Annotated in this window: 53 protein-coding genes (1 of these 53 cut by a window edge); 32 read left to right on the forward strand and 21 right to left on the reverse strand. The window is 66.0% G+C overall.

The genetic code is table 11. The features are described 5' to 3' along the window. The 3 genes from Q0Q02_RS13345 to Q0Q02_RS13355 form a co-directional block, all read right to left on the reverse strand. The coding region (locus Q0Q02_RS13345) for an enoyl-CoA hydratase-related protein (RefSeq protein ID WP_293810143.1) at positions 1-295 on the reverse strand (295 nt) is incomplete at its 3' end. Continuing rightward, positions 295-831, reverse strand: coding sequence for a MarR family winged helix-turn-helix transcriptional regulator (locus tag Q0Q02_RS13350; protein WP_293810145.1), 537 nt, complete (start codon positions 829-831; stop codon positions 295-297). The genes Q0Q02_RS13345 and Q0Q02_RS13350, both read right to left, overlap by 1 nt. Position 832: 1 nt before the next feature. Continuing rightward, positions 833-1,588 carry an SDR family NAD(P)-dependent oxidoreductase gene (locus Q0Q02_RS13355; protein ID WP_293810147.1) on the reverse strand — a complete coding sequence of 252 codons (756 nt, stop codon included), beginning with the start codon at positions 1,586-1,588 and terminating at the stop codon, positions 833-835. Between the two features lie 238 nt (positions 1,589-1,826). Between Q0Q02_RS13355 and Q0Q02_RS13360 the strand changes: the two genes are divergently transcribed. Then, entirely contained in the window at positions 1,827-4,151 is a 2,325-nt protein-coding gene (locus Q0Q02_RS13360) for a bifunctional salicylyl-CoA 5-hydroxylase/oxidoreductase (protein ID WP_293810149.1), read from the forward strand. Between the two features lie 8 nt (positions 4,152-4,159). Here Q0Q02_RS13360 and Q0Q02_RS13365 read toward each other — a convergent pair whose 3' ends face one another. Beyond that, positions 4,160-5,422, reverse strand: coding sequence for an MFS transporter (locus Q0Q02_RS13365; protein WP_293810151.1), 1,263 nt, complete (start codon positions 5,420-5,422; stop codon positions 4,160-4,162). A gap of 462 nt (positions 5,423-5,884) precedes the next feature. Between Q0Q02_RS13365 and Q0Q02_RS13370 the strand changes: the two genes are divergently transcribed. Next, a complete protein-coding gene (locus tag Q0Q02_RS13370; protein ID WP_293810153.1) occupies positions 5,885-6,976 on the forward strand; it encodes a DUF2778 domain-containing protein in 1,092 nt (363 codons plus the stop codon). A 92-nt stretch (positions 6,977-7,068) separates the two neighbouring features. Here the strand turns inward: Q0Q02_RS13370 and Q0Q02_RS13375 are convergent, their stop codons facing one another. The 3 genes from Q0Q02_RS13375 to Q0Q02_RS13385 form a co-directional block, all read right to left on the reverse strand. Beyond that, the gene (locus tag Q0Q02_RS13375) at positions 7,069-7,539 is read right to left on the reverse strand and encodes an aminoacyl-tRNA deacylase (protein ID WP_293810155.1); all 471 of its coding nucleotides are present in this window, start codon (positions 7,537-7,539) and stop codon (positions 7,069-7,071) included. A 245-nt stretch (positions 7,540-7,784) separates the two neighbouring features. Beyond that, positions 7,785-10,460 carry a type I DNA topoisomerase gene (topA, locus tag Q0Q02_RS13380; RefSeq protein WP_293810156.1) on the reverse strand — a complete coding sequence of 892 codons (2,676 nt, stop codon included), beginning with the start codon at positions 10,458-10,460 and terminating at the stop codon, positions 7,785-7,787. Positions 10,461-10,846: 386 nt separating this feature from the next. Further along, on the reverse strand, positions 10,847-11,971 hold the full coding sequence (locus Q0Q02_RS13385; RefSeq protein ID WP_293810158.1) for a serine hydrolase: 1,125 nt from the start codon (positions 11,969-11,971) through the stop codon (positions 10,847-10,849). Positions 11,972-12,125: 154 nt separating this feature from the next. Between Q0Q02_RS13385 and Q0Q02_RS13390 the strand changes: the two genes are divergently transcribed. The 4 genes from Q0Q02_RS13390 to dprA all read left to right on the forward strand — a co-directional run bounded on the left by Q0Q02_RS13390 (position 12,126) and on the right by dprA (position 16,425). After that, positions 12,126-13,070 carry an aspartate carbamoyltransferase catalytic subunit gene (locus Q0Q02_RS13390; protein WP_293810160.1) on the forward strand — a complete coding sequence of 315 codons (945 nt, stop codon included), beginning with the start codon at positions 12,126-12,128 and terminating at the stop codon, positions 13,068-13,070. A gap of 17 nt (positions 13,071-13,087) precedes the next feature. After that, positions 13,088-14,386, forward strand: coding sequence for a dihydroorotase (pyrC, locus tag Q0Q02_RS13395; RefSeq protein WP_293810162.1), 1,299 nt, complete (start codon positions 13,088-13,090; stop codon positions 14,384-14,386). A 188-nt stretch (positions 14,387-14,574) separates the two neighbouring features. Then, positions 14,575-15,198, forward strand: coding sequence for a glycerol-3-phosphate 1-O-acyltransferase PlsY (gene plsY, locus Q0Q02_RS13400; RefSeq protein WP_293810163.1), 624 nt, complete (start codon positions 14,575-14,577; stop codon positions 15,196-15,198). A 15-nt stretch (positions 15,199-15,213) separates the two neighbouring features. Continuing rightward, on the forward strand, positions 15,214-16,425 hold the full coding sequence (dprA, locus tag Q0Q02_RS13405) for a DNA-processing protein DprA (RefSeq protein ID WP_293810241.1): 1,212 nt from the start codon (positions 15,214-15,216) through the stop codon (positions 16,423-16,425). Between the two features lie 21 nt (positions 16,426-16,446). Here the strand turns inward: dprA and Q0Q02_RS13410 are convergent, their stop codons facing one another. Continuing rightward, positions 16,447-16,692, reverse strand: a complete 246-nt coding sequence (locus Q0Q02_RS13410) for a hypothetical protein (RefSeq protein ID WP_293810164.1) — start codon at positions 16,690-16,692, stop codon at positions 16,447-16,449. Positions 16,693-16,804: 112 nt separating this feature from the next. Beyond that, positions 16,805-17,719, reverse strand: coding sequence for an AEC family transporter (locus tag Q0Q02_RS13415; RefSeq protein ID WP_293810166.1), 915 nt, complete (start codon positions 17,717-17,719; stop codon positions 16,805-16,807). Between the two features lie 240 nt (positions 17,720-17,959). Here Q0Q02_RS13415 and Q0Q02_RS13420 point away from each other — a divergent pair, with 240 nt between their 5' ends. Next, a complete protein-coding gene (locus tag Q0Q02_RS13420) occupies positions 17,960-18,343 on the forward strand; it encodes a hypothetical protein (protein ID WP_293810168.1) in 384 nt (127 codons plus the stop codon). Positions 18,344-18,466: 123 nt separating this feature from the next. Then, on the forward strand, positions 18,467-18,850 hold the full coding sequence (locus Q0Q02_RS13425; protein WP_293810170.1) for a hypothetical protein: 384 nt from the start codon (positions 18,467-18,469) through the stop codon (positions 18,848-18,850). Positions 18,851-18,919: 69 nt separating this feature from the next. Here the strand turns inward: Q0Q02_RS13425 and ruvX are convergent, their stop codons facing one another. Further along, on the reverse strand, positions 18,920-19,426 hold the full coding sequence (ruvX, locus tag Q0Q02_RS13430) for a Holliday junction resolvase RuvX (protein ID WP_293810172.1): 507 nt from the start codon (positions 19,424-19,426) through the stop codon (positions 18,920-18,922). A 173-nt stretch (positions 19,427-19,599) separates the two neighbouring features. Here ruvX and Q0Q02_RS13435 point away from each other — a divergent pair, with 173 nt between their 5' ends. After that, the gene (locus tag Q0Q02_RS13435; RefSeq protein ID WP_293810174.1) at positions 19,600-20,181 is read left to right on the forward strand and encodes a GNAT family N-acetyltransferase; all 582 of its coding nucleotides are present in this window, start codon (positions 19,600-19,602) and stop codon (positions 20,179-20,181) included. Beyond that, complete coding sequence (locus Q0Q02_RS13440; protein ID WP_293810176.1) at positions 20,178-21,110, forward strand: hydroxyacid dehydrogenase; 933 nt, start codon at positions 20,178-20,180, stop codon at positions 21,108-21,110. Before Q0Q02_RS13435 ends, Q0Q02_RS13440 begins: the two co-directional genes overlap by 4 nt. An 80-nt stretch (positions 21,111-21,190) precedes the next feature. Here the strand turns inward: Q0Q02_RS13440 and ade are convergent, their stop codons facing one another. Next, a complete protein-coding gene (gene ade, locus Q0Q02_RS13445) occupies positions 21,191-22,906 on the reverse strand; it encodes an adenine deaminase (protein ID WP_293810178.1) in 1,716 nt (571 codons plus the stop codon). 225 nt (positions 22,907-23,131) lie between these two features. On the opposite strand from ade, the gene Q0Q02_RS13450 reads away from it, so the two are divergent. The 4 genes from Q0Q02_RS13450 (at position 23,132) to gatA (ending at position 26,133) form a co-directional block, all read left to right on the forward strand. Continuing rightward, positions 23,132-23,416 carry a GIY-YIG nuclease family protein gene (locus Q0Q02_RS13450; protein ID WP_293810180.1) on the forward strand — a complete coding sequence of 95 codons (285 nt, stop codon included), beginning with the start codon at positions 23,132-23,134 and terminating at the stop codon, positions 23,414-23,416. Positions 23,417-23,437: 21 nt separating this feature from the next. Continuing rightward, a complete protein-coding gene (locus Q0Q02_RS13455; RefSeq protein ID WP_293810181.1) occupies positions 23,438-24,136 on the forward strand; it encodes a metal-dependent hydrolase in 699 nt (232 codons plus the stop codon). A gap of 113 nt (positions 24,137-24,249) precedes the next feature. Beyond that, positions 24,250-24,537, forward strand: coding sequence for an Asp-tRNA(Asn)/Glu-tRNA(Gln) amidotransferase subunit GatC (gene gatC / locus Q0Q02_RS13460; RefSeq protein WP_293810182.1), 288 nt, complete (start codon positions 24,250-24,252; stop codon positions 24,535-24,537). Positions 24,538-24,618: 81 nt separating this feature from the next. Continuing rightward, positions 24,619-26,133 carry an Asp-tRNA(Asn)/Glu-tRNA(Gln) amidotransferase subunit GatA gene (gene gatA, locus Q0Q02_RS13465; RefSeq protein ID WP_293810184.1) on the forward strand — a complete coding sequence of 505 codons (1,515 nt, stop codon included), beginning with the start codon at positions 24,619-24,621 and terminating at the stop codon, positions 26,131-26,133. Between the two features lie 9 nt (positions 26,134-26,142). Here the strand turns inward: gatA and Q0Q02_RS13470 are convergent, their stop codons facing one another. The 3 genes from Q0Q02_RS13470 to Q0Q02_RS13480 all read right to left on the reverse strand — a co-directional run bounded on the left by Q0Q02_RS13470 (position 26,143) and on the right by Q0Q02_RS13480 (position 31,372). Further along, positions 26,143-26,850 carry a hypothetical protein gene (locus Q0Q02_RS13470; protein ID WP_293810186.1) on the reverse strand — a complete coding sequence of 236 codons (708 nt, stop codon included), beginning with the start codon at positions 26,848-26,850 and terminating at the stop codon, positions 26,143-26,145. 45 nt (positions 26,851-26,895) lie between these two features. After that, on the reverse strand, positions 26,896-30,096 hold the full coding sequence (locus Q0Q02_RS13475; RefSeq protein ID WP_293810188.1) for a multidrug efflux RND transporter permease subunit: 3,201 nt from the start codon (positions 30,094-30,096) through the stop codon (positions 26,896-26,898). 121 nt (positions 30,097-30,217) lie between these two features. Then, positions 30,218-31,372 (reverse strand): efflux RND transporter periplasmic adaptor subunit, encoded by a 1,155-nt coding sequence (locus tag Q0Q02_RS13480; protein ID WP_293810190.1) that lies wholly within the window; start codon positions 31,370-31,372, stop codon positions 30,218-30,220. Positions 31,373-31,646: 274 nt separating this feature from the next. On the opposite strand from Q0Q02_RS13480, the gene gatB reads away from it, so the two are divergent. The 5 genes from gatB to Q0Q02_RS13505 all read left to right on the forward strand — a co-directional run bounded on the left by gatB (position 31,647) and on the right by Q0Q02_RS13505 (position 35,559). Continuing rightward, positions 31,647-33,125 (forward strand): Asp-tRNA(Asn)/Glu-tRNA(Gln) amidotransferase subunit GatB, encoded by a 1,479-nt coding sequence (gene gatB / locus Q0Q02_RS13485; protein ID WP_293810192.1) that lies wholly within the window; start codon positions 31,647-31,649, stop codon positions 33,123-33,125. 145 nt (positions 33,126-33,270) lie between these two features. Next, a complete protein-coding gene (locus tag Q0Q02_RS13490) occupies positions 33,271-33,777 on the forward strand; it encodes a GNAT family N-acetyltransferase (RefSeq protein ID WP_293810194.1) in 507 nt (168 codons plus the stop codon). Further along, positions 33,774-34,166, forward strand: a complete 393-nt coding sequence (locus Q0Q02_RS13495) for a hypothetical protein (protein ID WP_293810196.1) — start codon at positions 33,774-33,776, stop codon at positions 34,164-34,166. The genes Q0Q02_RS13490 and Q0Q02_RS13495 overlap by 4 nt, the downstream gene beginning before the upstream one ends. 1 nt (position 34,167) lies before the next feature. Then, positions 34,168-34,635 (forward strand): GNAT family N-acetyltransferase, encoded by a 468-nt coding sequence (locus tag Q0Q02_RS13500; RefSeq protein ID WP_293810198.1) that lies wholly within the window; start codon positions 34,168-34,170, stop codon positions 34,633-34,635. A 216-nt stretch (positions 34,636-34,851) separates the two neighbouring features. Next, on the forward strand, positions 34,852-35,559 hold the full coding sequence (locus Q0Q02_RS13505; RefSeq protein WP_293810200.1) for a glutathione S-transferase N-terminal domain-containing protein: 708 nt from the start codon (positions 34,852-34,854) through the stop codon (positions 35,557-35,559). 125 nt (positions 35,560-35,684) lie between these two features. On the opposite strand, the gene Q0Q02_RS13510 is transcribed toward Q0Q02_RS13505, so the two are convergent. Further along, entirely contained in the window at positions 35,685-36,071 is a 387-nt protein-coding gene (locus Q0Q02_RS13510; RefSeq protein WP_293810202.1) for a DUF2147 domain-containing protein, read from the reverse strand. 354 nt (positions 36,072-36,425) lie between these two features. Between Q0Q02_RS13510 and Q0Q02_RS13515 the strand changes: the two genes are divergently transcribed. Then, complete coding sequence (locus Q0Q02_RS13515; protein WP_293810204.1) at positions 36,426-36,695, forward strand: hypothetical protein; 270 nt, start codon at positions 36,426-36,428, stop codon at positions 36,693-36,695. 342 nt (positions 36,696-37,037) lie between these two features. Further along, the gene (ndk, locus tag Q0Q02_RS13520) at positions 37,038-37,460 is read left to right on the forward strand and encodes a nucleoside-diphosphate kinase (protein WP_293810206.1); all 423 of its coding nucleotides are present in this window, start codon (positions 37,038-37,040) and stop codon (positions 37,458-37,460) included. 113 nt (positions 37,461-37,573) lie between these two features. Here the strand turns inward: ndk and Q0Q02_RS13525 are convergent, their stop codons facing one another. Both Q0Q02_RS13525 and Q0Q02_RS13530 read right to left on the reverse strand, forming a co-directional pair. Next, positions 37,574-38,416, reverse strand: a complete 843-nt coding sequence (locus Q0Q02_RS13525; protein WP_293810208.1) for a MipA/OmpV family protein — start codon at positions 38,414-38,416, stop codon at positions 37,574-37,576. Positions 38,417-38,612: 196 nt separating this feature from the next. Beyond that, entirely contained in the window at positions 38,613-38,945 is a 333-nt protein-coding gene (locus Q0Q02_RS13530; RefSeq protein ID WP_293810209.1) for a hypothetical protein, read from the reverse strand. Positions 38,946-39,435: 490 nt separating this feature from the next. Between Q0Q02_RS13530 and Q0Q02_RS13535 the strand changes: the two genes are divergently transcribed. Both Q0Q02_RS13535 and Q0Q02_RS13540 read left to right on the forward strand, forming a co-directional pair. Then, positions 39,436-39,783 (forward strand): hypothetical protein, encoded by a 348-nt coding sequence (locus Q0Q02_RS13535; protein ID WP_293810211.1) that lies wholly within the window; start codon positions 39,436-39,438, stop codon positions 39,781-39,783. Between the two features lie 300 nt (positions 39,784-40,083). Further along, complete coding sequence (locus Q0Q02_RS13540; protein ID WP_293810213.1) at positions 40,084-40,884, forward strand: YafY family protein; 801 nt, start codon at positions 40,084-40,086, stop codon at positions 40,882-40,884. Here the strand turns inward: Q0Q02_RS13540 and purN are convergent. Together purN and purM are read right to left on the reverse strand one after the other, a co-directional pair. Next, positions 40,812-41,435 (reverse strand): phosphoribosylglycinamide formyltransferase, encoded by a 624-nt coding sequence (purN, locus tag Q0Q02_RS13545; protein ID WP_293810215.1) that lies wholly within the window; start codon positions 41,433-41,435, stop codon positions 40,812-40,814. The two genes, Q0Q02_RS13540 and purN, sit on opposite strands and share 73 nt — an antisense overlap. Continuing rightward, positions 41,432-42,505, reverse strand: a complete 1,074-nt coding sequence (gene purM / locus Q0Q02_RS13550) for a phosphoribosylformylglycinamidine cyclo-ligase (RefSeq protein ID WP_293810217.1) — start codon at positions 42,503-42,505, stop codon at positions 41,432-41,434. The genes purN and purM overlap by 4 nt, the downstream gene beginning before the upstream one ends. A gap of 284 nt (positions 42,506-42,789) precedes the next feature. Between purM and Q0Q02_RS13555 the strand changes: the two genes are divergently transcribed. The 5 genes from Q0Q02_RS13555 (at position 42,790) to ppx (ending at position 49,051) form a co-directional block, all read left to right on the forward strand. Next, complete coding sequence (locus Q0Q02_RS13555) at positions 42,790-43,320, forward strand: CDP-alcohol phosphatidyltransferase family protein (protein WP_293810219.1); 531 nt, start codon at positions 42,790-42,792, stop codon at positions 43,318-43,320. Positions 43,321-43,413: 93 nt separating this feature from the next. After that, positions 43,414-44,520, forward strand: coding sequence for an AI-2E family transporter (locus Q0Q02_RS13560; RefSeq protein ID WP_293810221.1), 1,107 nt, complete (start codon positions 43,414-43,416; stop codon positions 44,518-44,520). A gap of 7 nt (positions 44,521-44,527) precedes the next feature. Then, positions 44,528-45,226, forward strand: coding sequence for a hypothetical protein (locus tag Q0Q02_RS13565; protein ID WP_293810223.1), 699 nt, complete (start codon positions 44,528-44,530; stop codon positions 45,224-45,226). Between the two features lie 140 nt (positions 45,227-45,366). Next, a complete protein-coding gene (locus Q0Q02_RS13570; RefSeq protein WP_293810243.1) occupies positions 45,367-47,541 on the forward strand; it encodes an RNA degradosome polyphosphate kinase in 2,175 nt (724 codons plus the stop codon). A 28-nt stretch (positions 47,542-47,569) separates the two neighbouring features. After that, entirely contained in the window at positions 47,570-49,051 is a 1,482-nt protein-coding gene (ppx, locus tag Q0Q02_RS13575) for an exopolyphosphatase (protein WP_293810224.1), read from the forward strand. A gap of 134 nt (positions 49,052-49,185) precedes the next feature. Here ppx and metC read toward each other — a convergent pair whose 3' ends face one another. Then, a complete protein-coding gene (metC, locus tag Q0Q02_RS13580; RefSeq protein WP_293810226.1) occupies positions 49,186-50,376 on the reverse strand; it encodes a cystathionine beta-lyase in 1,191 nt (396 codons plus the stop codon). Positions 50,377-50,641: 265 nt separating this feature from the next. Here metC and Q0Q02_RS13585 point away from each other — a divergent pair, with 265 nt between their 5' ends. Next, on the forward strand, positions 50,642-51,664 hold the full coding sequence (locus tag Q0Q02_RS13585) for an amino acid ABC transporter substrate-binding protein (RefSeq protein ID WP_293810228.1): 1,023 nt from the start codon (positions 50,642-50,644) through the stop codon (positions 51,662-51,664). A gap of 37 nt (positions 51,665-51,701) precedes the next feature. On the opposite strand, the gene Q0Q02_RS13590 is transcribed toward Q0Q02_RS13585, so the two are convergent. Further along, entirely contained in the window at positions 51,702-51,908 is a 207-nt protein-coding gene (locus Q0Q02_RS13590) for a hypothetical protein (protein WP_293810230.1), read from the reverse strand. A gap of 647 nt (positions 51,909-52,555) precedes the next feature. Here Q0Q02_RS13590 and Q0Q02_RS13595 point away from each other — a divergent pair. From Q0Q02_RS13595 to Q0Q02_RS13605, 3 genes are all read left to right on the forward strand, one after another. After that, positions 52,556-53,743 (forward strand): amino acid ABC transporter permease, encoded by a 1,188-nt coding sequence (locus Q0Q02_RS13595; RefSeq protein ID WP_293810245.1) that lies wholly within the window; start codon positions 52,556-52,558, stop codon positions 53,741-53,743. 10 nt (positions 53,744-53,753) lie between these two features. Next, entirely contained in the window at positions 53,754-55,241 is a 1,488-nt protein-coding gene (locus tag Q0Q02_RS13600) for an amino acid ABC transporter permease (protein WP_293810232.1), read from the forward strand. A 98-nt stretch (positions 55,242-55,339) separates the two neighbouring features. Beyond that, a protein-coding gene (locus Q0Q02_RS13605; protein WP_293810246.1) for an amino acid ABC transporter ATP-binding protein crosses the window boundary here: on the forward strand, positions 55,340-56,029 show its 5' portion. It continues 27 nt past the right edge of the window; the window shows 690 of its 717 coding nt (coding positions 1-690); its start codon is at positions 55,340-55,342; its stop codon lies off the right edge, out of view.

The raw sequence follows: 56,029 nt of genomic DNA on the forward strand, positions 1-56,029 counted from the left end.
ACTTGAGCAGGTCCTTGGTCTCCATCGCGACCAGCGGCCCGATGATCTCGAAGACATCGCCGCCCGAGGAGAAATTGCCGCCGGCGCCGGTGACGACGATCGCCTTGACGTTCTCTTCCTTCTGCGCGGCAAGGAAGAAATCCGTGAGTTCGCGGTAGCTTGCGAAGGTCAACGGATTCTTTTTCTCAGGCCGGTTCAGCGTCACCGTCGCGACCTTGCCGGAGACCGAGAGGCTGAAATGTTCCGGCTTGAAGCCCGCGACCGGCAGGGTCGTGGCATTGGCGATCTGGGCCATCAGGCGTCTCCCTTGGCGGCGTCCTCTGCCCGCGCGGCAATGGCGCGATGCAGCGAGGCTTTCGTCTGTCCGAGCAGCCGGAAGAGCTGCGCGATCTCGATCTGGTCGAGCCCGGCGAAAAGCTCGGCGATCCAGTCCTCATGGCGCTCGGCCATGGCGCGGAAGGCCTTGCGGCCCGTGGCCGTGAGGGTGAGGATCTGGACGCGTCGGTCCTGCGGCGCCGGGCGCTTGTCGACCAATCCGTCCGTCACGAGGCCCGCGACGACGGCGGTGACATTGCCGTTCGAGACCATCAGGCGCTGCGAGACTTCGCCGACGGTCATGCCGACCACGGTCTTGTCGAGCTGCGCCATCAGGTCGAAGCGCGGCAGGGTGGTCTTGAATTCCTCGCGCAGCCGGTTGCGGATTTCCGTCTCGATCAGGGTCGAGCAGGTCAGCATCCTCAGCCACAGGCGCAGTTCGTCCTTGTGGTCGCCGGGGCGTTCGCTGGCCTTGGTCTCGCGGTCGAGGATCAGGGAAGAGGAGGGCGTTTCCATCTCAGAACTCCCCGCCATTGACGAGCAGAGACTGGCCAGTGACGGCATCGCTGCCCGGCCCGCAGAGATAGAGCACGGCGGCCGCGACCTCTTCCGGCGCGATCAGGCGACCCTGCGGATTGTCCTTGATCATTGCCGCGAGCGCCTCCTCGCGGCTCTTGCCGGTCCTGGCGGCGACATTGTCGATGCTGGCGGTCGCCATGTCCGTGTCGGCATAGCCGGGGCAAACGGCATTGACGGTGACGCCGGAGCGCGCCGTCTCCAGCGCCAGCGACTTCACCAGCCCGACCACCGCGTGTTTCGCCGCCGTATAGGCGCTGACATAGGGATAACCGCGATGCCCGGCCGTCGAGGCGATGGCGATCAACCGCCCACGGCGGTGCTCCAGCATGGCCGGCAGCGTGGCGTGGAACAGGTTCACCGTGCCGATCAGGTTGATCTCGACCATGCGGCGGAAGCGCTCGCTGTCGCTGCGCATGAACGGGCCGGTCTCGACCGCGCCGGCATTGGCGATGGCGATGTCGAATGCATGCAAGCGGGAGAGCTGGTCGAGCGCCGCGGAGACCGAGGCTTCGTCGCGCACGTCGCAGGCCGCGAAATCGGCGGCGCCCCCGGCAGTGACGACCTCCCGCAGGGTCGCTTCGTCGCGCCCGAGGATGCTGACCCGGGCCCCGGCCACCGTCAGCGCGGCGGCGATGGCCCGGCCGATGCCGCGTCCGCCACCCGTTACCAGTGCGCGCTGTCCTTGCAGTATCATGGCCGTTCGACCTCCGAATGCGAATATATTTTAAGTCTGAAGGAATTTGCAAGCGGTCTGCCGGCGACGCTGGGGCAGGGTATTTCGCGGCGCAAAATAACTGCCACAGAGGGGCTTTGCGATCTCCGGCGGCCGCAATCCGTCCAGGATCGCCGCAAAAGTCTCTTGAGCTCAAAAACATTTTAGGTTTAAAATAATTTCTCAAGCCGGGTCGGCCGGTTCCCGAATGGAGGCGTCGATGCGTATCGCGGTCGTGGGTGGAGGGCCTGCGGGGCTCTATTTCGCATTGCTGATGAAGCGGGGTTGGCCGGAGCTGACGGTCGATGTCTTCGAGCGCAACCAGCCAGACGACACTTTCGGCTTTGGCGTTGTCTTCTCCGACCAGACGCTCGACACCTTCAAGGCGGCGGATACGAAGAGCTATGCCGCGATCCGCGACAATTTCGCCTACTGGGACGATATCGAGATCCACTTCAAGGGCGACAGCTACCGCGTGCCCGGCAACGGCTTCTGCGGCTGCTCGCGACGCTCGCTCCTGATGCTGGTGCAGGCGAGGGCGCGCGAGCTCGGCGTCAACCTGCATTTCGGCGACGATATCGCCGATGTCGAAACGCTGAAGCGCGACTATGACCTCGTCGTCGCTGCCGACGGTGTCAACAGCCGTCTGCGCGAGAACTGGCGCGACCGTTTCCAGCCGCAGACCGACCTGCGCCCCAATCACTTCACCTGGATGGGTTCGACCCGCCCCTTCGATGCCTTCACCTTCTTCTTCAAGGAGACGGAGCACGGGCTCTTCATCGCCCATTGCTACCAGTATGAGGCCGGCCGCTCGACCTGGGTGCTGGAGACCGACCCGGAGACCTTCGAGAAGGCGGGCCTGGGCGCCATGGATGAAGCCCAGTCGGCCGCCTTCCTTGAAGGTGTCTTCGCCGAGGAATTGCAGGGCCACAGGCTGATCACCAATCGCTCGCTCTGGCGCAATTTCCCGATGATCCGCTGCCGCCATTGGGTGGTCGAGAACGTCGTGCTGATCGGCGACGCCAAGGCGACCGCGCATTTCTCGATCGGCTCCGGCACCAAGCTTGCGATGGAGGACGCCATCGCCCTGCACAAGGCGATGGGGCAGGCCAAGCTCGATGTCACGGCCGGCCTGAAGCTGTTCGAGACGCAGCGCCGCGAGGAGGTCGAGAAGACCCAGCATGCGGCCGATGTCTCGCTGGTCTGGTTCGAGGAGCTGAAGCGCTTCTGGGGGTTCGAGCCGCTGCGCTTCGCCTTCGGCCTGATGACCCGCTCCAAGGCGATCACCTATGACAATCTGGCACTACGAGCGCCGGAAATGGTCACCGCCGTCGACAAGCTCGTCGCCGACGGGCTCGGAGACCTCGCCAGGCGGCGCAAGGACGGCTCGCCCGTCCCGCCGGCCTTCCAGCCCTTCAAGCTGCGCGAGATGCGGGTCGAGAACCGCATGACGCTCTCGCCGATGTGCCAGTATTCGGCAGAGGAGGGGCAGCCGACGGACTGGCACCTGATGCATTACGGCTCGCGCGCCATCGGCGGTCCCGGCCTGATCTTCACCGAGATGACCTGCGTCGCGCCGGACGCCCGCATCACCCCCGGCTGCACTGGCCTCTGGAACGACGAGCAGGAAGCCGCGTGGAAGCGGATCGTCGGCTTCGTGCATGCGAATTCCGCCGCGAAGATCTGCCTCCAGCTCGGCCATGCCGGACGCAAGGGCGCGACCAAGCTGATGTGGGAGGGCATGGACCGCCCGTTGCCGGAGGGCGCTTGGCCGATCATCTCGGCCTCGGCGTTGCCCTACTACCCGGAAAGCCAGGTGCCGCGCGAGATGACCCGCGCCGACATGGACCGGGTCACGGCTGAGTTCGTCGTCGCTGCCGAGCGTGGCGAGCGTGCCGGCTTCGATATGCTGGAGCTGCACTGCGCCCATGGCTATCTGCTGGCGAGCTTCCTCTCGCCCCTGACCAACAAGCGCACGGACGACTATGGCGGCTCGGTCGAGAACCGTCTGCGTTATCCGCTCGAAGTGTTCCGGGCGCTGCGCGAGGCCTGGCCGCGCGAGAAGCCGATGTCGGTGCGCATCTCCGCGACCGACTGGGTCGAGGGCGGTCTCTCGGCGGCGGATTCCGTCGCGATCGCCGAGGCCTTCGCTGCCGAGGGGTGCGACCTCGTCGACGTCTCGACAGGCCAGACCGCAAGGGAATCGCGGCCGATCTACGGCCGCATGTTCCAGACGCCGTTCTCGGATCGCATCCGCAACGAGGCCGAGGTCGCGACCATGTGCGTCGGCAACATCACCACCGCCGATCAGGTCAACACCATCATCGCCGCCGGCCGCGCCGATCTCGTGGCGCTCGGGCGCCCGCATCTCGCGGATCCCTCCTTCGTGCTGCGCGCAGCCGCCTGGTACGGTGTCGATACCGACCAGCCGGTGCAGTATCAGCCGGGCAAGGACCAGCTCATGCGCAACACGCCGCGCGAGCGTCAGGATCTGGAAGAGCTCAAGCTCAAGGCCAAACCGAGCCGTCACGCTGTCGCGAAATAGGCGGTGGCCTACTTTCCTTCGGCTTCGCTCCGACGCCCCGAAGGCGAGACATCGGGAATGGTGGGCGCGACCGGCTTGCGCTCGCCGAACGGATTGGCCGAGGGCGGGTTGCGTCGCAGGCGGAAGGCGAGATAGGCCGCCGCTGCCGCCGAGAGCCCGCCGAGATAGGCGAGCAGCCCGTTCGGCCCGACCGCTTGCATGAAGGCGGCGGAGACCAGCGGGCCGATGGCGGAGCCCATCGCCCAGAGGAAGAGCAATTGCGCGGAGAGGCCGAGCGCCCGCTCGCGGCCGAGCCGGAAATAGGCATGCGCGACGGCAACCGTATAGATCGGCATCGCGCCGGCGCCGATCAGGGCGAAGAGGCCGAACAGCCAGAAACGCGTATGGGGGACGGAGAGCCAGAGCACGGCTCCCAGCGCCAGCGAACAGGCCACGACCGAGATCGTAGCGCTCAGCATGATCTTGCGGCTCTCGACGCGATCGGCCAGCAGGCCGAGCGGCCATTGCAGCACGAGCGCGCCGATCTGGATGCCGGCGGTGAGCAGGATCGCCCAGGTCTGGTCGAGGCCGATCAGGATGCCGTAGGCGGGGGCGACATTGGTCAGCGCGCCGCCCATCAGGCCGACATAGAGGCAGCCGATCACCGAGGCTGGCGCGTATTGCCACATCGTGTTGAGGCGCACAGAGACGACCTCGCCCGATTCAGGCCCCTTGGCGCGGGTCATGCCGACCGGGATCAGCGCGATCGAGAAGGTCGCGCTCGCCAGCAGGAAGATGTCGTGTGACTGCAGCGAGACATAGCCGACGCCGATCTGCGAGCCGATCAGCGCAAGGCGGTTGAGGATCTGGTAGAAGCCGAACAGGCGTCCGCGCTGGCCGGCCTTGGCCTGGCCGCTGATCCAGCTCTCGATGCAGATCGCATGGCCGGCGCCGGCGAAGCCCATGCCGAGCCGCGAGATGCCCCAGAGATCGAGCGGCGTCAGCGCGAAGCTGATCGTGAAGACTGCCTGCAAGGCGGCGAAGACCGCGAAGGCGCGGATATGCCCGACGCGGCGGATAAAGGTCGGGATCACGAAGCAGCCGGCGAGGAAGCCGACGGAATAGGCCGAGCCGACGAGGCCGATCAGCAGCGGCGCCTTCTGCTCCAGCGCCATCTTCAAGGGCACCACCGTGTTCACGATGGTCGAGGCGATCTGCAGGATCAGCGCGCCGCTGACGATCGCGCCCAGGGCGGCGACGGAGCTCGTCTTCGGCTCGGCTGGCTGGCTCACGGCGGTCCGGGCCTCCGACGCAGGCGCGTTGGAATCCTGCGATTCCGGCGGCTGCAACTCCTGCGGTTGCGATGCTTGCGACATATCCGATTCGAAGGCCAGTTTGGGAAAAATGGGCTGAGATTGCAGCCTCGCCGGAAAAGATGGGCCAATCGGGGCAGATCAGAAAAAAATCATCGTCTTTCTTCCTCCACCCTCCGGCCGCGATCGCGCCGTCTTCGCATGGCTTTGGAGGCGCGCGCCGTGCCTCGCCCAGCCCTATGCGGAACGCGAAAATTTATCGACGCGGTTCACCGGCGATTAACCAAGGCAGCGCCTTATCGATACGGAACGAAGTTTGGGTTCTCCCGGTATGCTCTGTCTCACCGCGACGTGCATCGCATCTCCCCTTGTCGAGATGCGAGCGGCGACGCTGTGCCTGCTGCCGCCGGGCGTGGCGTAAGCGTATCGAGAGTGCGGCGGATGACCTATACGACCTATGTGCGGGAAGGTGGCGCGCCTTATGTGCGGCCGCGCCGTCGCCGCCGGCCCTTGCTTAAGGGGCTCCTCGTCGCGTTCGCCCTGAGCGGAGGCGCGATATCCGGCTTCTGGATGCTGGGGCAGGGCGCGCCTAGCCCCGATGCCGGCAACACTCTCACCGCAACCGCCCGCAAGGCACCGGCTGCCCGCCTCGCCCAGCAGCAGGCACCGGCCTATAGCGGCCTGCTCGATCCGGCCCTGTCGGGCGGCAAAGGCGCCTCCTTCGTCCAGGGCGCTCCGGTCCGCTCGGCCTTCCAGCCGTCGTCATCTTCGCTGGCCGCCGTGGCTCCCGCCGAACCCGCCTTGCCGCTGCCGTCCCAGCCGCCGGTCACGCTGGCGGAGAAGGCCGCGCCCATGCCGGTGCCGCGCCCCCTCGACCTGCTTCCGAAGACGGAGCCCCAGCAGCTTCAGCCGCAACAGCTTCAGCCGCGCGTCGCGCAGCCGACCACGCCGCGCCGCAACCGGACGGCAGCGGCTGCCGCGCCGACGCCTGAGGACAACCGCAACTTCTTCGAGAAGCTGTTCGGCGTGCAGAAGCAGGCCGAGCCGGCCGGGACCGCGCTCGCCTATGCCGCGCCGCAGGACGACATCGTCGATCGCGGCCGGATCACCCGGCTCAGCCCCTCGGTCGGTACGCCGACGCGCACCGCCGAGGCCGGCACGGCGATCTACGATATCGCCGCCAAGATGGTCTACATGCCGAATGGCGAGCGTCTGGAGGCGCATTCCGGCCTCGGCGAGATGATGGACGATGTCCGCTACGCCCATGTCCGGATGAAGGGCGTCACCCCGCCGCATACCTATACGCTGACCGAGCGCGAGGCGCTGTTCCACGGCGTGCGCGCCATCCGCCTGAACCCGGTCGGCGGCAGTGGCGCGATCCATGGCCGCGCCGGGTTGCTCGCGCACACCTACCTCCTCGGGCCGCGCGGCGACTCGAACGGCTGCATCTCGTTCAAGGACTATGACCGCTTCCTGCAGGCCTTCCTGCGCGGCGAGGTCAAGCGCATCGTCGTGGTCGCAGGAAACGGCTGACTTCCGGCCGGCGCATCCGCCGCCGGCTGAAAGTCTTCACCACGCCATCTGCCGGCAGGCGTCCGTCTCACGCCGCTCCGGCCATGTCCCTGCTAGGACGGGTGGCTGAAGCTTGCGACCCGCGCATCCTTCATCAGGTTGCGGAAATCGGCGCCGCTGACATGCACCAATGTCCGGTGGTCGCCGCCTTCGAAATAGACCTCCTTGGCGTCGCCGAGGCTCTTGTCGAGGATCACCGGCACGTCATAGGCCGATCCGACCGGCGGAACGGCGCCGATGTCGCAATCGAAGAAGAGCGAGCCGATCTCGTCCTCGGAGGCAAGACCGAGCCGCTTCTCCATCATATCCTGCAGGCGCGACAGCTCGATCCGGTGCGTGCTCGGCACGACGGCGAGCACATAGCCGGTCTCGTGATGGACGACGACCGATTTGGCCAGTTTGCTGCCGGGAATATGGGCCGCCTGTGCCGCCTGGCTGCTGGTGGCCGTACGATGATGGGCGACGGTGTCATAGGCGATGCCCTGGCCGTCGATATAGCTTTGGAGCTTCTTGGCGATGGTCATGATAGGCGCCCCTCTCTTGCGTGGTGACGCATCAGAGCGAGTATCCTCCTCCCATCGTCGGCGAAGTCAACGGTGGCGGCGGGCGAGGCGCCGGATGCCGTCATGCTCGGGCTTGACCCGAGCATCTCATGCCGGATGAGGCTCCCGTAGCCCCCGCGTCATGAGATTCTCGGATCTGCGCGGAGTCTACCCTTGGGCCGACCGAAGGCCGGACCCAAGGGCTTCGCCCGAGAATGACGGAAGGGTCAGCCCGCCGCCTTGGCCTTGCTCCTGGCAGGGGCCTTGGCGGGAGCCTTGTCAGCGGCCTTCTTGGCTGGGGCCTTCTTCGCAGCGGGCTTCTTCGCCGGCGCCTTGGCCTTCGTCGCAGCGCTGGCGGCTTTCGCCTTGCCCCTGGCGCCGCCCTTTGCCTCGGCCTTGGCGTTCGCCAGCTCGATCGCCTGCTCCAGCGTGACGCTCTCCGCCGTCATCGTCTTGGGCAGTGTCGCGAAGATCTTGCCCCAGGCGACATAGGGGCCGTACTTGCCCGCCTTGACCTCCAGAGCGCCGCCGGCGGGATGGTCGCCGAGCGCCCGGCCCGGCGTCGTCGCCCTGCCGCCGCGTCCGCCGCCGGCCTCCTTGGCGACGATCAGGTCGATGGCGCGGTTGGCGCCGAGTTCGAGCACGTCGTCATCCTTGTCGATATTGGCGTAGACCTTGCCGTGCTGGACATAAGGCCCGAAGCGCCCGATGCCGACGAGGATCGGCTCGCCGCTCTCGGGATGCCGGGCAACCTCGCGCGGCAGGGAGAGCAGGGCCAGTGCCTTCTCCAGCGTCACGCTCGCCGGGCTCATGCCCTTGGGCAGGCTGGAGCGCTTCGGCTTCTCGCCTTCGCCGAGCTGGATATAGGGGCCGAAACGGCCGTCGCGCAGCGTGACTTCGAGATTGGTCACAGGGTCGGTGCCGAGGATGCGCACGCCCGGCGTGCCCTGGCCGCCCTCGGCGCTAGCCTCGCCGTCCGCTGCGGGCACGGAGAGGGGGCGCGTATAGCGGCATTCCGGGTAGTTCGAGCAGCCGACGAAGGCGCCGAACTTGCCGAGCTTCAGCGAGAGCTGGCCGTTGCCGCAGGTCGGGCAGACGCGCGGATCGGAGCCATCGGCCTTCTTCGGGAAGATATAGTCTCCGAGGATGCCGTTGAGCGCCTCCAGCACGTCGCCGACGCGCAGGTCCTTGGTCTCGCCGATCGAGGCCTGGAATTCGTCCCAGAAGGCGCGCAGCAGCGCCTTCCAGTCGATCTCGGCATTCGAGACGCGGTCGAGATTCTCTTCGAGATTCGCCGTGAAGTCGAACTCGACATAGCGCTTGAAGAAGCTCTCCAGGAACGCTGTGACCAGCATGCCCTTGTCCTCGGGCACGAGGCGCTTCTTCTCGATGCGGACATATTCGCGGTCCCGCAGCGTCGAGAGCGTCGCGGCATAGGTCGAGGGCCGGCCGATGCCGAGCTCTTCCATGCGCTTGACCAGGCTCGCTTCCGAGAAGCGCGGCGGCGGCTCGGTGAAATGCTGGTCGGCGGCGATGTCGCGCTTCTCCAGCTTGTCGCCGGCCTTCATCGCCGGCAGCTTCCTGGAATCCTCGTCTTCCTCGTCGTCGCGGCTCTCCTGGTAGAGCGTCAGGAAGCCGTCGAAGAGCACGACCTGGCCGGAGGCGCGCAGTTCCAGATTGCGGGCGCCGACCTTGGCGGCGATATCGACCGTGGTGCGCTCCATCTCGGCCGATTCCATCTGGCTCGCGATGGTGCGCTTCCAGATCAGCTCGTAGAGCTTGGCCTGCTCGGGCTCGAGATGGCGTGCGACCATCGCCGGCAGGCGGCCGAGATCGGTCGGCCGGATGGCCTCGTGGGCTTCCTGCGCGTTCTTGGCCTTGACCGTGTACTTGCGCGGCGCGTTCGGCACGTATTTCGCGCCGAACTCCTTGCCGATGACGCTCCGCGCCGCGGCGATGGCCGAGCCGTCCATGTCGACGCCGTCGGTACGCATATAGGTGATCAGGCCGACGGTCTCGCCGCCGATATCGACGCCTTCATAGAGGCGCTGCGCCAGCTGCATCGTCCGCGCCGGGGCGAGGCCGAGCTTGCGCGAGGCCTCCTGCTGCAGCGTCGAGGTCTGGAAGGGTGGCTGCGGATGGCGCTTGACCGGCTTGGCCTCGACCTCGGCCACGGTGAAGAGGGCGGTTTCCAGCGCCGCCTTGAAGGCCTTGGCCTCTTCCGCGTTGCCGATATCGAGCCGCGCGATTTTCTTGCCGTCGGCGCCGACGAGGCGGGCCTCGAAGGTCTGGCCGGATTCGGTCGCGAGCGTCGCGACCAGAGACCAGTATTCGCGGGCCCGGAAGGCCTCGATCTCGCGCTCGCGGTCGCAGACGAGGCGCAGCGCCACCGACTGCACGCGGCCGGCCGAGCGGGCGCCCGGGAGCTTGCGCCACAGCACCGGCGAAAGCGTGAAGCCGACGAGATAATCGAGCGCGCGCCGCGCCAGATAGGCGTCGACCAGCGCCTGGTCGATCGCGCGCGGATTGGCCAGCGCCTTCTGCACGGCGTCCTTGGTGACGGCGTTGAAGGTGACGCGCTCGACGGGGATGCCCTTCAGCACCTTCTTCTGGTTCAGCGCCTCCAGCACATGCCAGGAAATCGCCTCGCCCTCGCGATCCGGGTCAGTCGCGAGGATCAGCTTCTCGGCGCCCTTCACGGCGCGCGCGATCTCGGCGACCTGCTTGGCGCCGCGGCCCTCGATCTCCCATTTCATCGAGAAGTCGTTATCGGGCTCGACCGAGCCGTCCTTGGCCGGCAGGTCGCGGATATGCCCGAACGAGGCGATCACCTCGTAGTCGGAGCCCAGATACTTGTTGATCGTCTTGGCCTTGGCCGGCGACTCGACGACGAGGAGCTTCATGATTTTCGTGTCTCGATAACAGCCCTGATCAGAGCGCGGAGCCGGCCCTGAGGGACGGTCCCGCGACCCGCAAGACCGCTGCGGTTCGGAAGATGCGCGCGAAAGTGGTTCAGCGCGCCCGCCGTGTCAAACCCCGAATGGGGGGGTGACGATGATCGCTTGCCCGCTGATGCAGCGGTGAGACATGGGGGCGATCGCCGGCTTTGCAAGCGGGGGAGGTCCGCAGCAGTCTTCGCACCTTCCAGCAAAGCCCTCATCCTGAGGAGGCCGCAACGCGGCCGTCTCGAAGGATGCTCCAGAAGGAACTGGAGCCACCTGAAGCATCCTTCGAGACGCAAGCTCCGCTTGCTCCTCAGGATGAGGGCTCTGCTGTTTGGTGAAGGCCTTCAGCTCCGCGCCGCCACCAGCCTGTCGATGAAGCCATCGGTCTGGGCGCCGTTGATCCAGCGCAGCACGGCGACGACGTCCTGCTCGGGGTCGACCCAGATCACGTTGCTGCCGGCACCGAGCGCCGAGAAGGACGAGGCCGGCACGCCCGGCCGGGCAGCAAGCCACCAGAGATAGCCGTAATTCGCCAGGGTGGGCGAGGGCGTCAGCATGCGCTTGATCCAGTCCCGCGACAGGATCTGCCGGCCGCCCCAGTCGCCCTGCCGGCCGACCAGCAGGCCGAAGCGGGCATGGTCGCGCGCGCCGATGAACAGCCCGCCGCCCCAATGCCCGCCGCCCGGCACCGACTGGACCGAGCGTCCGTCGATATCCGCGAAGGAGGTGCTGTAGCCCTGCCATTCCCAGTCCGGCGAGGCGCCGATCGGATCCATCACCCGCTCGCGCAGCACCTCCGGCAGCGGCCGGCGGAAGCATTCTAGCAGTGCGTAGGAGAGAACGTTCACGCGCACATCGTTATATTCGTAGAAGGAGCCTGGCGTCTTGAGCTCGCGGCGCTGGCCCTTGCGGCTATTGTCGGCGCCGGGGCCGATCTGGCGGTTATGGTCGACCTGGTCGGATTTGCCGAAGATCTCGCCCTGCCATTCGCTCGACTGCTGCAGCAGGTGGCGCCAGGTGATCTGGCCGTTATGTGGGCCGGAAAAGACCGGGCCGGCAACTGTCTTGCCGACCGGCTCCTCGACGTCCTTGATCAACCCGTCGTCGAAGGCGATGCCAGCCAGCACCGACAGATAGCTCTTGGCGATCGAGAAGGTCATGTCGGCGCGCGCTGTGTCGCCCCATTCGGCAACGATGCGCCCGCCCTTCAGGATGAGCCCGGCCGGGCCGCCGCGCTCGCGCACCGGGCCGACGATCTCGGTCCAGGGGCCGCGCTCGTTCCACTCGACATTCCCGACATAGCTGCCGTCCGGATAGTACAGGCTGCGCGGCCAGGGGCTTTCCTGCTCGCGGGCGAACTCGACCGCGGCCTTCAGCCTGTCCGGGTCGAAGCCGGCCTCGGCGGGCGCGATCGTCTGCCAGAGGGCCCCATTGGGGGCGGGAACGAAGGCATCGGTCGGACTGGACAAGGCGGCATCCTCAACGCACGGCGGAAAAGCCGATTGGTAGCGTCGTTTGGCCGAAAGCTCCAAGACCTGCATGAGAAGACCCACAGGACATGTGCCCTCCCGGTTCGGGGCCGCTTGCGCCGCGCCCGACTCGCGCCTAAACAGCCTGCTTCAAATGACATCGCCAGCACCGCTCTACCCGCACCGCCATCTCCTCGGGATCGAGGGGTTGTCCCATCTGGACATCGAGGCGCTGTTGGACAGGGCCGAAACCTATGTCGCGCTCTCCCGACAGGTCGAGAAGAAGACGGCGACTCTGCGCGGCCGCACCCAGATCAACCTGTTCTTCGAGCCCTCGACCCGGACGCAGGCCTCCTTCGAGCTCGCGGGCAAGCGCCTCGGCGCCGACGTGATGAACATGTCGGTCGCCTCCTCTTCGGTGAAGAAGGGCGAGACGCTGATCGATACCGCCGCGACCTTGAATGCCATGCGGCCGGACATCATCGTCGTGCGCCACCATGCGGCCGGTGCGGTCAACCTGCTTGCCCGCAAGGTCGGCTGCTCCGTCGTCAATGCCGGCGACGGCGCCCATGAGCACCCGACCCAGGCCCTGCTCGACGCGCTGACGATCCGTCGCAACAAGGGCCGCATCCAGGGGCTGACGGTGGCGATCTGCGGCGACATCCTGCATTCGCGCGTCGCCCGCTCGAACATCATCCTGCTCAACGCATTGGGCGCGAAAGTCCGCCTGATCGCGCCGACGACGCTGCTGCCGGCCGGCATCGAGCGCATGGGCGTCGAGGTCTTCACCGACATGAACAAGGGGCTGGAGGGCGCCGACATCGTCATGATGCTGCGTCTCCAGCTCGAGCGCATGCACGGTGCCTTCGTGCCCTCGTCGAAGGAGTACTTCCGCTATTACGGGCTCGACCACGAGAAGCTGGAGCGCGCCCAGCCGGACGCGCTGGTGATGCATCCGGGCCCGATGAACCGGGGCGTCGAGATTTCGTCGGCCGTCGCCGACGGCGCCCAGTCGCTGATCCGCGAGCAGGTCGAAATGGGCGTCGCCGTCCGCATGGCGGTGCTCGATGCGCTGGCCCAGCATCTGCCGAATGTCTGAGCGCAAAGAGACCGAACATGGCTGAAACGCAGGACATCGCAATCGTCAACGCTCGCCTGATCGACCCGGCCACCGGGCGCGAGGGCGCAGGCTCTGTGCTGATCCGCGACGGCGCGATCGCCGCGGTCGAATGGCAGGGCGCGCCCGCGACAGGCGAGGGCGTGCGCCGCATCGATGCGAAGGGGCAGGTGCTGACGCCGGGCCTCGTCGACCTGCGCGCCTTCCTCGGCGAGCCCGGCGCCGAGTTCCGCGAGACGCTCGGCACCGGCTCGCAGGCCGCCGCCGCCGGCGGCGTCACCACGGTCGTCTGCCGCCCGGACACCAACCCGGTGATCGACGATCCCGCGATCATCGATTTCGTCAAGCGCCGCGCCCGCGACAAGGCTGTCGTCAACGTCCTCTCCTGCGCGGCCCTGACCAAGGGGCTGCACGGCAAGGAGATCACCGAATTCGGCCTGCTGCTGGAAGCCGGGGCGGTCGCCTTCTGCGACGGCGCGAAGGGCCTGCGCAATCCGCAGGTCATGCGTCGCGCCATGATCTACGCGCGCAATTTCGACGCGCTCATCATGAACCATGTCGAGGACCCCGACCTGCGCGGCTCCGGCGTGATGAACGAGGGCGAATTCGCCAGCCGCAAGGGCCTGCCGGGCATTCCGATCGAGGCCGAGACGGTGATGCTGGAGCGCGACATCCGCCTCGCCCGCGCCAGCGGTGCCCGGTATCATGCCGCGATGATCTCCTGCGCGGAATCGGTCGAGCTGGTGCGCCGCGCCAAGCAGGACGGTGCGCGCGTCACCTGCGGCGTGTCGATCAACAATCTCACCCTCAACGAGAACGATGTCGGCGAATACCGCACCTTTTGCAAGGTCACGCCGCCTTTGCGCCATGAGGACGACCGCCTCGCCATGGTCGCGGGGCTGGCGGAGGGTGTGATCGACGTCGTCGTCTCCGATCACGATCCGCAGGACGTCGAGACCAAGCGCCAGCCCTTCGCCGAATGCGCGGACGGCGCGCTCGGCATCGAGACGATGCTCTCGGCCGTCCAGCGCCTGGTCCAGGCCGGGCAGATCGGCCTGCCACAATTACTCGCCGCGCTTTCGGCGCGGCCGGCCGCGCTGATCGGTCTCGATACGGGCAGGCTTGCCGTCGGCGCGCCTGCGGATCTCGTGCTCTTCGATCCCGAGGCGCCCTTCGTCGTCGACAAGCGCAAGCTCAAGTCGCGCGCGAAGAATTCGCCCTTCGACGAGGCGCGGCTCGAAGGCATCGTGGCTGCGACCTTCGTCGGCGGCCGGGTGGCCTATGAGGCCGAAGCGTAAGGGAACCCAAACCTCCGCGGGTCATCCCGGGCTTGACCCGGGATCCATGCCGGAGCGCTTCCGAAGAAGGTTCAGGCATGGATCCCGGATCGGCGCCGCTCCGCGGCTTGTCCGGGATGACGTGACACTTCCTTATGGCGGGAACAGATTCTACTGTGCGCCCACTGGCCGATGGTATGAGGGGCTGAATGGCTGAGACGTTGAACTGGGGCCTGTCCGGCCCCGCCACGCTGATCGCCCTCGTCGTCGGCTATCTCTTCGGCTCGATTCCCTTCGGCATCATCCTGACGAAGCTTGCCGGCGGACCAGATCTGCGCAGCATCGGCTCGGGCAATATCGGCGCGACCAATGTCCTGCGCACCGGCAACAAGAAGCTCGCGGCAGCGACCCTCGTCGGCGACATGCTGAAGGGCACGGTCGCGGTCCTGGTCGGCGCGCGTTTCCTTGGCGGCCCGGAGGCTGCGCTGGCGGCCGGCATCGGCGCCTTCCTCGGCCATCTCTTCCCGATCTGGCTCGGCTTCAAGGGCGGCAAGGGCGTCGCGACCTATATCGGCGTGCTGATCGGCGTGAAGGCTTCGATCGCGCTGGTCTTCGCTGCGATCTGGCTGAGCCTGGCTTATCTGTTTCGCTATTCCTCGCTTGCGGCGCTGGTCGCCAGCGTCCTGACGCCGCTCCTGCTCTGGTTCTGGGCCGGGATGCCCAAGGCCGCGCTCGTCATGACCGGGCTCACCGTCCTGCTCTGGATCATGCACCGGGAGAACATCGCCCGGCTGCTGGCCGGGCGCGAAGGCAAGATCGGCCAGAAGGGCTGACAGGGCATGGCTGGGATCGTGCTCTCCGATCGCCAGCGTTTCGATTGGTTGCGGTTGATCCGCAGCGAGAGCATCGGTCCGCGCAGCTTCCGCTCGCTGATGAACCGCTTCGGCTGTGCAGCCGCGGCGCTCGACGCGCTGCCTGTTCTTGCCCGGCAGGCCGGCCGCGACATCCGCATCTGCCCTGCGAGCGAAGCCGAGCGTGAGTTCGAGGGGCTGTCGCGCCTCGGCGGTCGCTTCGTTGCCCTCGGCGAGGCCGACTATCCGGTGCCGCTGCAGGCGATCGATTCGGCCCCGCCCTTGCTGGCCGTGCTCGGCCGCGTCGAGGTTCTGCAAAGGCCGGGCGTGGCGCTGGTCGGCTCGCGCAACGCCTCGGCGGCAGGCATGAAGTTCACGGCGAGGCTCGCCCGCGAACTCGGCGAGGCCGATTTCACTGTGGTTTCAGGGCTGGCGCGCGGCATCGACACCGCCGCCCATGAAGCAAGCCTCGAAACCGGCACCGTCGCCGTGCTCGCCGGCGGGCTCGACGAGGTCTATCCACCGCAGAACATCCCGCTCGCCCGCCGCATCCTGGAGCGCGGCGCGCTCGTCAGCGAGATGCCGCTCGGCTGGGTCGCGCGGGCGCGCGACTTCCCCCGCCGTAACCGGCTGGTCTCGGGGCTGTCCCTCGGTACGGTCGTGGTCGAGGCCGCCCGCCGCTCGGGCTCGCTCATCACCGCGCGCTTCGCCAACGAGCAGGGGAGGCTGGTCTTCGCCGTGCCGGGCTCGCCGCTCGATCCGCGCGCCGAGGGCGGCAATCACCTAATCCGGGAGGGCGCGACACTTTGCGCCGAAGCGGCCCATGTCATCGAGGCGTTGCAGCCCATGCGGCAGCGCGAGCTCGATCTGTCCTTTCCCGCCCGCGTCATGCGCGAGCTCGCGGGAGAGCCGGCCTCCGAGGCGATGTGGGACGAGCTCGACCTGCCTGAAATCACGCCGGCGCCCGGCTATTCCCGACATGAGAACGGCTTCGAGGCGGAGCCTCCGTCATCCAGCCAGACGAACGACGAGCCCGATCCCGGCCGACTGGTGCTCGATCTTCTCGGCCCGGCGCCGATCGCGCTCGATGATCTCGTCCGCGCCAGCGGGCTCGCGGCCCGCGAGGTCGGCCATGTTCTTGTCGAATTGGAACTGACCGGGGCGATACGGCGCCATCCCGGCGGAACATTGTCGCGCAACCTGCCGTGAGTCGTGGCACGGTCTTTCGACTCAATGCCTTTCGCTGCTCGGCGACGCCAGCCGCTCCACTTCGGCGGAGGCCTCGAGCCGCGCCATTTCCAGGAAATAGCTGAGGGCGCTGAGCCTGGTGTTACGGGCCATGATGCGCAATTCGGCGGCCATGCCCTCGATGAAGGAAGCGGCCTCCAGCGGCGACATCGGCTGGTCGGGGATTTCGTCATCGTCCTCATCCGAGTCGGATTCGAGGGCGACGAGCTTGGAAACTTTATCCTTCATGGCGAATGGATTCCCTCCCATATCGGGGGACCAGCTCGTCCGGCAGGGTGTCGGTGCCGGCCGGTATGCAATTTTAGATTGCAAATCTGAATGAATTTCAAGCGATAGTATATTATAGGAGAAGATAGACCGCTGCCGGAAGGGAAGCCAGTGCGAGCAGCGTCTGGAGCGTGGTGATCTCGGCCATCAGCGGCGCGTCTCCGCCCAGGTCGCGGGCCAGGAAATAGGCGGCGGTGGCGGTCGGGACCGCGCCTGCAACCACCGTCATCGCCAGGGCCGGGCCGGTGACGCCGAACCAGCCGGCATAGAGCCAGGCGAAGACAGGCATGACCGCGAGCTTGAGCGCGACTGCCACGGCATGGGCCAGACGCGGCCGGGCCAGCCTGTCGAGATCGAGCGCCGATCCGACCACGAGCAGGCCGATGCCGAGCGAGGCGCGCCCGAGCACGTCGAGATAGCCGGTGAAGGCGCTGGGCAGCATCCACTGGACCTGATTCAGCGCGAGACCCACCGCCGAGGACCAGATGAAGGGATTGTAGAGGATCGAGCGGATCGTCGCGCCGAGGCTCATCGGCTTGCCGCTGGCGAAGCGGGCGAGCACGAACACGCACATGACATTGAGCAGCGGAATCATCGAGGCGACGGCGATCGCCATCAGCGTCGTCCCGGTGCGGCCTTGCAGGCCGGCGGCCAGCGCGAGGCCGACGAAGGTGTTCCAGCGCACCGAGCCCTGGAAGATCGAGGTGAAGGCCGGCCCGTCGATGCCGGCACGCGCCAGCAGCGGGCGGGCGATCAGGAGCAGGGTGGCGACGCTCAGGATCGCGAGGATAAGGCTCGAGCCCATGCCGAGGACGGGCATGCTGCGCAGATCGGCCATGGCCAGCGTATGGATCACCACGGCCGGAAAGAGGAGCTGATAGGTCAGGCGCTCGACGCCGATCCAATGCGCCGGCAAGACGATATGGCGTGCCTTCAGGAACCAGCCTGTCGCGATGACGAGAAAGACGGCGATCAGACTGTCGAGCATGGCAGGGCCGGAAGGGAGGGCGCGGCCGTAAGGCCGTGGCGGGAACAATGGCGGCGGGTGGCCGTTGAACTGGCGAACCGACCTGTCCCTGTCATGCCCCGTCATGGCCGGCAAGGGCGCGGGAGAAGGACCACTCTGTCCCTGCCGCAATGCTGCCGCGATTGGTTCAGGTCTCATTCAACCGGGTCGCTGCATCCTTGCTGCAAGGTTCGGTTTGATCTCGTGAAAGGAGATGCCGCCATGATGTCTCTGAAGAAGAAGGTCGCCATTGCGCTGACCGCCGCCAGTGTCGCCGCAGGCAGCTTCGCCATTCCTGCCATGGCAAAGGATGTGCGCGGCTTCGATGCGGCGCGCCTCGACAAGGCGCAGGTCGAATACTCTCAGTATCGCTATCGTCACGGCTATCGTGGCTATTGGCGCGGCCCGTCGCGCGGTGCGGCGGTGGCCGGTGCCGTCGGCCTCGGCATTCTCGGTGCGGCCGCGATCGCGGCGCAGAACCGTGCCTATGCGGCGCCGAGCTACTATTACGACGACGACTATTATGCGCCGCCGGCGCCGGTCTATGTCGCCCCTAGGCGCTACTACAACCCCTATGGCGGCTATGACTTCCGCGACTATCGCTGAGGTCGACCGCAGCTAAAGCCTGCAAGGCCCGCGCAATCCGCGCGGGCCTTTGTGTGTGAGGACATTATTCGGATTTCGGCGTCATGGATGACGTCGTGGGTTTGCCGATAGGGGATTGTCACGATGAAATCGCTTCGACGCGCCGGGCTCGCGGGCCTTGGCCTGGTGGCGCTGGCCTGGGCCTCTGCCCAGCCGGCGGTCGCTCAATATTACGGCAGCCAGGGCTATGGCTACGAGCGCCGTTCCGGCGAGGGCTACGAGCGCCGGCCGCGCGACGGCTACGAACGCCGCGATTACGAGCGCCGCGACTCCCGGCGTTACGATGACCGCGGCCCCCGCTATGGCTCGGGCGGCGGCTATGGCCGCGATGACGGCCGGGGCGGTGGCTATGGTGGCCGTGCTCCGAATCCGATGGCCGGCATGACGCTCGAAGAGCAGAAGCGCGCAGTCAAGAACGAGCGCGAGGCGCAGAAGAAGGCGATCAAGCGCGGGCAGATCTTCCGCTAGATCGCCACTGGTCCGAGACCAGCCGCTAAGACTTTCACGAAGGCCGCTTCGCCTCCGGGCGCGCGGCCTTCAGTCGTATTGGGCCTCGTCGCCCTCGGTCTCCTGCGGGCCGAGCCGGCCCAGCCGGTCGAGCGCGCCCTGCAGGATATAGGCGGCCGCCATCTTGTCGACGACGGCGGCGCGCTTGGCGCGCGAGGCATCCGCGTCGAGCAGGGTGCGCGTCACCGCCAGCGTCGACATGCGCTCGTCCCAGAACACGATCGGGAGGTCGGTCAGTGGCGCGAGGTTGCGCACGAAGGCACGGGTGGACTGGACGCGCGGCCCTTCGGTGCCGTCCATGTTGAGCGGCAGGCCGATCACCAACCCGGCGACCGCATGCTTCTCGGCCACCTTCAGCAAGGCGGCGGCATCGAGCCCGAATTTCACCCGTTGGATCGTCTCCAGCGGCGTCGCGATCTGCCGCTCGACATCGGAGAGCGCGAGCCCGATCGTCTTGCTGCCGAGATCGAGCCCGAGCAGCCGCGCATGGGCCGGCAGGTCGATGAAGGCTTCGAGCGGGACGATCTGGCTGGTCATGGCAATCGCGGTATCACGCGCCGGCCGGCGTCGCGAGCGATACCTTCTCCGACGCACTCCGGGAATGGCGGGTTTCCTGCATCTGTAGCGCGGAAGTCATCGCGCATTGCCGGCTGCCACGCTATATGCGCCGGCTTAGTCGGCGGCGCAGCCGCCTGAGAAGGATGCCTCCCGTGCCGGCGCGGATTTCGCTGCAAGTTCCCGACAAGACCCTGCTCGGCGCCTATCAGGCGGCTTTGCGCGGCGGCTGGTCGCCGAATACCACGCGCAACGTCGCGCCTCAGCAGCTCGCCGCCATCGCGGCCGATCCCGACGCCTTCCTCGCCGAGATCCGCGGCGGCCCCGGCCGCATTCGTCTGCCGGATGGCCGCGAGGTCGACCGCATTCCCGGTCCGACGCGCTGGATCTTCGCCGAGGACCGGTCCGAGCGGCCCTTCATCGGCTCGATCAACCTGCGCTGGCAGGAGAAGGATGGCCGCCCGATCCTGGCCCTGCCCGAGCATGTGCTGGGCCATGTCGGCTACACCATCCTGCCGGCCTTCTCCGGGCATGGCTACGCCACCGCGGCGCTCGCCGCGATGCTGGATGTGGCGCGCGAGGCCGGCTTGCCCGAGATCACCATCACCTGCGACGCGACGAACCACGCCTCGCGCCGCATCATCGAGAAGAATGGCGGACGATTGGTCGAGACCTTCGTCGCGCCGCTCTACGGCCCCGATCAACGCCTCCGCTTCCTCGTCAGCACCGCGCCATGACCGATATCGTCATCACCGAATTCATGGACGACACTGCCGTCGCCAATCTGAAGGCACGCTTCGCGGTCCATTACGATCCCGAGCTCTATGCCAACCCGGACGAGATGGCGCGGCTCTTCGCCGATGTACCGGCCGTGATCGTGCGCAACCAGACGCAGGTGCGTGGCAAGGTTCTGGAAGCGGCGAAGGCGCTCAAGGTGATCGGCCGGCTCGGCGTCGGCCTCGACAATCTCGACATGGAGACTTGCGCCGCCCGCGGCATCCGTGTCTTCCCCGCGACGGGCGCCAACAGCCTCTCCGTCGTCGAATACGTCATCGGCACGACCATGACCCTGCTGCGCGGCGCATATTTCGCCAATGCCGCGATGGTGGCCGGCGAATTCCCCAAGACGAAGCTGATCGGCCGCGAGATCGCCGGCAAGCTGATGGGCCTCGTCGGCTTCGGCTCGATCGCCCGCGACGTCGCCCATCATGCCCGCGCCATCGGCATGGAGGTCGCCGCCTATCATCCGCGCCTGCCGGCCGATGACCCGGCCTGGAGCGGCGTGCGGCGGCTGGAGTTCGACGAGTTGCTGGAGCAGGCCGACGTCATCAGCCTGCACGTCCCGCTGACTTCGGAAACCCGCGGCATGATCGATGCGAAGGCCTTTGCCCGCATGAAGCCGGACGCGATCCTGATCAACACCGCGCGCGGCGGCATCATGGACGAGGCGGCACTGGTCAAGGCGCTCAAGGCCGGCAAGCTCGGCGGCGCAGCGATCGACGTCTACGAGCAGGAGCCGCTCGGCAAGGACGCCGCCAAGGTCTTCGCCGGCGCGCCCAACCTGATCCTGACGCCGCATATCGCCGGCAATACGGTGGAGTCGAACGGCCGGGTGTCCGGGCTCGTGGCCGAGAAGGTCATGGCTGCGCTGGAGGAGCGAATCTGACGTTTCCGCAGTTGAATCGGATTGCGAGCTTCGGCTCGCAAGGGATTCATCTGCTTAATGAAACGAGGCCGCTCGCAACCTCAAACAAAATCAAACCGATCGACATCGACCAATCCCTTGTCGGTGATCTTGAGATGCGGGATCACCGGCAGGGTCAGGAAAGCGACCTGCAGGAAGGGCTCGGCCAGCACGACGCCGAGCGCCTTCGCCGCCGCGCGCAAGCGCTCCAGATCGTGCCGCACCGCCTCGAAAGGCTGCTCGCTCATCAGCCCCGCGACCGGCAGCGCCAGCTCCGCCGTGACCTTGCCATCATCGGCTACGGCGAAGCCGCCGCCGATCTCGATCAGGCGGTTGGCCGCCGCCGCCATCGAGGCCTCGTCGACGCCGACGACGCAGAGATTATGGCTGTCATGCCCGACCGAGGAGGCGATGGCGCCGCGCTTCATGCCGAAGCCATGGACGAAGCCGGTGGCGATGCCGCCGTTCTTGCCGTGCCGCTCTATCACCGTGACCTTGATCGCATCCTGCGCGAGGTCGGGCAGGGCCTCGCCGTCGCGCGAGGGCAGGGCCATCGCCAGCCGCTCGGTGATGATCCGCCCCGGCACCACGCCGATCACCGGCGTCTCGCCGTCGCGGGCTTTCACGGCAAAATCGGCTGGCGCGAGCTTGCGGCTCTTCACGCTGCCGAGCCCGACCGGCGCGATCGTCGCCCGATCCGCGAACAGTGCCTCCTCGACCAGCCGGCCCCCCGTCAGGACCTGCTTCACCGAGCAGGCGGCGAGGTCCTCGACCAGCACGATATCGGCGCGCTTGCCCGGCCCGATGAAGCCACGGTCGAACAAACCGAAATTCCGCGCCGCCGAAAGCGAGGCGATGCGGTAGGTCGCGAGCACATCGGCACCCTCCGCAATGGCGGTGCGGATCATGTAGTCGAGATGGCCTTCCTCGCTGATATCGAGCGGGTTGCGGTCATCGGTGCAGAAGGCGAGGAAGGGCGAGGCGTCGCGCGAGATCAGCGGGATCAATTGATGCAGGTCCTTCGAGACCGAGCCCTCGCGGATCAGGATCGCCATGCCCTTGGCGAGCTTTTCGCGGGCCTCGTCGGCCGTCGTCGTCTCGTGGTCGGTGCGGATGCCGGCGGCGAGATAGGCGTTGAGATCCATACCGCGCACCAGCGGCGCATGGCCGTCGATATGCCGATGCGAGAAGGCTTCGAGCTTGGCGAGGCAGCCGGGGTCGCGATGGATCACGCCCGGAAAGTTCATGAACTCGGCCAGGCCGATCACCTTGGGATGATCCATCATCGGGGTCAGGTCGGCGGCTTCCAGCGCGGCCCCTGCGGTCTCCAGATGCGTCGCCGGCACGCAGCTCGACAGGTTGACGCGCAGGTCCATCCGCATCGCCTCGGCGCAGGCGAGGAAATAGCGGATGCCCTCCGCGCCTAGCACGTTCGATATCTCGTGCGGGTCGCAGATCGCGGTGGTGACGCCATGCGGCAGCACGCAGCGCTCGAATTCGAGCGGCGTCACCAGCGAGGATTCGATGTGCAGATGCGTGTCGATGAAGCCGGGAACGGCGATCAGGCCCTTGGCGTCGATGACGCGCTTGCCCTCGTAGGTGCCGTACGTCCCGACGATGGTGTCGCCGCAGATCGCGATATCGCTCTCGACCAGCGCGCCGGTGACGAGATCGAAGAGCTTCGCGCCCTTGATGACGAGATCAGCCGGCGCGTCGCCATGCCCCTGGGCGATGCGGCGGGCCAATTCTTGACTGGAAACCTTGGCGGCGTCGGTCATGGGGCGATTTCCATCTGGCATCATCGCAAGAACCTGCACGGGCTGTTCCAGCTTGTCGATACGTCTCCAGCGCGGGGCATCCCGGACAAGCGGCGAAGCCGCGCCGATCCGGGATCCATGCCTGAACCTTCGTAGTTGTCTCCGGAACCTCTTCTTGTCAGGTTCAGGCATGGATCCCGGGTCTACGCTCCGCTTCGCCCGAGATGACTCACGCGTGGGTTAAAGGTGTGGATCTACATTCTCGCGAGCCAGAAGAACGGCAGGCTCTATATCGGCGTGACCAACCACCTGTCTCGACGCGTCGAGGAACACCGCGACGGTCGCGGCTCGGAATTCGCAAGCCGCTATGGCGCGACGCGCCTCGTCTATGCCGAGCATTACGACGATCCCGCGGAAGCCATCGCGCAGGAGAAACGCATCAAGCATTGGCCGCGCGATTGGAAGATCGCGCTCATCGAACGTGCCAATCCCGATTGGAATGATCTATATCCGACGACGCATTTCGATTGATCGAAAGCCCGGAGCCTTCGCATGAAACTCACCTGGTACGGCCATTCCGCCTTCCGCGTCGATATCGACGGCGCCGCCATCCTGATCGATCCGTTCTTCACCGGGAACCCGGCCTTCGCGGGCGATGTCGCCGCGATCTCCAAGGGCGTCAGCCACATCATCGTCACCCACGGCCATGGCGACCATGTCGGCGACACGCTCGACATCGCCGCTAAGACTGGCGCGACCGTCATCACGAACTACGATCTTGCCATGCATCTGGCTTCGCAGGGCCTGAAGAACTTCAGCCCGATGAATACCGGCGGCACCGTCGATCTCGGCCCCTTCAGCGTCACGCTGACCCGCGCCGACCATTCGGCCGGCATGGGCGAGGGCGGCGTCAATGTTCCGGTCGGCAGTGCCAATGGGGCGATCATCAAGGCCAAGGGCGAGAAGACGCTCTGGCACATGGGCGATACCGACATCTTCTCGGACATGGCACTGCTCAGCGAAATCCATGGCGTCGAGATCTGCATCTGTCCGATCGGCGATCGCTTCACCATGGGCGGCAAGGTTGCCGCGCTCGCCATGACCCGCTTTGTCAAGCCGAAGGTCACGGTCCCCGCGCATTACGGCACCTTCCCGATCATCGACCAGAACGCCGATGTCTTCGTCGCCGGCATGCAGGGCAGCGGCATCGAAGTCGTGCTGCCGAAGAAGGGCGAGGCTTTCACGATCTGAGCCGGGAAACCGGTTTGATCGATCAATGCTGATTTACCTTTGCCCGTTCGCCGCGCTATAGCGCGGCGAACCGTTTTCCGGCGCGCGATCCGCGCCCTGTCCAGGAGTCCGCCATGTCGGTCGATCTCGCCACCGTCAAACGCGTCGCGCATCTTGCGCGCATCGCCGTGCCGGAGGCTGATCTGGCCAAGCTGCAAGGCGAGCTCAACGCCATCCTCGGCTTCGTCGAGCAGCTCAACGAGGTCAATGTCGACGGTGTCGAGCCGATGACCTCGGTGACGCCGATGGCGATGAAGCAGCGCGAGGACGTGGTCACGGATGGCGAGATCGCCGATGCGATCGTCGCCAACGCCCCTGCCTCCGAGGACGATTATTTCATGGTGCCGAAGGTGATCGAATAAGCGCGCGGCGCGCTCCTTCGATCATCCCGGATGCGCGTTGCGATCCGGCCTTTGCGACCAGATAAATTCCGGAACCCTCCCGTGACCGATCTCACCCGCCTGACGCTGACCGAGGCCCGCGACGGCCTGAAAGCCAAGACCTTCTCCGCCACCGAACTGACGAAGGCGCATATCGCTGCCGTCGAGAAGGCCCGCGCCCTTAACGCCTATGTGCTGGAAACCCCCGAGCACGCCCTGAAGCAGGCCGCGGCTTCCGACGAGAAGCTCGCCAAGGGCGAGGCGGGCCCGCTCGAAGGCCTGCCGCTCGGCATCAAGGACCTGTTCGCGACCAACGGCGTGCGCACCACCGCCTGCTCGAACATCCTCGGCAATTTCGTGCCGGCCTATGAGTCGACGGTCACGAGCCAGCTCTGGCGCGACGGCGCCGTGATGCTCGGCAAGCTCAACAACGACGAATTCGCGATGGGCTCGTCGAACGAGACCTCGGCCTTCGGCAATGTCGTCAACCCGTGGCGCCGCAAGGGCTCCAATGTCGGCTCTGGCGCTGGTGGCGCCGTCGAGGGCAACCATCTGGTGCCGGGCGGCTCCTCGGGTGGTTCGGCCGCGGCCGTCGCCGCCGATCTCTGCCTTGCTGCGACCGCGACCGATACCGGCGGCTCGATCCGCCAGCCCGCCGCCTTCACCGGCACGGTCGGCATCAAGCCGACCTATGGCCGCTGCTCGCGCTGGGGCACGGTGGCCTTCGCCTCCTCGCTCGACCAGGCCGGGCCGATCGCCAAGACCGTGCGCGACGCGGCGGTGATGCTGCGCTCGATGTCCGGCCACGATCCGAAGGACACGACCTCGGTCGATATGGCCGTGCCGGACTACGAGGCGGCCGTCGGCCGCTCGGTGAAGGGCATGAAGATCGGCATTCCCCGCGAATACCGCCTGGATGGCCTGAACGCCGAGATCGATGCGCTCTGGCAGCAGGGCATCGCCTGGCTGAAGGCCGCCGGTGCCGAGATCGTCGAGATTTCGCTGCCGCATACCAAATACGCCCTGCCGGCCTATTACATCGTCGCTCCGGCGGAGGCTTCCTCGAACCTCGCCCGCTATGACGGCGTCCGCTACGGCCTGCGCGAGCAGGGCAAGGACATCGTCGAGATGTACGAGAAGACCCGCGCCGCCGGCTTCGGCGCCGAGGTAAAGCGCCGCATCATGATCGGCACCTATGTGCTTTCGGCCGGCTATTACGATGCCTATTACGTCCGGGCCCAGAAAATCCGCACCCTGATCAAGCGCGATTTCGAGACGGTCTACGCGCAGGGCATCGACGCCGTGCTGACGCCCGCCACACCGTCCGCCGCTTTCGGCATCGGCGAGAAGGGTTCGGCCGATCCGGTCGAGATGTATCTCAACGACGTCTTTACGGTGACGGTGAACATGGCGGGCCTCCCCGGCATCGCCGTGCCCGCGGGTCTCGACGCCCAGGGCCTGCCGCTGGGCCTCCAGCTCATCGGTCGCCCCTTCGACGAAGAGACGCTGTTCTCGCTCGGCGCGGTGATCGAGCAGGCGGCCGGCCGTTTCGCGGTGTCCGAGCGCTGGTGGGGTTGAGCGCTTCGCTCAATCTCCGCCGCCCCCGCCGCAGCCGCCGCCATCTCCACCCGAGCCACCATCGGAGCTGCCGCCGTCTGAGCTGCTGCCGTCGCTGAAGCCGTCCGTGCTGCCGTCATAGGATGTGCTGGAGAAGTCGCCACCGCATTGCGTGCCGGCGTCGCCCCTGCGGCGGAGTTCCTCGCAATCAGGGTGGTAGCGATAGCCGCCGGGGATGTTCAGCTTGAGATCGAGCGCGAACAGCAGCGGCAGTCGCGTGGGGTTCGACGGGTTGATGCCGTCCAGCTGGCAGCATTGCAGCCAGACGCGCCGCAGGCCGGTATTGTTCTTCTTGCGATTGAGCGCGAGCGCCACGGCCGGCGTGTGATGCAGCATGCCGCCGAAGGCCTTCTGGCAGAATTCCTGGTAGGCGCGGGTATAGAGGATGAACTCGTGCCAGAGATCGTCCGCGACCTGCGAGGGCATCGCGACATATGCGCGCCCGCTATTGAGATAGGCTAGGAAGAACTGCCGCAGCCCCTGCGCGACGAGCGCCGTCTGCTTGCGGGTGAAGCCGGGGTGACGCTTGGCGAGCTTGTCCAGTAGCCCCGGAGGCCATTGGTAGTTGCTGATGTATTCGGCGCGCTTGAGGCGGCGATAGTGCGACCAGGAGGCGACGAACGGGATCGCCATCGCGACGAGTGCGAGGGCTACGAGCGGCAGGAGCCACTGAGACATTGTCGACCGCCCCCGCCGCGTCGATTCGAGACGGGGGCGATCAGATCACGAGTGAGCGGTGGATGCATCCCCGCGCGGCGGCTGCGCCTTGCGCTTGGTCCCGCGCAGGTCCGCCAGCCAGCGCACCATCACGTAGAACACCGGCGTGAAGATCAGGCCGAAGAAGGTCACGCCCAGCATGCCGGAGAACACCGCGATGCCCATCGCCTGGCGCATCTCCGCGCCGGCGCCGACCGAGATCGTCAGCGGCAGCACGCCGAGGATGAAGGCCATCGAGGTCATCAGGATCGGCCGCAGGCGGGTGCGGGCGGCAGCGATCGCCGCGTCGCGGCGGTGCATGCCCTCGTCCTCCGCCTGCTTGGCGAACTCGACGATCAGGATCGCGTTCTTCGCGGCCAGGCCGACCAGCACCACCAGGCCGATATCGACCAGGATGTTGCGGTCGAGATTGGCGTAGTTCACCCCGAACATCGCCGCCAGGATACACATCGGCACGATCAGGATGACCGATAGCGGCAGGAGCCAGCTCTCGTAGAGCGCGGCCAGCAGCAGGAAGACGAACACCACCGCGAGGCCGAAGGCGATGATCGCGGTGTTGCCGGCGAGCTTCTCCTGCAGCGCGATCTCGGTCCATTCGAAGCCGAAGCCGGCCGGCAGACGCTGCTGCGCGATCTGCTCGACCGCCGCGATGCCCTGTCCGGTTGAATAGCCGTGTGCCATCGAGAGCTGCACTTCGGCCGCCGGATAGAGGTTGTAGCGCGGCACGCGATAGGCGCCGGTCGTGTCGTGGAAGGAGGCGATCGAGCCGATCGGCACCATCTCGCCATCCGCATTGCGGGTCTTGAGATTGGCGACGTCGCGCGTGGTCAGGCGGAAGGGGTTGTCGGCCTGCGCGGTGACGCGGAAGGTGCGGCCCAGCAGGTTGAAGTCGTTGATATAGGCCGAGCCCATATAGACCGACAGCGTCTCGAAGATGCGCGTCACCGGCACGCCGAGCATCTCCGCCTTGGTGCGGTCGATATCGGCGTAGATCTGCGGCGTCTTGGTCGAGAACAGCGTGAAGGGCTGCTGGATGCCCGGCACCTGTCCCGCCGATCCTGCGACGATCCAGGCAGCGCCCTCCAGCGCCGCGAGCCCACGCCCGCCGCGATCCTGCACATAGCCTTTCAGGCCGCCGCCCGTGCCGATGCCGGGAATGGCCGGCGGCGGAATGACCAGCGCGAAGGCTTCCGGAATACTGAACATCTGCCGGCGAAGATCGTTCAGGATACCTTCGGTCGTCAGCCCGGCCTTCTCGCGGTCCTTGAAGGGCGCGAGCGTGACGAAGGCCACGCCGGCATTGGGGGCGATCGTGAAGGTCGCGCCGTCGAGACCGGCGAAGGCCACGGTATGGACCACGCCGGGGCGCGACAGCAGCAGGTCGTTCGCCTTGCGGAGCACTTCGTCGGTGCGCTGGAGCGAGGAACCTGGCGGCAGCTGCAGCGCGACGATGAAGTAGCCGCGGTCGAGCTGCGGCACGAGGCCGGTCGGGGTCTTGCGGATGTCCCAGACGGTCGCGGCGATCAGGCCTGAATAGACGATCAGCAGGATCACCGCGATGCGGATGAGCCGGGAGGTGATGCGTCCATAGGTCCGCGACAGCCAGTCGAAGCCCGCATTGAAGTAGTGGAAGAACCAGCGGATCGGTGCGCCCAGCCTGTAGAAGAAGCCGTGCTGCTCGTGCTCGTCATGCTTCTTGTGCGGCTTGAGCAGCACCGCCGACATGGCCGGCGACAGCGTCAGCGAGACGAAGCAGGAGATTGCCGTCGAGGCCGCGATCGTGACCGCGAACTGCTGGTAGAAGGTGCCCTGCAGGCCGCTGATGAAGGCGGTCGGGATGAACACCGCGCACAGCACGAGCGCGATCGCCAGCAGCGCGCCGCCGACCTCGTCCATCGTCTTGTGCGCCGCTTCCTTCGGCGACATGCCTTCGGCCAGATAGCGCTCGACATTCTCCACGACGACGATCGCGTCGTCGACGACGATGCCGATGGCCAGAACCAGCGCCAGCAGCGAGATCGTGTTGAAGGAGATGCCGACCGCGCTCATCACCAGGAAGGTGCCGACCAGCGAGACCGGGATCGCGACGATCGGGATGATCGCGGCGCGCCAGGTCTGCAGGAACAGGATCACGACGACGACGACGAGCGCCACCGCCTCGAGCAGGGTCCGCACCACCGCGTCGACGGATTCTCCGATGAATTCGGTCGGGTTGTAGATGATGCGGTGCTCGAGGCCGGCCGGGAACTGCTTGGCCATCTCGGTCATCGTCGCGATCAGCTTGTCCGAGGTCGCGAGCGCGTTGGAGCCCGGACGCTGGAAGACGGCGATGGCGACGGTGCTCTTGTTGTCGAGATAGGCGTTGGAGGTGTAGTCCTGCGAGCCGAGCTCGACGCGGGCGATGTCGCGAACGCGGATCGTGCCGCCATCCGCATCGGAGCGCACGACGATGCTCTCGAATTCCGAGACGTCGGTCAGGCGGCCGAGCGTGTTGACCGAGAGCTGGAAGGCCTCGTCCGACCTCGCCGGCGGCTGGTTGAGTGCGCCGGCCGCGACCTGCACGTTCGCGGCCCTGAGCGCCGCGACGACGTCGCCCGCCGTCAGGTTGCGCGCCGCGACCTTGGCCGGGTCGAGCCAGATCCGCATCGAGAAGTCGCGCGCGCCGAAGACCTGCACGTCGCCGACGCCGTCGACGCGGGTCAGCACGTCCTTCACGTAGAGCGAGGCGTAGTTGGAGATGTACTGCGCATCGCGCGACCCGTCCGGCGAGATCATGTTGATGACCATCAGGAAGTCGGGCGAGGCCTTGCGGACCTGGATGCCGAGCGCGCGTACATCCTGCGGCAGACGCGCCTCGGCCTGCGAGACGCGGTTCTGCACCAGCACCTGCGCCTGGTCGATGTCGGTGCCGCCCTTGAAGACGACGTTGATGGTCACCCGCCCGTCGCCGGTCGACTGCGAGGTGATGTAGAGCATGTCGTCGACGCCGTTCACCTCCTGCTCGATCGGCGTCGCCACCGTGGCGGCGACCGTCTCGGCCGAGGCGCCGGGATAGGTTGCGGTGATCGAGACCGTGGGCGGCGCGATCTCGGGATATTCGGCGATCGGCAGCGAGCGCTGCGCGATGGCGCCGGCGATCGTCAGCAGCACCGAAAGCACGGTGGCGAAGATCGGGCGGTCGATGAAGAAATGGGCGAAGCGGAACATGGGGATGTCCTGGCCGGAATAAGGCGGGCGGGCGCCCGTTGGCGCCCATGATTCAATGCCGGGCCGTGCATGGCCCGAGAGGCGGCCGCCGGTTTTCGGGGAAAGCCGGCGCGGCAGGCGCTCAGTTCGTCGTCGCGAGCTTGATCTCGCCGGGTTGCGGCGCGACGGCGACGCCCGGGCGGACCATCGGATTGGCACTGCCGCCGACGATCACCTTGTCCTGGGTCGTGAGCCCCGAGCGGATTACCCTGAGGCCCTCGCTGAGCGGGCCGAGCACGACCGGCTTCGGCACGACCTTGTTCTCGGGGCCGACCGTCAGCACGATCTTGTTGGCCTGGTCCGAGACGATGACCGTGTCCGGAACGAGCAAGGCATCGGCTTCGCCGGCGAAGAAGCGCAGGCGCCCGAACACGCCCGGCGTCAGGAACTGGTCCTTGTTCTCGAACACGGCGCGGCCGCGGATCGTTGCCGAGCGGGCATTGAGCGCGTTGTCGACGAAGTTGACCTTGCCGCGGCGGCCCCATTTGGGTTCGTCGGAGAGGCGCACCTCGACCGGCGTTCCCGTGTCCTTGCTGGCGCCGTCCCGCGGGTTGCTCAGCCGCGCATAACGCAGATAATCGGCTTCGGAGACGTCGAAGCTGAAGAAGATCGGATCGACCGCGACGATGGTCGTCAGCAGCGAGGCGCCCGACTGGCCGCCCGCGATCAGGTTGCCCGGATCGACGCGGCGGTTCGAGATGCGCCCGGCGAGCGGCGCGCGAACCTCGGTCCATTCGAGATTGAGCTGGGCATTCTTGAGGGTGGCCTCGGCGCCCTGCTGCGTACCGATCGCGCTGTTCAGGTTGGCGCGGCGCTGGTCGACGTCGCGCGCCGTGATCGTGCGGTTCTGCGTCAGGCCCTCGGCGCGCTCGACCTCGTTCTGGGCGAGCTCGACCTGCGCCTTGGCGCGGGCAACGTCTGCGCGGGCCACGTCGACGGCCAGTTTGTAAGGCCGCTGATCGATGGTAAAGAGCAGGTCGCCCTTCTGGACGAGCGCGCCGTCGCGGAAATGAACGCTGTCGATGAAGCCGGAGACGCGGGCGCGCACCTCGACCTGATCACTGGCCTCGAAGCGGCCGGTATACTCGTCCCAGTTGGTGATGCGCTTGGCGAGCGGGTTGGCGACCTGAACCGGAGGAGCTGGCGGGGCTCCCTGAGCGGCAGCGTCGAACGCGGTGAGCGCGGTCGACGTGAAGGCGGCGGTGAGCACCAGACCGATGAAACGGCTGCGTGACATGACGGAACTCCGGGGTAACGAGCCGGCGCAACCAATGGGGGTTTCCGGCATTTTGCGCAAGAAGGGGTGACGAGTGACGAATGTCAAGAACCATCACTCGTCAAGAAGCGCGATATTGCGCCACATAAGCCACATTCCCGCCATCCGGTTGCAGGAGCGCAACGCGGCGGGGCATTTTCGCCGCCTCAGCGTGCTAGGTCGACGCAACGGATGCTTGCCGCCCGCCCGCTGACATCGTAACGCGTAGGCCACGAATTCAGTCGGAAGAGACCAGATGAACGCGCATGCCCGCCCCGCCGACCCGAAGAAGCTGATCAAGGGCGCGACCGGCGATTGGGAGATCGTGATCGGCATGGAGATTCATGCCCAGGTCACCTCCAATGCCAAGCTGTTCTCCGGCGCCTCGACCGGTTTCGGCGCCGAGCCGAACGAGCATGTCAGCCTCGTCGACGCGGCCATGCCCGGCATGCTGCCGGTGATCAATGCCGAATGCGTGAAGCAGGCGGTGCGCACCGGCCTCGGCCTCAACGCGCAGATCAACAACCGCTCGGTCTTCGACCGCAAGAACTATTTCTATCCGGACCTGCCGCAGGGCTACCAGATCAGCCAGTACAAGAGCCCGATCGTGGGCGAGGGCGAGATCGTGGTCGATCTCTCGCCGACCGAACAGATCACGGTCGGCATCGAGCGGCTGCATCTGGAGCAGGATGCCGGCAAGTCGATCCATGACCAGCACCCGACGATGAGCTTCGTCGACCTCAACCGTTCGGGCGTGGCGCTGATGGAGATCGTCTCCAAGCCCGACCTGCGCTCGGCCGAGGAGGCGAAGGCCTATGTCTCGAAGCTGCGCACCATCCTGCGCTATCTCGGCACCTGCGACGGCGACATGGAGAAGGGTAATCTCCGCGCCGACGTGAACGTCTCCGTCCGCAAGCCGGGTGATGCGCTGGGCACGCGCTGCGAGATCAAGAACGTCAACTCGATCCGCTTCATCGGCCAGGCGGTCGAGACCGAGGCGCGCCGCCAGATCGGCATCATCGAGGATGGCGGCACGATCGATCAGGAAACCCGGCTCTACGATCCCGGCAAGGGCGAGACCCGTTCGATGCGCTCCAAGGAAGAGGCGCATGACTACCGCTATTTCCCCGATCCGGACCTGCTGCCGCTCGAATTCGACGATGCCTTCGTCGAGAGCCTGAAGGGCGCGCTGCCGGAATTGCCGGACGCCAAGAAGGCCCGCTTCATCGCGACCTATGGGCTCTCGCCTTATGACGCCTCGGTGCTGGTCGCCGAGCGCGATCAGGCCGACTACTTCGAGGACGTCGCCAAGGGCCGCGACGGCAAGGCCGCCGCCAACTGGGTGATCAACGAATTGTTCGGCCGCCTCAACAAGGAAGGCAAGGACGTCACGACCTCGCCGGTCTCGGCCGCGCAACTCGGCGGCCTCGTCGACCTGATCGGCGAGGGCGTCATCTCCGGCAAGATCGCCAAGGACCTGTTCGAGATCGTCTGGACCGAGGGCGGCGACCCCCGCCAGATCGTCGAGGCTCGCGGCATGAAGCAGGTCACCGATACCGGTGCCATCGAGAAGGCGGTCGACGAGATCATTGCGGCCAATCCCGACAAGGTCGAGCAGGTCAAGGCCAAGCCGACCATGCTGGGCTGGTTCGTCGGCCAGGCGATGAAGGCCTCGGGCGGCAAGGCCAACCCGCAGGCGCTGAACGAAATCCTGAAGCAGAAGCTGGGAATCTGACTCTGAAACACGCCGTCATTCCGGGCGCAGCGAAGCGGAGACCCGGAATCCATCGTAGAGCAGCCTGCCCTGCGATGGATTCCGGATCGGCGCCGCTTCGCGGCTTGTCCGGAATGACGGGCGGATGGAACTGCGAGGGCGCCAGGTGACCCCCGCCGATCTCGTCATCCGCGACGCCGAAGCCGCCGATCTCCCGGCGGTCAGGGCGCTTTTGGTCGAGACCTGGCACGCTACCTATGACGGGATCTATGGCTGGCAGCGCGTCGCCGAGATCACCAATGCCTGGCACTCCCTGGAGAACCTCAGGGCTCAGCTCGGCCGCGACGAGGGCATCTTCCTGGTCGCGCTGGTCGGCGAGGAGATCGTCGCGACGGCTTCCGCCCGGCAGGAGCGTGACGGCGCGGCGCTGCTGACACGGCTCTATGTCCTGCCGAACCGGCAGGGCGTCGGCATCGGCCGCACGCTACTGCAGGTCGTGCTCGCCTGCTTTCCGGAGGCGCCGGTGGCGCGGCTCGAGGTCGAGAGCCAGAACGAGCCGGCCATCGCCTTCTACGAGCGCATGGGCTTCTTCCTGCAGCGGCAGGCGCGCTTCGACGGGCGCGATGACACGCCCAACACGCTGCTGATGGCGAAGCGGCTGTTCGTCGTATGAAGACCTATGACGTGATCCCATTCGGTGAACGGCAGTTCCTGCTTCGCTTTTCGCCGGTCACGGACTTCCTGGAACAGTTTCACCCCCAACAATATTACGCGACCGCCTGCAAGATCGTGCTCTCGGACGGTCATGCGAGCCTGCACGATTGTATCGTTCGGAGAGAACGCAAGCCAAATTTTGCCAACGTGTTGGTCGACGACGCCTATGTCTTGGTGAAGTCAGGTCTCGTCGCGGAGGCGCTTTATTCCGCGACCTATCACATGACGCATATCGGCAAGGTGATCAGCGAGGCTGATGCCATAGCTTGGAGAAAGGATCCGTGGTCGCCGGGTCCTGACATTGCTAGCAAAATGAAGAAGCCTGCCGATGATCGCTTTGAACAATGACATGATCCGTATGCGTCCGGCCCAGCGTGAGGACGTGCCGCGCGTCGCCGAACTCATCATGCATGGTGCATCGGTGCAGAAGCGCACGCCCGATGAGATCGCGGCCGAGGCGCAGGATCCGGTCTATCTCGAGGCCTTCGAGACAATCGCGGCCAATCCCTACAACACGCTCTTCGTCGCCGAACTGGAGGGCAAGGTGGTCGGCACCTACCAGATCACCATCCTGCCGGGCATGGCCGAACGCGGGCGCATTCGCGCCAAGATCGAGAGCGTCCATGTCGCACCTGAGACCCGTGGGCGGGGCATCGGCGCGATCATGATGCGCCATGCGATCGGCTTTGCGGCGGAGAAGGGCGTCGGCCTTCTCGAATTGACCTCGCACAAGGCCAGGCCCGACGCGCATCGTTTCTATAACAGCCTCGGCTTCGTGCAGAGCCACGAGGGCTTCAAGATGGCGCTCTCGCCGTGAACTGTTCCTTATGAGGCGAAGACCCTCATCGTCATCCCGGATCTCCGCTTCGCTCCGTCCGGGATGACGCGCTTGCGAGGCAACGCAGTGAGGCTGAGGAAGGGGCGCCTTCAGGGCATGGCTCGTCGCGCCGAAAGCGGACCTCAGCCCCTTCCGGGGCTTTCGGAGGCTTCCTAGGTTTCGGGGCGAGGCCTCCCGCCTGAAAGGAAGCGACCGATGTCCGAAGTCCCCGCCAAGCCGATCGACCTGTACTACTGGCCGACGCCGAACGGCTTCAAGATCACCATCATGCTCGAAGAGACCGGGCTGCCTTACACCATCGTTCCGGTGAATATCGGCAAGGGCGACCAGTTCAAGCCGGACTTCCTGGCGATCTCCCCGAACAACCGCATGCCGGCAATCGTTGATCCCAACGGGCCGGACGGCAAGCCGATCTCGATCTTCGAATCCGGCGCGATCCTGCAATATCTCGGCCGAAAGACCGGAAAATTCTATCCGAAGGACGAGCGCAGCCGCGTCGAAGTCGACGAATGGCTGTTCTGGCAGATGGGTGGCTTCGGCCCGATGCTCGGCCAGACCCATCATTTCCGCCTCTACGCGCCGGAGAAGGTGCCCTACGCGATCGAGCGCTACACCAACGAGGCTAACCGCCTCTACGGCGTGCTGAACAAGCGCCTCGAAGGCCGCGACTATATCTGCGGCGACTACTCGATCGCCGATATGGCCTGCATCGGCTGGGCCCGCGGCTGGGAGCGGCAGGGCCAGGACCTCAAGCAATTCCCGAATGTCGCGCGCTGGCTGGAGACGATGCTGGCGCGGCCTGCCGTGTTGCGCGGCATCAAGGTCGGCGAGGAACTGCGCAACCCCGCCGGTATCAGCACGCCCGAGGAGAAGGCGATCCTCTTCGGGCAGAAGGCGCGCTGAGCGCACACTGGCACCATGGGCACTGCGTCATGGTCGGGCTTGTCCCGACCATCCACGTCTTCGCTGGTCGGGTCTGGTGTTCAAGACGTGGATGCTCGCCACAAGGGCGAGCATGACGTCGAGCCTCAATTCATCCGGTTCCATTTCACCGAGCGGCAGATCAACCCGCCCATGACGCAGCCGGCGGTGGTCAGCGTGCTGCCCGAGAGCGTCATCGTGCCCGAATAGGTCTTGCCATCCTCGGGGTTGAAGGCGCTGCCGCTCCACTTGTTCGCGCCGTTCGGCTTCATGTCGTAGAAGATGCGCTGGCCGACCTTGGCCGGGCCTTTCTCGTCCTTGAGCCAGGACAGCGAGCCGCAGAGCGCGTCGCCGCATTTCGTGAAGCGTACGCGCGAGGCGCCGGTGTCGCGCTCCCAGGTGCCGACGGCTTCCTGTGCCGCCGCGCCCGCGACGCTCGCCAGCAGTCCGAGCGCGGCGAAGGCCGCAAGCTTCGATCCGGTTCCGTGATGCATCCGATCCTCCCGTATTCGACCAGCTATGTCTGCATGGTTCAGATATGAACCATATCCGGGATTGGGTCGGCCTCCAAACTGCCGCAACGGAAGAGGTTTCCGCCGCTTCCGCTTCGCAAGGTGAATCCATCCTCAATGCATGGCGAGCTGACGTAAGATCAGGGGGTTGTAATCATTGCGATTTTCGCGATTCCGAGATGAATCCTTCGTTGATTTAACCGGGTGATTACGTCTCGTTGAGACTCGGTTCATCTCGAAATTTAGGGAGCATTTTAAAGATCGGATCCACTCTCGCACCCATCGACCGGGGCCTTCGGACGGGTGGCCGGTGCAACGACAAGAGGGTGGTTTGTCATGGCACGCATGGAGATGAGCGCTGTTCCCGCTTCGCTGGTGATCCCGGCGGAAGTGTCGGCGGAAGCCTATTACGAACTCGGCCTGATGCATGCTTCGGGGCGGGCAGGGGCCGTCGATCTGGTCAAGGCGCAGATGTGGTTCAACGTCGCCTTTGCCCGCGGTTGCGCCCGGGCCGCGGTGCATCGTCAGGAACTGGCGCTCGAAATGAAGCGCGACGAGATCGCTTTGGCGCTGCGTGAGGCGCGCGCCTTTCTGACGCGGCACTGAAGCTGCGCTCGGGATCTGGAAGCTGGCGCCCCTGCGGCGCTGTTCAGAATGCCCCGATGCCGCCTGAGGGCGGGGGCTGGTTGCCCCTGCGATCCCCGGTGATGGAAGCGGGCGTTACGGACAAGATTTCACAAAGCAGCGCCAGGCAGCTGGCGAAGGCGAGACCAATGAGCAGCATAGGCAGGCTCCTTGTCGTCAACGCCTCAATCTAACATCGACTTGATCTGCCGGTTTATCGATTCTGGGCATGACGGCCCTGCGCACGAGCCTTGTGGGGTGCGAAGGCGGCAGCTATAAGCGCGCCGCATTTCCCTTTTCCGTACCCCTTCCAAGGATCGATCGATGGCTGTCCAGCGTACCTTCTCCATTCTCAAGCCCGACGCGACGAAGCGCAACCTCACCGGCGCGGTCAACGCGGTCTTCGAGAAGGCTGGCCTGCGCATCGTCGCGCAGAAGCGCATCCAGATGACCAAGGCCCAGGCCGAGACCTTCTATGCCGTGCACGCGGCTCGTCCGTTCTTCGGCGAGCTCGTCGAGTTCATGACCTCCGGCCCGGTCGTCGTGCAGGTCCTGGAAGGCGAGGACGCCATCGCCAAGCACCGCGAAGTGATGGGCGCCACCAACCCGGCCAACGCTGCCGAGGGCACCGTCCGCAAGCTCTTCGCCCTCTCGGTCGGCGAGAACACCGTGCATGGTTCGGACGCTCCGGAGACCGCCGCGATCGAGATCGCGCAGTTCTTCTCGGGCAACGAGATCGTCGGCTGATTTCAGCCATCTGCTGAACAAGCGAAAGGCGGGCCGGTTTCCGGCCCGCCTTTTCTTTTTGCGGATTACCTGGCCGCGGCAGGGGGATGTTCCCGCCGCGGCGTTGCTGCTCCTCAGAGCCCGAAGGAGTAGTTCGTTCCCGTATCGAACGAATAGCTCGCCGACAGGCCGAAGGTGAACGAATCGCGGGAGCCGAACGGCCTGACGATTGCGGAGCGCGTGGCGTCGCCCACGAGGCGCTTGTACTCGACATAGGCCGTGGTCTTGAGCTGGTCAGACCAGTTATAGGTCACCTGCGCCAGGGCGCCATAGCTGTGCACGCCGGCATTGAAACGCTGCAGCAGGCCGCCCGTGCCGGGCATCGCGCCGCCGGTACCGAAATAGGTCCGGATATAGTCGGCAGAGGCGATCCGCATGCGCGGGCCGATGCCGAGCGTCCAGGTGCCGACGGTCGAGAAGGCGTCGAGCTTGAAGTCGGCGACGACGCCGTCATGCGCGACGATGCCACGCCGCACGTCGACGCGGCCGCGCAGCCAGGAGGTTGGGTAGAACTCGACGAAGCCGCCGGCTTCGGCGCCGAATTTGGTTGCGGGCACCGCGACGAGGGCCGGGTTGACCTTGGCGCTACGCTTCCAGAGCAGGTCGCCCGAGAAGCCGATGCGCCAGCCCTGGCCCGAGAAGACGCCGATGCTGAGCATCGCGTCATCCTCGGCGCTCCACCAGGTGCTCTTCAGGCCCTTGCCGAGCGAGATGATCGGGCGCGCCCGGAAAACGTAATCGTCCGAGCCCGTATAATCGGGTTGATAGCGCACGCCGGCGCCCAGCGTGAGGTACCAGTTCTGAGCCGGCTGGGGCGAGGTCAGGGTCGAGTAATCCCGCGACTGGGCCTGGGCTTGGCCGGGCAGAGACAGGACGAGGCAGGTCGCAAGACCGGCCAGATACGCAACGCAACGCATGATCCAGAACTCCGACGCAATGGCGTCTTCGATAGGCGATGCCCGCAATCTGGCGGACGAGGTTTAATGCGCGGTTAAGGTTCCCATTTCGTTATCTTCTGCGTTTTCAAGCGGTTGATCTCCCGAATCTTTTGCTCGGTGCAAGGGAGCGGGCAAAGGCTGCGTCTGGGAAACGGCGCATCCGGCTGCGCCGGTTTCAGCGACCAGGGAGAACTTCGGCCTCGGTTGGGGAGCCCTCGGGGTCGATGAATTCGAGGATCGCCTGCGAGAAAGCCAGTATGGCGGCTTCCCGATTCTCCCTGCACATCGCCCGCGCGATATGGATGAAGTCGTCCGGGACGATCTGAGCCACGACCCTGGAGTTGCCGCGCCCCGACGCAATTGCGCCGCTGACGGTCAGGCCGCTTCTCCTGGCACCGTCGGGGTGTCTTCCGACCCACGCGCCATGGTCAATTCGAACCTTGCCTTCGTACTGCCAACGGCCGCCACCTTGCAGGGGCGCCCGCCACAGCTGGCTGTGTTCGCTCATGATTTCACCTTCGGCTTTGGTCCGGTCACCTCATGAAGCAGTTCAGCGACGAAAGCCATATCGGCGCCGGAAACGTGCCGTTGCCGGCTCAGGCGGCCGAGGAGGGCGAGATGAGAACCCGCGGCTGATCGCTTCGAATACCGCGCGTTAATCGATGGCGGGGAGAATGATCGCGCGGCCAGAGACGTCGGCCGAAGGAGTTCTCAGGAGGGACGGCGATGATGGAATTGGCGATCCTCTGGTTACTCTGTGCGGCCGTGTTCCTGGAGTTGGCGGAGCGCGCCCCCGAGGTCGACTAGCCGTCGCCCAGGATCGGCCGGGCCGCCTGTATGTTGCGGCAGGCGCACCGCCCATGAAATCGGCTGTCCTGCCGCTGCAGACCTCTTGACCTGCGGCCCGCTCTATGGCCATGCCGGAGCACGGGCTCGGCATCGTGATCTTCGCTGCGCTCCGTTCTCGAAGGGCAGGCGGAATCATGAAGATGCGGCGGATGGGTGCGGTCGTTCTGGCCGGTGGACTGTCGATTCTGGCGAGCGTCTCGGCCTATGCCGCGAGCAGCTCGACGACCTTGCCGCCGCCGGACCCGACGGCGAAGAACCTCACCCCCTACATGATCCAGCTGCGCGCCTTCGATGCCTGCCTCGTCACGCAGTCGCAATTGATGGGCACGACGCGTGAAGCGGTCCACACCCCCTGCAGCTGCTACGCCAAGGGCACGGTCAACGCGATGACCAAGGACGAGATCCAGGCCTTCCGCGACACCGGCTATTTCAACGACACGGCCCGCCAGAAGGGCCTGCAGTTCATCGATCAGTGCAAGCTGAAGCGCCCGTTCTGAGCGGCGCGCCGGCTTTCTCACTCTCGTAAAATACGCGGGTCATCCCGGGCGACCGGGGGGGACCCGGGGCCCATGCCCGAAGCCTTCCGGCATGGATCCCGAGTCTTCGCTTTGCTGCGCCGGGATGAGCCTTTCGTATGCCGGCGATGCTTTCGCCTCTGGCCTTGCTGCTGACAGACTCCTGACAGAAGCTGTCAGCGCGGTTGAGCCATTCTGCCGCAGGTCCAATCCTCGCCCGTTCGATCGTTCCGGTCGAACGGCATGGCTATTGGACCGGGAGACGAGTGGGGAGACGCCGCCGTGCAGCGCGCTGAACGATTGCTCGACATGATCCAGAGCCTGCGTCGCCGCAGGCGCCCCGTGACTGCCGAGACGCTGGCCTCCGAGCTCGACGTCTCCGTGCGCACGGTTTATCGCGACATCGGCGCGCTGGTGCGTCAGGGCGTGCCCGTGCGCGGCGAGGCCGGCATCGGCTATGTGCTCGATGCAGGTTTCGACCTGCCGCCGCTGATGTTGTCACCTGACGAGATCGAAGCCGTGCTGGTCGGCATGCGCTGGCTGAGCGAGCGGGCCGACCCCGTGCTCGCGCGTGCCGCCGAGGATGTCGTCAGCAAGGTGGCGGCGGTGCTGCCGCCGCATCTGCGGCCGATCCTGCTCGATGGCGCCTTGTTCGCGGCGTCCCATCCCGGGGATGTGCAGGCCGATCAGGTCGATGTCGCGGCCGTGCGCGCTGCCATCCGCAACGGCCGCAAGCTCTCGATCCACTACAGCGACGAGAGCGGCCATGCCACGCAGCGCATGATCTGGCCGATCGGCATGACCTTCTACGAGCGCGTCCGTATCGTCATCGCCTGGTGCGAGCTCCGGCAGGCTTTCCGCCATTTCCGCACCGACCGCCTGACGGGCCTCGTCGCGCTGGAGGAGCGCTATCCCGCCCGCCGAGCCGATCTCTTCCGCCGCTGGCAGAAGGAGGAAGAGCGCGCGAAGGAGGAGTGGGAGCGCTGCAAGCGCGAGGGCGATGCCGCTGCTCAGCCGCGGATGACGGCGCCGCCTTCGAGCTTGGCACGACCGGAGGCGACCTCCGCCAGAGCCGCCGGATAGAGCTTGTGCTCTTCGACGAGGACGCGCTTCGCCAGCGTCTCCTCGTCATCGCCGGGCAGGACCGGCACCTTCGCTTGCAGGATCACCGGGCCGGCATCGAGCTCCGGCACGACGAAATGCACCGAGCAGCCATGCTCGGCAACGCCCGCTTCCAGCGCCTGACGGTGCGTATGCGTGCCCTTGAACAACGGCAGCAGCGAGGGGTGGATATTGATCATCCGCCCTTCCCAGCGCGCCACGAACCAGGGCGTCAGGATGCGCATGAAGCCGGCGAGCACGAGCAGGTCGATCTGGTTGACCCGCAGCACCTCGTCCACCGCCCGCTCGAAGGCTTCGCGATCCCTACCGAAGGGGCGATGGTCGACTGTCGCCGTGGCGATGCCGAAACCGCGCGCCCGGTCGAGCCCGACGACATCGGGAATGTTCGAGATGACCAGCGCGATCTGCGCCGGATAGCCCGGCGCCTGTGCCGCTTCCGCCAGCGAGACCATGTTGGAGCCGCGCCCGGAAATCAGCACCCCGACGCGCTTGCGGGGAGGGATGGCGCTCACAGCGAGAGCTTGCCGCGATAGCTGACCTGCTCCTCAGCCGCAGCGACCGGCACGATCTCGCCGAGCCTCACCGGAGCCTCTCCGGCTGCCTTCAGCGCGGCGAGCACCTCGTCCGCCTTGTTGGCTTCGGCCGCGACGATCATGCCGATGCCGCAGTTGAAGGTGCGCAGCATCTCGCGTTCCGCGACGCCGCCAACCTTGGCGAGCCAGCCGAACACCGCCGGAACCGGGATCGCCGGCAGATCGAGCGCGACACCGAGTCCTTCGGGCAGCACGCGCGGAATATTGTCGGGGAAGCCGCCGCCGGTGATATGCGCCAGCGCCTTGATGCCGCCGGTCGCCTTCAGCGCCTGCAGCAGCGGCTTCACATAGATGCGGGTCGGCTCCAGCAGTGCTTCGGCAAGGCTCTTTTCGGGAGCGAAGGGAGCGGGCGCCTCCCAGCCGAGGCCGCTGAGCGCGACGATGCGGCGGACCAGCGAATAGCCGTTCGAATGCACGCCGGAGGAGGGCAGGCCGAACACGACGTCGCCGGGCTTCAGGTCCTCGCGCGGCAACAGCGTGCCGCGTTCGGCGGCACCGACCGCGAATCCGGCGAGATCGTAGTCTTTTTCGGCATACATGCCGGGCATCTCGGCGGTCTCGCCGCCGATCAGCGCGCAGCCGGCCTGGCGGCAGCCATCGGCGATGCCGCGCACGATCTCGACGCCGACCTTCGGGTCGAGCTTGCCGGTGGCGTAATAGTCGAGGAAGAGCAGCGGCTCGGCGCCCTGCACGATCAGGTCGTTGACGCACATCGCGACGAGGTCGATGCCGATCGTCGAATGCAGCCCGCTCTCGATCGCGATCTTCACCTTGGTGCCGACGCCGTCATTGGCCGCGACCAGGATCGGGTCCTTGAAGCCGGCGGCCTTGAGGTCGAACAACCCGCCGAAGCCGCCGATCTCGGCATCCGCGCCAGGCCGGCGCGTCGCACGCACCAGCGGCTTGATCTCGTCGACCATGGCATTGCCGGCGTCGATGTCGACACCTGCCTGCGCATAGGTCAGTCCGTTTGCGCCGGGCTTGCTCATTGCGTTTCGCCTTCCTTGCGTGCTCGCGGGAGCGATAGGCAAGCGCGCCCGCCGTGGCAAGGCGTTTGGGCGGTTTTATCGACTTCTCACCAACCTGCGCCGTCATCCCGGACGCAGCGAAGCGAAGACCCGGGATCCATGCCTGAGCGTTGTCGAAAGAGGTTCGGGCATGGATCCCGGATCAGCGCGGCTTCGCCGCTTGTCCGGGATGACCGCGCCGGAAAGTGAAATTGTGGCGCCCGCACCTCTGGCGTCGTGTCCTGCATTGGGCAAAGCTCTCCGCCATGACGATCCCCAACCTGATCACCATCGGCCGCCTGTTTCTGGTGCCGTTGGTCATCGTCATGATCGTCGGTGCGAACTGGGATGCGGCCTTCATCCTCTTCGTCGTTGCCGGCATCTCGGATGCCGTCGACGGGTTCCTCGCCAAGCGCTGCGGCATGGCGAGCGAGCTGGGAGCATGGCTCGATCCCGTGGCCGACAAGGCCCTGATCGTCTCGATCTACATCACGCTCGCCGTCGTCGGCGCGGTCCCGGTCTGGCTCGTCGTGCTCGTCGTCGCGCGCGACCTGATGATCGTCGCGGCCGTGATCCTGTCCTGGCTGCTCGACAAGCCGCTGACGATCGCGCCGATCGTCGTCAGCAAGCTCAACACCGCCGCGCAGATCGGCTTCGCCGCGCTGGCTTTGGGTTCGCGCGCCTTCGGCATCGAACTTGGCTCCGTCGCGCTGGCCTGTGAACTCCTCGTCGCTCTGTTGACGGTCGCCTCGATGACGGCCTATCTCGCCTTCTGGCTGCGCCATATGGCAGGTTGACAGGACTTTATCGGCCATTGCGGCTTGGAGTCGCGGGGCCTGATGCACATCTGACAGGTCCTGCCGGCCGTGAGACGCGAGAGAGGCTGATCGATGACGTTGCAGCGCCAGATCGGCTTCTGGGTCGGCTCCCTTCTAGTCTTCATTCTGTTCCTGGTGGTCCTGCGGGACGTCCTGCTGCCCTTCATCGCAGCGCTGGCGCTGGCCTATCTGCTCGACCCGCTGGCCGACAGGCTGGAGCGCTGGGGCATGAGCCGGCTGGTGGCGACGATCGTGATCCTCTTCGTCTTCCTGCTCGCCTTCGTGCTGGCGTTGGTCTTGCTGGCGCCTCTGCTCGGCCACCAGCTCGTCGGGCTCGTCGCGCGCCTGCCGGGAGACGCGGCCAAGCTCCAGGCGCTGGTGCTGGAGAAGGGAGCGCCATGGCTCGAACGCTTTGGCGCCTCCGATCTCACCAAGGACGCTCAGAGCTCGCTCGGCAATCTCGTCGGCGACGGCATGAAATGGGTCGGCGGTCTGCTGCAATCGCTCTGGAGCGGCGGTACCGCCATCGTCGGCGTATTCTCGCTGCTGGTGCTGACGCCGGTCATCGCCTTCTACCTGCTGGTCGACTGGGACCGGATGGTCGCGACCGTCGACAGCTGGCTGCCGCGCGACCATCGCGATACCATCCGTAGCCTGCTGCACGAGATGGACATGGCAATCGCCGGCTTCCTGCGCGGGCAGGCGCTTGTCTGCGTGCTGCTCGGCGGTTTCTACGCCATCGGCCTCAGTGTCATCGGCGTCAATTTCGGCGCGCTGATCGGCATCATCTCCGGCTTCCTCTCCTTCATCCCCTATGTCGGCTCGCTGACCGGGCTCGTGCTCTCGGTCGGCGTCGCGACGGTGCAGTTCTGGCCGGACTGGACCTGGCCGCTGGCGACGCTCGGGGTCTTCCTTGCCGGGCAGTTCCTCGAAGGAAACATCTTCCAGCCGAAATTCGTCGGCGACTCCATCGGCGTGCACCCGGTCTGGCTGATGTTCGCGCTGCTCGCCTTCGGTTCGCTGTTCGGCTTCGTCGGCCTGCTGCTGGCGGTACCGCTTGCCGCCGTCATCGGCGTGCTCTGCCGCTTCGCGCTCCGGCAGTACCTCGCCAGCAATCTCTATCGCGGCATCCATCCGAACCCTGTGAAGGTCGATGTGACGATCGATATCGAGCGCTGAATCATCGATGTCCGAGTTGCCCCCGCGCCCGCGCCAGCTTGCCTTCGACCTGCCGGTCGACAGCCGCCATGGCGTCGAGGATTTCCTCGTCGGTGCTTCCAACGAGGCCGCCTACGGCCTGATCGAGCGCTGGCCGGCCTGGCCCGAGGCCTGGCTGCGGCTTACGGGTCCGGAAGGTGCCGGCAAGACCCATCTTGCCGCCATCTGGGCCCGCTCCGCCCATGCCTGGACGATCCCCGCCAGGGAGCTGAGCGAGGCGCAGGTGCCGCATCTCGTCTCCGGTGGCGCGCTGGTGATCGAGGATTGCGATGCGGGCGCCCTCGATGAGCATGCCTTGTTCCACCTGATGAACGCGATCAAGGCGCGCGGCGGCTTCCTGCTGCTGACTGCAAGGCGCCCGCCCGATCTCTGGGGGCTGGGCGTGCCGGACCTGCTCTCGCGTTTGAGGCTTGCCCCCGCCGCGACGATCGAGCCGCCGGATGACGGGCTGCTCAAGGCGCTTCTCGTCAAGCTCTTCATCGATCGCCAGCTCGTGGTCGACATCGCCGTGATCGACGCCCTCGCCATGCGGATGGAGCGCTCCTTCGCCGCCGCGCGCCAGGTGGTCGACCGGCTCGACAAACTCGCGCTTGAGCGCGGCCGGCGGGTGACGCGCCCATTGGTGCAGGAGGCCCTGGCGGAACTCTTCCCGCAGGATGCGGGTTGAACCAGGCCGTCTCTGCGCGGGCCGCATTCCTCAAATCATGTCGCTTGTCATCGAAGCGTCACGCTAGGATGGCTTCAAGATCGGCGATAGGTGAGGGGCCGATCGGGGCACGGGTGAAGCGCATGACCACTGAGACCCTGATGATCCAGGTCGAGGCTGCCGGCGAGGAGGGCGCGCCGTCGCTGCGCCAGCAGCCGGAGCGCTTCATGAACCGCGAGCTCTCCTGGCTCCAGTTCAACCGCCGGGTCATGGAAGAGGCTTCGAATCGCAGCCACCCGCTGCTGGAGCAGCTGCGCTTCCTCTCGATCTCCGCGAACAATCTCGACGAATTCTTCATGGTCCGCGTCTCCGGCCTGCGCGAGCAGCTCAAGGCTGGTGTCGTCACGCGCAGCCAGGACGGCCTGACGCCGGCCGGCCAGCTCGTCGCCATCGGCGAGGCGGTCGCGGCGCTGACCGCCGACCAGCAGGCGCGTTGGGCCGAACTGCGCCATGACCTGCACGAAAACCGCATCCACCTGCTGCAACCCGGCGATATCGCCTCGCAGGACCGAATCTGGCTGGAGGACTACTTCCTCAACTACATCTTCCCGGTGCTGACGCCGCTGGCGATCGACCCGGCGCACCCCTTCCCCTTCATTCCCAATCTCGGCTTCACCATCGCGCTGGCGCTGGAGCGCAAGCATGACGGCCGCCAGCTCGACGCGCTGATCCGCGTGCCCACCAAGATCGACCGCTTCATCGAACTGCCGGACCTGGCGCGTGAGGGCCTGCACCGTTTCATCGCGCTCGACGACGCGGTCTCGCTGTTCATCAGCAAGCTCTTCCCCGGCTACGAGGTGAAGGGCGCGGGCTCCTTCCGCATCATCCGCGACTCCGACCTCGACATCGAGGAGGAGGCCGAGGACCTCGTCCGCGTCTTCGAGACCATGTTGAAGCAACGCCGCCTCGGCGTCGTCATCCGGCTCGAGCTCTCGATCGGCATGCCCGATCACCTGCGTCGGATGATCGTGCGCGAGCTCAAGGTCGACAGCGACGAGGTCGTCGAGGTCAACGGCATGATCGGCCTGAACGAGCTCTCCCAGCTCGTCGGCGTCGACCGGCCGGACCTGAAGTTCAAGCCCTACAATGCGCGCTTCCCCGAGCGCATTCGCGAGCATGGCGGCGACTGCTTCGCCGCGATCCGCCAGAAGGACCTGCTCGTCCACCACCCCTACGAGAGCTTCGACGTCGTCGTGCAGTTTCTGCAGCAGGCGGCGCGCGATCCCAATGTGGTCGCGATCAAGCAGACGCTCTACCGCACCTCAGCGAACTCCCCGATCGTCAAGGCGCTGACGGAAGCGGCCGAGGCCGGCAAGTCGGTCACCGCGCTGGTCGAGCTCAAGGCCCGCTTCGACGAAGAGGCGAATATCCGCTGGGCCAAGGAGATGGAGCGCGCCGGCGTCCAGGTCGTCTACGGCTTCATCGAGCTCAAGACCCACGCCAAGCTCTCGCTGGTCGTGCGCCGCGAGGCCGGCCAGCTCGTCAGCTACTGCCATATCGCGACCGGCAACTATCACCCGATCACGGCGCGCATCTATACCGACGTCTCCTTCTTCACGGCCGATCCGGTGATTGCGCAGGACGTCGCCCGCATCTTCAACTTCATCACCGGCTATGCCGAGCCCGCCGGGCTGGAGCGCATGGCGGTTTCGCCCACCAGCCTGAAGCAGCGCCTGCTCGCCGATATCGCCGAGGAGGTCGCCCATGTGAAGGCCGGCCGCAAGGGCGCGATCTGGGGCAAGTGCAACTCGCTGGTCGACCCCGAGATCATCGACGCGCTCTATGACGCCAGCCAGGCCGGCGTCGAGATCGATTTCGTCGTGCGCGGCATCTGCTGCCTCAGGCCCGGCGTGCCCGGCCTCTCGGAGAATATCCGCGTCAAGTCGATCATCGGCCGCTTCCTCGAGCACACCCGCATCTACGCCTTCGGCGCCGGCCACGGCATGCCCTCGCCCAAGGCCAAGGTCTATATTTCCTCGGCCGACCTGATGCCGCGCAATCTCGACCGGCGGGTCGAGGCACTGACCCCGATCCTGAATCCGACTGTGCATCAGCAGTTGCTGGATCAGATCATGTTGGCCAACCTGCTCGACAACGAGCAGAGCTGGACGATATTGCCCGATGGCGGCTCGCGTCGCATTGTCCCTGCGCCGAACGAAGAGCCGTTCAACGCGCATAAGTACTTCATGACGAACCCGAGTCTGTCCGGACGTGGAAAATCGCTCTCCAATTCAAGTCCCCGCGCCCTCTCGCGCCGTGGGGGACGCAAGGCCTGAGCTCAGGCATGCTCCGGGGCGGCTCGCGTTGTCCCATACCATCGCCATCGTCGATATCGGCTCGAACTCGGTCCGTCTCGTCGTCTACGAGATGCTGGCCCGCGCCCCGTCGCAGGTCTTCAACGAGAAGGAGATGGCGGGGCTCGGCCGGCAGGTCGCCTCGACCGGTCGCCTCGCCGACGATGCCGTCGCCAAGGCGATCAACGCGCTGGTGCGCTTCCGCATCCTCTGCGAAGCCATGCATGTCGGCGAGCTTCGCGTCATCGCCACCGCCGCCGCGCGCTATGCCAGCAACGGCCCCGAATTCATCGCCCGCGCCGAGGCGGCGATTGGCCAGCCGATCGAGCTGATCTCGGGTGGGCGCGAGGCCGTGCTCTCCGGTCTCGGCGTGATCTCGGGCTTCGACAGCCCGGACGGCGTTGTCGGCGATCTCGGCGGCGGCAGCCTGGAGCTGATCTCGGTCAAGGGCGGCGCGGTGGGGCAGGGCGCCAGCGTTCCGCTCGGCGGCCTCGCCCTGCTCGATCGTTCGAAAGGCTCGCTCAAGGCGGCAGAGAAGATCGTCAAGGACGAGCTCGACAAGCTGCCACAGCTCGCCGCGATGAAGGGGCGGGATTTCTATGCGGTCGGCGGCACCTGGCGCGCGCTCGCCACGCTTCATCAGCATCGCGCGGCCTATCCGCTGAACGTGATGCACGGCTACTCCGTTCCGACCCGCGACGTCGCCGATTTCGTCAAGCTGGTCGAGCGGGCAGATGTCTCGGTGCTCGACGCGATCGATTCGGTGTCCTCGGCCCGCCGTCCGCTCTTGGCCTATGGCGCGCTGGTGCTCGACGAGTTGATCAAGCGCGGCAAGCCGCGCGAGATCATCATCTCGGCGCAGGGCGTGCGCGAAGGGCTCCTGCATGAGCAGCTTTCGCCGGAGGAGCAGAGCGCCGACCCGCTGATGCAGGCCGCGCGCGATTACAACCTGCTGCGTGCCCGCGACCCGCGCCATGCGGCCGAACTGATCGCCTGGGCCCGCGGCATTCTCGAAACGGCCGGCCTGCCGCAGGACGAGCCCTCAGGCCGGATGATCGAGACGGTCTGCCTGCTCTCCGATATCGGCTGGCGCGCCCATCCTGATTATCGCGGCGAGCAGAGCATGAATGTCATCGCACACGCCTATTTCACCGGCATCGACCATGTCGGGCGGGCGTTCCTGGCGCTGACGATCTTCCATCGCTATGCCGGGATGAAGGCAAGCTCGCCGGCCGCTGCCGGCCTGAAGACCCTGCTGCCGCCGGCGGTCCTCGCGCGGGCGCTGCTGATCGCGGCGATCTTCCGCGTGGCCTACCTGCTCTCGGCCGGCATGGCGGGGATTCTGCCGCGCATCGCTGCGACCTGCGTCGACGACCGCCTGTTGCTGCGCTTCCCCGACGACCTCGCGGCGCTGGCGAGCGAGCGCGTCGAGGGACGGCTCAAGCAGCTTGCGAAGCTGCTCGGCCGCGATTTCGAGATCGGCGGGCTCTGAGGTCTTAAACCTGCGTCATGCTCGGGCTTGACCCGAGCATCTCTCCCAAGAGGGGCTCCCGATCCTCGTCCTGCCTGAGATTCTCGGGTCGAAGCCATGCTTCGCCCGAGAATGACGGCGAGGGGGAATCCGGCTCACCCCACCGCGCGCAGGCGGGCGAAGCCGGCATCGAGATCGGCCTTGAGATCCTCGATGTCCTCGAGGCCGATATGGATGCGGATCGTCGGCCCCTTGAAGTTCGGGTTCGTCGCGGTGCGGTAGTCCTTGCAGTCGAAGGGCAGGACGAGGCTCTCATAGCCGCCCCAGGAGGCGCCGATCCCGAACAGGGCAAGCCCGTCCAGCATCGCGCCCACCGCCTTCATCGAGACCGGCTTGAGTTCGAAGGTGAAGAGCGAGGAGGCGCCGGTGAAGTCGCGCTTCCAAATCTCGTGTCCCGGCGCGCCGGGCAGCGCGGGATGGAGGACGCGGGCGACCTCGGGACGTGCCTGCAGCCATTCCGCCATGGCGAGACCGGCCGGCATCTGCTCCTTCAGGCGGATCGCCATGGTGCGCATGCCGCGCAGGGTCAGAAACGCGTCTTCCGGCGCGACGATGAGGCCGAGCTGGCCCCAGGCCGCGCGCAGTTTCTTGTACAACTCCGGCGTGCGGGCCGAGACGGTGCCGATCAGCACGTCCGAATGGGCGGCGTAGTACTTGGTGCCGGCCTGCACCGAGAGATCGACGCCGAACCTGTGGCTGTCGAAGAACAGCGGCGTCGCCCAGGTGTTGTCCATCGCGACAAGGATGTCGCGCTCGCGCGCGGCGGCGACGATAGCCGGAATATCCTGCATCTCGAAGGTCTGCGAGCCCGGCGCCTCGGTCCAGACGGCTCGCGTGTTGGGCTTGAACAGCTTGGCGATGTCGGCGCCGACCAGCGGGTCGTAATAGGTCACCTCGACGCCCATCCGCTTCAGGAAGGTGTCGCAGAAGATTCGTGTCGGCCGATAGACGCTGTCCGTCACCAGGACGTGGTCGCCGGACGAGAGCAGGGTCAGGAAGGCCAGCGTGCAGGCCATCAGCCCCGACGGCGTCACGACGACGCCGGCGCCGCCCTCGATCGTGTTGGCGGCCGCCAGCAACGCATCGATCGTCGGGTTGCCGTCCGTGCCGTAGGTATAGCGCGCCTTGCGCACGAGGAAGTCTTCGGTATTCGGGTAGACGACTGTCGAGCCTCGTACGATAGGCGCATTGACAAAGCCGTAGCTGTCGGCCGGGTCGCGCCCGGCCAGCACGAGGCGCGTGCGCTCGCCGAGGCGCGCAAATTCAGGCGAAGTCAGCTTTTTCATGGGACGGCACGGCCAGAAAAGGGGAAAATCATGGTCAGGCTTGACCATGCCCCACAAACTCGCATGTGATATATGCAGGGAACAAGGGGCGGCTCATGCGTATGGCGGTTGCTTGACGCTCATGAGTCGCTCTGGCAATCGACTCGAGGATATGGGGACGCCGCACGAAAGCGGGGCGAACCGAGCGGCGAAAATGCTGCCGGCGGCGGGACCAGAAATATCTTCCGGCATCAGCCGGATCAGGGGTTCCAACGGGAGAGTACCGATGAAAAAGTTTGTAGCGGCCGCGCTTGCGGCGGGATTCGGTCTGGCGCTTTCAGCGACCGGGGCTTCGGCTCAGGCGACGCTGGCGCAGGTGAAACAGCGCGGCATCCTCAACTGCGGCTCGAACACCGGTCTTGCCGGCTTCGGCGTGCCGGACGCGCAGGGCAACTGGAAGGGGCTCGACGTCGACCTCTGCCGCGCCATCTCGGCGACGATCTTCAACGATCCCAACAAGGTGAAGTTCATCCCGCTTTCGGCCAAGGACCGCTTCACCGCGCTCCAGTCGGGCGAAGTCGATGTGCTCGTCCGCAACTCGACCTGGACGATGACGCGCGACGCTTCGCTCGGCCTGCTCTTCACCGGCGTGAACTACTATGACGGCCAGGGCTTCCTGGTCCGCAAGAAGCTCGGCGTGAACTCGGCGCTGCAGCTCAACGGCGCCTCGGTCTGCACTCAACAGGGCACCACGACCGAACTCAACCTCGCCGACTATTTCCGCGCCAACAATCTCAAGTACGAAGTTGTCGCCTTCGCCAGCTCGGACGAGACGATCAAGGCCTATGACGCCGGCCGCTGCGACGCCTTCACCACCGACGCCTCGGGCCTCTATGCCGAGCGTCTGAAGCTGACGAACCCCGACGAGCACCTCGTTCTCCCCGAGATCATTTCCAAGGAGCCGCTCGGCCCGGCTACCCGCAACAACGACCCGCAATGGTTCAACCTGGTGAAATGGGTCCATTTCGCCATGCTGAACGCCGAGGAGCTCGGCGTGACCCAGGCGAATGTCGACGAGAAGCTGAAGTCCGACAATCCGGAGATCAAGCGTCTGCTCGGCACCGAAGGCAAGTTCGGCGAGCAGGTCGGCCTGACCGCCGACTGGGTCGTCCGCATCGTCAAGCATGTCGGCAACTACGGCGAATCCTTCGAGCGCAATGTCGGCCAGGGCTCGCTGCTGAAGATCGCTCGCGGCCAGAACGGTCTCTGGACCAAGGGCGGCCTGCAATACGCTCCGCCGGTTCGCTGAGAGGTTGGCGGGGCGCCGGTCTGACCGGCGCCCCGTTTCACATTTGCATATCGAGGCGATCCCTGCTGGAGATACGCCCGATCTGAGTGCCTGGTTGCTGTATGGTGTCGCCGCTGCTGTCGTCCAGGGCCCGTCCGGCCATCGGAAAGGCAAATGTGCCGTCCCTCTTCGCGATGGCATTCGCCGCCATGCCCAGCCTCGCGCCCTCGCTGCCTGGCTTCGACGTCGATTTCTGCCGGGCCACCTCGATCTTCTATATTTCCCAAAAAAGCGAAGTTCGTTCCGCCCCGCTCAGAGGGCCGCTTCACGGTGTTTCGGACGGGTGATGACGATTTTCCGTCGCGAAACTCGGCCTGAATCGCGATTGGGCCTATCGCATCGCCCATCATGTCGGCGATTACCGTGAATCTTTTGAAAGAAACCTCGGTCGGGACTCGCCTCTGAAGACCGAACGTGGCCAGAATGCGAGGTGGACTCGGAGGTGGCTCGCCATCGCTCCGGCGATCCGCTCAGAGGACCGGGCGAGAGCCCCGTGCGCAAAATGAAACGGAGCCGGAAGGCTCCGCATGGGACGAAGGAATCAAGGTAAGGCTCGGGTGCTTGGCCCGGGACTTGCTGGCTAGCCGAGGGTGGGACGAACCCGCTCCGAACAGGGGAACCGCATGCAGATCATCATCGCGCCGGTGGCGGCCGGTGCCGGGTACCTGTCGCAGCGCAGGGCGCGGACTGGATCCGGGGGCTGAGGGAAGGGCGCACGGCCTGCCGCCGGGCGCCGTTCACGAAACCAGAAGAGTGGCACGGACAACAAGACGACCACGGCGCAACCGCATCGCCGCTGGATCGCCGGCCGCAACAAGCGAAGCAAAAAAAAGGGCGTGACAGGTGTCGAGCATTCCCCGCGAACAGGTAACACCCGGCAAGGCGTCGTTATTCTACGACCCGAAGATCCGCGGTTATGTCTATCAGGCCGCTCTGGTAGCGATCGTCCTCTTCCTGATCTGGTCGGCGGCATCGAACGCGATCGAGAACCTGCGCGCGCAGAAGATCGCCTCGGGTTTCGGCTTCTGGCACAATGCCGCCGGCTTCGACATCAATCAGAAGCTGATCCCGTTCTCCGCCTCGGGCGGCTCGACCTATGGCGACGCCTTCATCGTCGGCCTGCTGAACACGCTGCTGGTCGCCGGCCTCGGCATCGTCTTCGCGACCCTGCTCGGCTTCTTCGTTGGCGTTGCCCGGCTGTCGAACAACTGGGTCATCGCCAAGCTCGCGATGATCTATGTCGAGGTCATCCGCAACATCCCGCTGCTGCTGCAACTGTTCTTCTGGTACAACGCGGTGCTGAAGCCGCTGCCGAACCCGCGTCAGTCGATCGAGCTGCCGGGCGGATTTCTGCTCAACAATCGCGGCCTCTACATTCCCGATCCGCATCTGGGGCCCGGCGGGAGCCTGATCGTCTGGGCGTTCCTGATCGGCATCGTCGCCACCCTCGTCTTCCGCTCCTGGGCGCACAGGCAGCAGGAAGCGACGGGCCGGCAGTATCCGATCGGCTGGATCGCGCTCGGCCTGATCGTGGTCCTGCCCCTGCTGGTCTATTTCGTGACCGGCCGGCCGATCAGTTTCGTCTATCCGGAGCTCGCCGGCTTCAACCTGCGCGGCGGCATCCAGATCTTCCCTGAATTCGTCGCGCTGTTGATCGGCCTGACCACCTATACGGCGGGCTTCATCGCCGAGGTCGTGCGCGCCGGCATCCTCGCGGTGTCGAAGGGGCAGACCGAGGCCGCCCATGCGCTCGGCCTGCGCAACGGGCCGACGCTGAAGCTCGTCGTCATCCCGCAGGCGATGCGCGTCATCATCCCGCCGCTGACCTCCAACTACCTCAACCTGACCAAGAACTCGTCGCTGGCGGTGGCGATCGGCTATCCCGATCTCGTCCAGGTCTTCACCGGCACGGTGCTGAACCAGACCGGCCAGGCGGTCGAGGTCGTGGCGATCACGATGGCTGTCTATCTCACGATCTCGCTGGTGACATCGCTCTTCATGAACATCTACAACAAGCGCATGGCGCTGGTGGAACGGTGAGGGCTGCGCGATGACCGACGCAACGACCGAAAACTCACCTAACGCCTTCGTCCGCAGGGAAACCCTCCAGCAGGAGCCGGCGCCGCTTTCCGTCGCCGGCCCCCTGGCCTGGATCCGGGCGAACCTGTTCTCCAGCCCGCTCAACGCGATCCTGACGCTGCTCTGCGTCTGGCTCGTGATCGACACGGTGCCGGGGATGGTCCGCTTCTATTTCCTCGATGCGGTCTGGACCGGCGCGAACCGCGACGCCTGCCTCGCCGACAAGGTCGGGCGCCCGGTCGGTGCCTGCTGGGCCTATATCGCGGATCGCACCCAGTATTTCATCTACGGCTCCTACCCGGTGGCGGAGCGTTGGCGCGTCAACATCGTCTTCGCGATGTTCGCGCTCGGTGTCGTCTGGCTGCTTTGGAACAAGGCGCCTCTGAAGAAGGTCGGAGCCTTCTTCTTCTTCGTCATCCTGCCGACGAGCGCCTTCGCGCTGCTGCTTGGTGGAGAAAAGGCCGGTTTCGTCATCAGTTGGGCCCTTCTTCTTTCGGTGGCGGCGGTTGTCGTGCTTTTGATCCTGTCCGCTTATCCGGATTTGGTTGCAGGCCTGGTGGGAGAAGCCGCTCTGGTCTACGAAAAGGCCAAGCCGACGGTCGCAAGATTTTCCGGGCCGAAACGGCTCGCCTACACTGCTCTCGTGGTTTTCGGGCTCTTGGCGGTTGTTTCCTGGAAGCCGCCGGCGCCGAACGCCTTTGACGAGGCGGTGCTTTCCTTCGTCAATTTCCCGACATACCTGAAATACCTGTTTTATCGGCTCTGGATGAATGTCGGGCCGATGGCGTTCGGGCTGCCGCGCGTCGATACCGGCCTCTGGGGCGGCATGACCGTGACCTTCCTGATCTCGGCGGTCGGCATCGTCTTCTCGCTGCCGCTCGGCGTGCTGCTCGCGCTCGGCCGGCGTTCCAAGCTGCCGGCGATCCAGCTGCTCTCGGTGATCTTCATCGAGTTCGTGCGCGGCGTGCCGCTGATCACCGTGCTGTTCATGGCCAACACCATGCTGCCGCTCTTCGTGCCGCAGGAATGGTCGCCGGACCGGCTGCTGCGGCCGCTGATCGGCGTCGCGCTGTTCGCCGCCGCCTACATGGCGGAGGTGGTGCGCGGTGGCCTGCAGGCGATGCCGAAGGGCCAGTACGAGGGCGCGATGTCGCTCGGCCTGGGCTACTGGCAGATGATGCGCCTGATCATCCTGCCGCAGGCGCTGCGGATCGTGATCCCGGGCATCGTCAACACCTTCATCGGGCTGTTCAAGGATACGACGCTGGTCACCATCGTCGGCATCTTCGACTTCCTGCGCACCATCGAGGCGACGCTGATCGATCCGACCTGGGCGACGCCCACGACCCGGTCGACAGGCTACGCTTTCGCCGCCATCTTCTATTTCCTGTGCTGCTGGGGAATGTCGCGCTATTCGATCGCGGTCGAGAAGCGCCTCGCCGCCGGCCAAAAACGTTGAGAGGGACGACAACCATGGCAATGGCAGAAACCAAGACGACCGGCTCCCGCCCCGCGGCGCTGAAGCAGACCTCGCTGAACACCGCGACCGCTGTCGAGATGATCGGCGTGAACAAGTGGTATGGCGAGTTCCACGTCCTGCGCGACATCAACCTGAAGGTCGGCGGCGGCGAGAAGCTCGTGATCTGCGGGCCTTCAGGTTCCGGCAAGTCGACGATGATCCGCTGCATCAACCGCCTGGAGGAGCACCAGAAGGGCCAGATCGTCGTCGACGGCACGGAACTCACCAACGATCTCAAGAAGATCGACGAGATCCGCCGCGACGTCGGCATGGTCTTCCAGCACTTCAACCTGTTCCCGCATCTGACGATCCTCGAGAACCTGACGCTGGCGCCGATCTGGGTGCGCAAGATGCCGAAGAAGGATGCCGAGGAGATCGGCATGCACTATCTCAAGCGCGTCAAGATCCCTGAGCAGGCTCACAAATATCCGGGCCAGCTCTCGGGTGGCCAGCAGCAGCGCGTGGCGATCGCGCGTTCGCTCTGCATGAGCCCGAAGATCATGCTGTTCGACGAGCCGACCTCGGCGCTCGACCCCGAGATGGTCAAGGAGGTGCTCGACACCATGGTGTCGCTGGCCGAGGAGGGCATGACCATGCTCTGCGTCACCCACGAGATGGGCTTCGCCCGCCAGGTCGCCGACCGCGTCATCTTCATGGATGCCGGCCAGATCGTCGAGATGAACACCCCCAACGAGTTCTTCAAGAACCCGCAGCACGAGCGCACCAAG

Origin of the sequence: uncultured Allobosea sp. (genome assembly GCF_945956895.1) — a bacterium.
Lineage (GTDB): Bacteria > Pseudomonadota > Alphaproteobacteria > Rhizobiales > Beijerinckiaceae > Allobosea.

Bases quoted from the DNA above. Each gene is read 5' to 3' on its own strand.
- Q0Q02_RS13350 (WP_293810145.1), bottom strand. From the start codon at position 831: ATGGAAACGCCCTCCTCTTCCCTGATCCTCGACCGCGAGACCAAGGCC.
- Q0Q02_RS13355 (WP_293810147.1), bottom strand. From the start codon at position 1,588: ATGATACTGCAAGGACAGCGCGCACTGGTAACGGGTGGCGGACGCGGC.
- Q0Q02_RS13360 (WP_293810149.1), top strand. From the start codon at position 1,827: ATGCGTATCGCGGTCGTGGGTGGAGGGCCTGCGGGGCTCTATTTCGCA.
- Q0Q02_RS13370 (WP_293810153.1), top strand. From the start codon at position 5,885: ATGACCTATACGACCTATGTGCGGGAAGGTGGCGCGCCTTATGTGCGG.
- Q0Q02_RS13375 (WP_293810155.1), bottom strand. From the start codon at position 7,539: ATGACCATCGCCAAGAAGCTCCAAAGCTATATCGACGGCCAGGGCATC.
- topA (WP_293810156.1), bottom strand. From the start codon at position 10,460: ATGAAGCTCCTCGTCGTCGAGTCGCCGGCCAAGGCCAAGACGATCAAC.
- Q0Q02_RS13390 (WP_293810160.1), top strand. From the start codon at position 12,126: ATGACATCGCCAGCACCGCTCTACCCGCACCGCCATCTCCTCGGGATC.
- pyrC (WP_293810162.1), top strand. From the start codon at position 13,088: ATGGCTGAAACGCAGGACATCGCAATCGTCAACGCTCGCCTGATCGAC.
- plsY (WP_293810163.1), top strand. From the start codon at position 14,575: ATGGCTGAGACGTTGAACTGGGGCCTGTCCGGCCCCGCCACGCTGATC.
- Q0Q02_RS13410 (WP_293810164.1), bottom strand. From the start codon at position 16,692: ATGAAGGATAAAGTTTCCAAGCTCGTCGCCCTCGAATCCGACTCGGAT.
- Q0Q02_RS13415 (WP_293810166.1), bottom strand. From the start codon at position 17,719: ATGCTCGACAGTCTGATCGCCGTCTTTCTCGTCATCGCGACAGGCTGG.
- Q0Q02_RS13420 (WP_293810168.1), top strand. From the start codon at position 17,960: ATGATGTCTCTGAAGAAGAAGGTCGCCATTGCGCTGACCGCCGCCAGT.
- Q0Q02_RS13425 (WP_293810170.1), top strand. From the start codon at position 18,467: ATGAAATCGCTTCGACGCGCCGGGCTCGCGGGCCTTGGCCTGGTGGCG.
- ruvX (WP_293810172.1), bottom strand. From the start codon at position 19,426: ATGACCAGCCAGATCGTCCCGCTCGAAGCCTTCATCGACCTGCCGGCC.
- Q0Q02_RS13440 (WP_293810176.1), top strand. From the start codon at position 20,178: ATGACCGATATCGTCATCACCGAATTCATGGACGACACTGCCGTCGCC.
- ade (WP_293810178.1), bottom strand. From the start codon at position 22,906: ATGACCGACGCCGCCAAGGTTTCCAGTCAAGAATTGGCCCGCCGCATC.
- Q0Q02_RS13455 (WP_293810181.1), top strand. From the start codon at position 23,438: ATGAAACTCACCTGGTACGGCCATTCCGCCTTCCGCGTCGATATCGAC.
- gatC (WP_293810182.1), top strand. From the start codon at position 24,250: ATGTCGGTCGATCTCGCCACCGTCAAACGCGTCGCGCATCTTGCGCGC.
- Q0Q02_RS13470 (WP_293810186.1), bottom strand. From the start codon at position 26,850: ATGTCTCAGTGGCTCCTGCCGCTCGTAGCCCTCGCACTCGTCGCGATG.
- Q0Q02_RS13475 (WP_293810188.1), bottom strand. From the start codon at position 30,096: ATGTTCCGCTTCGCCCATTTCTTCATCGACCGCCCGATCTTCGCCACC.
- Q0Q02_RS13480 (WP_293810190.1), bottom strand. From the start codon at position 31,372: ATGTCACGCAGCCGTTTCATCGGTCTGGTGCTCACCGCCGCCTTCACG.
- gatB (WP_293810192.1), top strand. From the start codon at position 31,647: ATGAACGCGCATGCCCGCCCCGCCGACCCGAAGAAGCTGATCAAGGGC.
- Q0Q02_RS13495 (WP_293810196.1), top strand. From the start codon at position 33,774: ATGAAGACCTATGACGTGATCCCATTCGGTGAACGGCAGTTCCTGCTT.
- Q0Q02_RS13500 (WP_293810198.1), top strand. From the start codon at position 34,168: ATGATCCGTATGCGTCCGGCCCAGCGTGAGGACGTGCCGCGCGTCGCC.
- Q0Q02_RS13505 (WP_293810200.1), top strand. From the start codon at position 34,852: ATGTCCGAAGTCCCCGCCAAGCCGATCGACCTGTACTACTGGCCGACG.
- Q0Q02_RS13510 (WP_293810202.1), bottom strand. From the start codon at position 36,071: ATGCATCACGGAACCGGATCGAAGCTTGCGGCCTTCGCCGCGCTCGGA.
- Q0Q02_RS13515 (WP_293810204.1), top strand. From the start codon at position 36,426: ATGGCACGCATGGAGATGAGCGCTGTTCCCGCTTCGCTGGTGATCCCG.
- ndk (WP_293810206.1), top strand. From the start codon at position 37,038: ATGGCTGTCCAGCGTACCTTCTCCATTCTCAAGCCCGACGCGACGAAG.
- Q0Q02_RS13525 (WP_293810208.1), bottom strand. From the start codon at position 38,416: ATGCGTTGCGTTGCGTATCTGGCCGGTCTTGCGACCTGCCTCGTCCTG.
- Q0Q02_RS13530 (WP_293810209.1), bottom strand. From the start codon at position 38,945: ATGAGCGAACACAGCCAGCTGTGGCGGGCGCCCCTGCAAGGTGGCGGC.
- Q0Q02_RS13535 (WP_293810211.1), top strand. From the start codon at position 39,436: ATGGGTGCGGTCGTTCTGGCCGGTGGACTGTCGATTCTGGCGAGCGTC.
- purM (WP_293810217.1), bottom strand. From the start codon at position 42,505: ATGAGCAAGCCCGGCGCAAACGGACTGACCTATGCGCAGGCAGGTGTC.
- Q0Q02_RS13555 (WP_293810219.1), top strand. From the start codon at position 42,790: ATGACGATCCCCAACCTGATCACCATCGGCCGCCTGTTTCTGGTGCCG.
- Q0Q02_RS13560 (WP_293810221.1), top strand. From the start codon at position 43,414: ATGACGTTGCAGCGCCAGATCGGCTTCTGGGTCGGCTCCCTTCTAGTC.
- Q0Q02_RS13565 (WP_293810223.1), top strand. From the start codon at position 44,528: ATGTCCGAGTTGCCCCCGCGCCCGCGCCAGCTTGCCTTCGACCTGCCG.
- Q0Q02_RS13570 (WP_293810243.1), top strand. From the start codon at position 45,367: ATGATCCAGGTCGAGGCTGCCGGCGAGGAGGGCGCGCCGTCGCTGCGC.
- metC (WP_293810226.1), bottom strand. From the start codon at position 50,376: ATGAAAAAGCTGACTTCGCCTGAATTTGCGCGCCTCGGCGAGCGCACG.
- Q0Q02_RS13585 (WP_293810228.1), top strand. From the start codon at position 50,642: ATGAAAAAGTTTGTAGCGGCCGCGCTTGCGGCGGGATTCGGTCTGGCG.
- Q0Q02_RS13600 (WP_293810232.1), top strand. From the start codon at position 53,754: ATGACCGACGCAACGACCGAAAACTCACCTAACGCCTTCGTCCGCAGG.